This is a genomic window from Sphingomonas horti, assembly GCF_009753715.1.
In the GTDB taxonomy this organism is placed as follows: Bacteria; Pseudomonadota; Alphaproteobacteria; order Sphingomonadales; family Sphingomonadaceae; genus Sphingomonas_B; species Sphingomonas_B horti.
This window is the reverse complement of record NZ_WQMS01000013.1, coordinates 393266-440320: the sequence shown is the minus strand read 5'-3', so window position 1 is coordinate 440320 and position 47055 is coordinate 393266. Positions and strand designations below refer to the sequence as shown.

The 47055-nt window shown below is 66.6% G+C and carries 49 protein-coding genes, 1 other RNA gene and 1 pseudogene (1 of these 51 running past the window's edge); 39 read left to right on the top strand and 12 right to left on the bottom strand.

Annotation, left to right across the window (positions count from 1 at the left end; translation table 11 throughout):
* Positions 1-374, top strand: a 374-nt coding sequence (locus tag GON01_RS11670; RefSeq protein ID WP_181600062.1) for a M10 family metallopeptidase C-terminal domain-containing protein, incomplete at its 5' end; no start/stop codon positions are given.
* A 122-nt stretch (positions 375-496) separates the two neighbouring features.
* Here the strand turns inward: GON01_RS11670 and GON01_RS11665 are convergent.
* On the bottom strand, positions 497-3508 hold the full coding sequence (locus tag GON01_RS11665; protein WP_408640919.1) for a TonB-dependent receptor: 3012 nt from the start codon (positions 3506-3508) through the stop codon (positions 497-499).
* Between the two features lie 161 nt (positions 3509-3669).
* On the opposite strand from GON01_RS11665, the gene folE reads away from it, so the two are divergent.
* From folE to GON01_RS11650, 3 genes are all read left to right on the top strand, one after another.
* Positions 3670-4281, top strand: coding sequence for a GTP cyclohydrolase I FolE (gene folE / locus GON01_RS11655; RefSeq protein WP_181600061.1), 612 nt, complete (start codon positions 3670-3672; stop codon positions 4279-4281).
* 149 nt (positions 4282-4430) lie between these two features.
* A complete protein-coding gene (locus GON01_RS17210; RefSeq protein ID WP_269748900.1) occupies positions 4431-4553 on the top strand; it encodes a hypothetical protein in 123 nt (40 codons plus the stop codon).
* 134 nt (positions 4554-4687) lie between these two features.
* Positions 4688-5428 carry a DUF4336 domain-containing protein gene (locus GON01_RS11650; RefSeq protein ID WP_157027509.1) on the top strand — a complete coding sequence of 247 codons (741 nt, stop codon included), beginning with the start codon at positions 4688-4690 and terminating at the stop codon, positions 5426-5428.
* A gap of 3 nt (positions 5429-5431) precedes the next feature.
* Here the strand turns inward: GON01_RS11650 and GON01_RS11645 are convergent, their stop codons facing one another.
* The 5 genes from GON01_RS11645 to GON01_RS11625 form a co-directional block, all read right to left on the bottom strand.
* Positions 5432-5644, bottom strand: a complete 213-nt coding sequence (locus tag GON01_RS11645) for a hypothetical protein (protein WP_157027508.1) — start codon at positions 5642-5644, stop codon at positions 5432-5434.
* Between the two features lie 162 nt (positions 5645-5806).
* Positions 5807-6415: a 50S ribosomal protein L9 gene (rplI, locus tag GON01_RS11640; protein ID WP_157027507.1), complete on the bottom strand. Its 609-nt coding sequence runs from the start codon at positions 6413-6415 to the stop codon at positions 5807-5809.
* A 12-nt stretch (positions 6416-6427) separates the two neighbouring features.
* Complete coding sequence (rpsR, locus tag GON01_RS11635; protein WP_046347832.1) at positions 6428-6652, bottom strand: 30S ribosomal protein S18; 225 nt, start codon at positions 6650-6652, stop codon at positions 6428-6430.
* 4 nt (positions 6653-6656) lie between these two features.
* Positions 6657-7034 carry a 30S ribosomal protein S6 gene (gene rpsF, locus GON01_RS11630; RefSeq protein ID WP_157027506.1) on the bottom strand — a complete coding sequence of 126 codons (378 nt, stop codon included), beginning with the start codon at positions 7032-7034 and terminating at the stop codon, positions 6657-6659.
* Between the two features lie 614 nt (positions 7035-7648).
* Positions 7649-9394: an N-acyl-D-amino-acid deacylase family protein gene (locus GON01_RS11625; protein WP_157027505.1), complete on the bottom strand. Its 1746-nt coding sequence runs from the start codon at positions 9392-9394 to the stop codon at positions 7649-7651.
* Between the two features lie 63 nt (positions 9395-9457).
* Between GON01_RS11625 and GON01_RS11620 the strand changes: the two genes are divergently transcribed.
* From GON01_RS11620 to fabG, 4 genes are all read left to right on the top strand, one after another.
* Positions 9458-10645 (top strand): aromatic ring-hydroxylating oxygenase subunit alpha, encoded by a 1188-nt coding sequence (locus GON01_RS11620; RefSeq protein ID WP_157027504.1) that lies wholly within the window; start codon positions 9458-9460, stop codon positions 10643-10645.
* 166 nt (positions 10646-10811) lie between these two features.
* The gene (locus tag GON01_RS11615) at positions 10812-11723 is read left to right on the top strand and encodes a diacylglycerol/lipid kinase family protein (RefSeq protein WP_198159844.1); all 912 of its coding nucleotides are present in this window, start codon (positions 10812-10814) and stop codon (positions 11721-11723) included.
* A 30-nt stretch (positions 11724-11753) separates the two neighbouring features.
* Complete coding sequence (fabD, locus tag GON01_RS11610) at positions 11754-12686, top strand: ACP S-malonyltransferase (RefSeq protein WP_157027503.1); 933 nt, start codon at positions 11754-11756, stop codon at positions 12684-12686.
* 10 nt (positions 12687-12696) lie between these two features.
* Positions 12697-13437, top strand: a complete 741-nt coding sequence (gene fabG / locus GON01_RS11605; protein WP_157027502.1) for a 3-oxoacyl-[acyl-carrier-protein] reductase — start codon at positions 12697-12699, stop codon at positions 13435-13437.
* Between the two features lie 107 nt (positions 13438-13544).
* Here the strand turns inward: fabG and ssrS are convergent.
* From ssrS to GON01_RS11590, 3 genes are all read right to left on the bottom strand, one after another.
* Positions 13545-13700: non-coding RNA, 6S RNA (ssrS, locus tag GON01_RS11600), on the bottom strand.
* Positions 13701-13711: 11 nt separating this feature from the next.
* Positions 13712-14035: a cell division protein ZapA gene (locus tag GON01_RS11595; RefSeq protein ID WP_157027501.1), complete on the bottom strand. Its 324-nt coding sequence runs from the start codon at positions 14033-14035 to the stop codon at positions 13712-13714.
* Between the two features lie 19 nt (positions 14036-14054).
* Complete coding sequence (locus GON01_RS11590) at positions 14055-14246, bottom strand: hypothetical protein (protein WP_157027500.1); 192 nt, start codon at positions 14244-14246, stop codon at positions 14055-14057.
* Positions 14247-14385: 139 nt separating this feature from the next.
* Here GON01_RS11590 and tkt point away from each other — a divergent pair, with 139 nt between their 5' ends.
* The 7 genes from tkt to GON01_RS11555 are packed head-to-tail and all read left to right on the top strand — an operon-like array spanning position 14386 to position 21026.
* The gene (gene tkt, locus GON01_RS11585) at positions 14386-16350 is read left to right on the top strand and encodes a transketolase (protein WP_157027499.1); all 1965 of its coding nucleotides are present in this window, start codon (positions 14386-14388) and stop codon (positions 16348-16350) included.
* Between the two features lie 9 nt (positions 16351-16359).
* Positions 16360-17370: a type I glyceraldehyde-3-phosphate dehydrogenase gene (gap, locus tag GON01_RS11580; RefSeq protein ID WP_157027498.1), complete on the top strand. Its 1011-nt coding sequence runs from the start codon at positions 16360-16362 to the stop codon at positions 17368-17370.
* Entirely contained in the window at positions 17313-17834 is a 522-nt protein-coding gene (locus tag GON01_RS11575; RefSeq protein WP_309503522.1) for an MOSC domain-containing protein, read from the top strand. Before gap ends, GON01_RS11575 begins: the two co-directional genes overlap by 58 nt.
* Positions 17831-19024, top strand: coding sequence for a phosphoglycerate kinase (locus GON01_RS11570; RefSeq protein ID WP_157027497.1), 1194 nt, complete (start codon positions 17831-17833; stop codon positions 19022-19024). The genes GON01_RS11575 and GON01_RS11570 overlap by 4 nt, the downstream gene beginning before the upstream one ends.
* Before the next feature lie 52 nt (positions 19025-19076).
* The gene (locus tag GON01_RS11565) at positions 19077-19982 is read left to right on the top strand and encodes a fructose bisphosphate aldolase (RefSeq protein ID WP_157027496.1); all 906 of its coding nucleotides are present in this window, start codon (positions 19077-19079) and stop codon (positions 19980-19982) included.
* Positions 19979-20362 (top strand): putative quinol monooxygenase, encoded by a 384-nt coding sequence (locus tag GON01_RS11560; RefSeq protein WP_309503518.1) that lies wholly within the window; start codon positions 19979-19981, stop codon positions 20360-20362. Before GON01_RS11565 ends, GON01_RS11560 begins: the two co-directional genes overlap by 4 nt.
* A 1-nt stretch (position 20363) precedes the next feature.
* Complete coding sequence (locus GON01_RS11555; RefSeq protein ID WP_157027495.1) at positions 20364-21026, top strand: O-methyltransferase; 663 nt, start codon at positions 20364-20366, stop codon at positions 21024-21026.
* 444 nt (positions 21027-21470) lie between these two features.
* On the opposite strand, the gene GON01_RS11550 is transcribed toward GON01_RS11555, so the two are convergent.
* A complete protein-coding gene (locus GON01_RS11550) occupies positions 21471-22184 on the bottom strand; it encodes a DUF72 domain-containing protein (protein ID WP_157027494.1) in 714 nt (237 codons plus the stop codon).
* 2 nt (positions 22185-22186) lie between these two features.
* Here GON01_RS11550 and thiE point away from each other — a divergent pair, with 2 nt between their 5' ends.
* On the top strand, positions 22187-22849 hold the full coding sequence (thiE, locus tag GON01_RS11545; RefSeq protein ID WP_157027493.1) for a thiamine phosphate synthase: 663 nt from the start codon (positions 22187-22189) through the stop codon (positions 22847-22849).
* On the opposite strand, the gene GON01_RS11540 is transcribed toward thiE, so the two are convergent.
* On the bottom strand, positions 22846-23028 hold the full coding sequence (locus GON01_RS11540) for a hypothetical protein (RefSeq protein ID WP_181600060.1): 183 nt from the start codon (positions 23026-23028) through the stop codon (positions 22846-22848). The two genes, thiE and GON01_RS11540, sit on opposite strands and share 4 nt — an antisense overlap.
* A 169-nt stretch (positions 23029-23197) precedes the next feature.
* Here GON01_RS11540 and GON01_RS11535 point away from each other — a divergent pair, with 169 nt between their 5' ends.
* The 4 genes from GON01_RS11535 to GON01_RS11520 all read left to right on the top strand — a co-directional run bounded on the left by GON01_RS11535 (position 23198) and on the right by GON01_RS11520 (position 26308).
* Complete coding sequence (locus tag GON01_RS11535) at positions 23198-24196, top strand: L,D-transpeptidase family protein (protein ID WP_309503515.1); 999 nt, start codon at positions 23198-23200, stop codon at positions 24194-24196.
* A 4-nt stretch (positions 24197-24200) separates the two neighbouring features.
* Positions 24201-24788, top strand: coding sequence for a M23 family metallopeptidase (locus GON01_RS11530; RefSeq protein ID WP_232328784.1), 588 nt, complete (start codon positions 24201-24203; stop codon positions 24786-24788).
* A gap of 39 nt (positions 24789-24827) precedes the next feature.
* Positions 24828-25391, top strand: coding sequence for an elongation factor P (efp, locus tag GON01_RS11525; RefSeq protein WP_046347809.1), 564 nt, complete (start codon positions 24828-24830; stop codon positions 25389-25391).
* A gap of 116 nt (positions 25392-25507) precedes the next feature.
* Complete coding sequence (locus GON01_RS11520; RefSeq protein WP_157027491.1) at positions 25508-26308, top strand: inositol monophosphatase family protein; 801 nt, start codon at positions 25508-25510, stop codon at positions 26306-26308.
* A 170-nt stretch (positions 26309-26478) separates the two neighbouring features.
* Here GON01_RS11520 and GON01_RS11515 read toward each other — a convergent pair whose 3' ends face one another.
* Entirely contained in the window at positions 26479-28104 is a 1626-nt protein-coding gene (locus tag GON01_RS11515; protein ID WP_157027490.1) for an MFS transporter, read from the bottom strand.
* Positions 28105-28246: 142 nt separating this feature from the next.
* On the opposite strand from GON01_RS11515, the gene ndhC reads away from it, so the two are divergent.
* The 19 genes and pseudogenes from ndhC to GON01_RS11420 form a co-directional block, all read left to right on the top strand.
* Positions 28247-28624 (top strand): NADH-quinone oxidoreductase subunit A, encoded by a 378-nt coding sequence (gene ndhC / locus GON01_RS11510; RefSeq protein ID WP_157027489.1) that lies wholly within the window; start codon positions 28247-28249, stop codon positions 28622-28624.
* Positions 28615-29166, top strand: coding sequence for a NuoB/complex I 20 kDa subunit family protein (locus GON01_RS11505; protein WP_157027488.1), 552 nt, complete (start codon positions 28615-28617; stop codon positions 29164-29166). Before ndhC ends, GON01_RS11505 begins: the two co-directional genes overlap by 10 nt.
* 238 nt (positions 29167-29404) lie before the next feature.
* On the top strand, positions 29405-30286 hold the full coding sequence (locus tag GON01_RS11500) for an NADH-quinone oxidoreductase subunit C (RefSeq protein WP_157027487.1): 882 nt from the start codon (positions 29405-29407) through the stop codon (positions 30284-30286).
* A gap of 120 nt (positions 30287-30406) precedes the next feature.
* Positions 30407-31642, top strand: coding sequence for an NADH-quinone oxidoreductase subunit D (locus tag GON01_RS11495; RefSeq protein WP_157027486.1), 1236 nt, complete (start codon positions 30407-30409; stop codon positions 31640-31642).
* 22 nt (positions 31643-31664) lie between these two features.
* Positions 31665-31895, top strand: coding sequence for a hypothetical protein (locus GON01_RS11490; protein ID WP_157027485.1), 231 nt, complete (start codon positions 31665-31667; stop codon positions 31893-31895).
* Positions 31895-32566 (top strand): complex I 24 kDa subunit family protein, encoded by a 672-nt coding sequence (locus GON01_RS11485; protein ID WP_157027484.1) that lies wholly within the window; start codon positions 31895-31897, stop codon positions 32564-32566. The genes GON01_RS11490 and GON01_RS11485 overlap by 1 nt, the downstream gene beginning before the upstream one ends.
* Before the next feature lie 114 nt (positions 32567-32680).
* The gene (gene nuoF, locus GON01_RS11480; RefSeq protein ID WP_157027483.1) at positions 32681-33979 is read left to right on the top strand and encodes an NADH-quinone oxidoreductase subunit NuoF; all 1299 of its coding nucleotides are present in this window, start codon (positions 32681-32683) and stop codon (positions 33977-33979) included.
* 3 nt (positions 33980-33982) lie between these two features.
* A complete protein-coding gene (locus GON01_RS11475; RefSeq protein WP_157027482.1) occupies positions 33983-34690 on the top strand; it encodes a hypothetical protein in 708 nt (235 codons plus the stop codon).
* A 78-nt stretch (positions 34691-34768) separates the two neighbouring features.
* Positions 34769-35437 carry a hypothetical protein gene (locus GON01_RS11470; RefSeq protein ID WP_157027481.1) on the top strand — a complete coding sequence of 223 codons (669 nt, stop codon included), beginning with the start codon at positions 34769-34771 and terminating at the stop codon, positions 35435-35437.
* A gap of 134 nt (positions 35438-35571) precedes the next feature.
* The gene (gene nuoG / locus GON01_RS11465) at positions 35572-37575 is read left to right on the top strand and encodes an NADH-quinone oxidoreductase subunit NuoG (protein WP_157027480.1); all 2004 of its coding nucleotides are present in this window, start codon (positions 35572-35574) and stop codon (positions 37573-37575) included.
* A 94-nt stretch (positions 37576-37669) separates the two neighbouring features.
* Positions 37670-38701, top strand: a pseudogene (gene nuoH, locus GON01_RS11460) (NADH-quinone oxidoreductase subunit NuoH); the annotation flags it as partial.
* 113 nt (positions 38702-38814) lie between these two features.
* A complete protein-coding gene (gene nuoI / locus GON01_RS11455; RefSeq protein WP_157027479.1) occupies positions 38815-39300 on the top strand; it encodes an NADH-quinone oxidoreductase subunit NuoI in 486 nt (161 codons plus the stop codon).
* 15 nt (positions 39301-39315) lie between these two features.
* On the top strand, positions 39316-39927 hold the full coding sequence (locus GON01_RS11450) for an NADH-quinone oxidoreductase subunit J (protein WP_157027478.1): 612 nt from the start codon (positions 39316-39318) through the stop codon (positions 39925-39927).
* A complete protein-coding gene (gene nuoK / locus GON01_RS11445; protein WP_181600059.1) occupies positions 39924-40229 on the top strand; it encodes an NADH-quinone oxidoreductase subunit NuoK in 306 nt (101 codons plus the stop codon). Before GON01_RS11450 ends, nuoK begins: the two co-directional genes overlap by 4 nt.
* 124 nt (positions 40230-40353) lie before the next feature.
* On the top strand, positions 40354-42387 hold the full coding sequence (nuoL, locus tag GON01_RS11440) for an NADH-quinone oxidoreductase subunit L (RefSeq protein WP_157027477.1): 2034 nt from the start codon (positions 40354-40356) through the stop codon (positions 42385-42387).
* Positions 42384-43925 (top strand): NADH-quinone oxidoreductase subunit M, encoded by a 1542-nt coding sequence (locus GON01_RS11435; RefSeq protein ID WP_157027476.1) that lies wholly within the window; start codon positions 42384-42386, stop codon positions 43923-43925. The genes nuoL and GON01_RS11435 overlap by 4 nt, the downstream gene beginning before the upstream one ends.
* Before the next feature lie 108 nt (positions 43926-44033).
* Complete coding sequence (gene nuoN / locus GON01_RS11430; RefSeq protein ID WP_157027475.1) at positions 44034-45518, top strand: NADH-quinone oxidoreductase subunit NuoN; 1485 nt, start codon at positions 44034-44036, stop codon at positions 45516-45518.
* Positions 45519-45609: 91 nt separating this feature from the next.
* Positions 45610-46323, top strand: coding sequence for a biotin--[acetyl-CoA-carboxylase] ligase (locus GON01_RS11425; RefSeq protein ID WP_157027474.1), 714 nt, complete (start codon positions 45610-45612; stop codon positions 46321-46323).
* Between the two features lie 11 nt (positions 46324-46334).
* On the top strand, positions 46335-47055 hold the 5' portion of the coding sequence (locus GON01_RS11420; RefSeq protein ID WP_157027473.1) for a type III pantothenate kinase. It continues 62 nt past the right edge of the window; only the first 721 of its 783 coding nucleotides appear in the window; its start codon is at positions 46335-46337; its stop codon lies beyond the right edge, outside the window.

Here is a 47055-nt window from a genome sequence, read left to right as displayed (position 1 = left end):
GCAACGGCGGCGCCGACACCCTCATGGGCGGACTCGGCCGCGACAAGCTGACCGGCGGCGAAGGGAACGATGTCTTCGTGTTCAACACCCGGATCGGCCAGGGCGATGTCGACCAGCTAACCGACTTCATCAGTGGAACCGACAAAATCCACCTGGAAAACGCAATATTCACGCAATTGGCTGTCGGCAGCCTTTCGGCGGATGCTTTTACGATCGGGACCGCGGCAGCGGACTCCAGCGATCGCATCATCTTCGATCAGGCGACCGGTAGTCTATTCTACGACGCCGACGGCCGTGGTGGCGCGTCGGCCACGCTTTTTGCGACGTTGCAGCCGCACGCGGCGCTGTCATCGACGGACTTCTTCGTCATCTGACGTCCGATCTCCAGACGGGCAGTCGGCGACGCGGAATCGGCGGCAGCGATCTCGGGCAATCTGCCTCTGAACAAGAAGGGCCCGCGCGAGCGTGTCGCGCGGGCCAGGGACGGAACCGGTGCTTAGAAGCGGAAGCCGGCGGCGATGCCGTAGCGGCGTGGTTCCAGCGTGAAGGCATTGGTGAACAGGCCTGACGACTGGTCTGTCACATAGAGGCCGGTGATCGCGTTGTTCTTGGTCAGGTTCTGGACGAACAGCCGGACGAAATAGCGATCATCGGGGCCGTTCAGCTGCACCTGGGCATTGACGACCTCGTAGCCCTGGATGCGGTTGATCGGGTTGCCGAAGATGCTGCCGTAATAGCCGCCGGTATAGTTGAAGTCGACGCGCGGAACGAGCGTCCAGCCGTTCGAGAAGTCCGCCGTGTATTGCAGGCCCGCCGAGAATTTGAAGTGCGGCGACTGCGGCAGGTTGTTGCCGCGGATGTTCACCGGCACGCCGGCTTCCAGCACCGTCACCCCCGCGGCAGGCGTCGCAGCCGCCGCAGCGGCCAGGACCGAGCAGACGCTGAACGCGCCGGTCGTGCTGGTGCCGGGGATCGGAGTCGTGCCCTGCAGCCCACCGCCGGCGGCGTTGGGGAAGGCCGGGCTGGCGAACGCGCCGGCGTTCAGCCCAGCGTTGATCGTGTTCACGAAACCGTTGGATACGGCGGCATTGCCGCTGTTCGCCACCACCGCGCAGTTGGATGCGTTGGTGATATCCTTGATGATGACGGCGTCCGAGCGTCCGCCCGACACATCCTGCGGGTTTACCAGGAGCTTGTCGGACGAGACTTTCGTCCTGAGGAAGCTGGCGCCGAAATTCGCAAGCACCGAGCGCGACGGGCGGATGATTGCTTCCGCCTCTATGCCGTAGATGTTCGCATCGACATTGTCGTTCACCGACGTGCGAGCGACGATGCGGCTCAGCTGCAGCTGCTTGTACTGATAATAGAAGGCGGTGAGGTTCAGGCGCACCGTTCCGTCGAGGAACGTGTTTTTGGAGCCGATCTCGAACGCGTTCACCGTCTCCGGCCCGAACGACAGCGGCACGTTGAACCCGGGGGGCAGGGGCGGGTTGATGCCGCCCGATTTATAGCCGCGCGAGTAGGACGCGTAGAGCAGGTTCTGGTCGGTGATCTGGAAGTCGAGCACGGCACGGCCCGTCAACCGCCCGAATGTCACGTCGTTGATTGCAAGTGGCTGGTTGCCGGTCCGTGCCGGATCGGCATCGAAACAGGCGAAAGTGGGCTCCGCATAGGCATTGGTCGCACTTAGCGGCACCGGACAGTTCAGCAGCGTGGTGCGTGCTTCGTAATGCTTGTCGTCATGGTTGTAGCGAAGACCGGCGGTCAGCTTCAGCCGGTCGGAGATATCCCAATAAGCTTCGCCGAAGATGCCGTAGCTCTTCAGATGGTAGAGCACCGAATTGTTACGATAGAACGGCGTCGCGATATAGGCGGAGCCGCCGCCGAGCAGGCCGGCCGCGTAATCGAGCCCGAACGAGTTCACATAGTAGCTGTTGTCCTTGACCGTATAGTCCAAATAGCCGGCGCCGATCAGGAAATTGAGCGGGCCGTCGAACTTCGACGTCAGGATGCCTTCGCCGAACCACTGATGGCCGTGCGCATTCGACCGGTCGAAATCGAGGCTGGTCGGCGCGCACACGGAGTGACCGCCGAACACGCCGGTGCCGGTTTCCTCGGCTGTCGACTGGCAAAGGGAGCTCGGTCCGTTCGGGATCAGCAAGTTGCGGATCGCCTGGTAGCCGGGCCCTAGCGCGCCGGATCCGGCAACTGCGTTGAAGGCGTTCAGGCCCGGATTGGTCGCGTAGGACCGCTCGATGCCGATATTATAATCGACCGTCGAATCCGTCCGCCCCTGCGTATAGCCGCCATCGACCTTCAGGTTCAGCGAGCCCAGCACCTGGTTGAAGCTCAGCAGCACCTGTTTCTCGTTGGTGCGGAAGCGCGGCAGCGAGTCGATGTTGACCGTGCGCAGGTTGGGCGGATTGACATATCCCGTGTAGGAGTCGCCGTCGGTCTGGTAGATGCTCCCGAGCGCAAAGGGCGCGAGCGGCGCGGTGTTGGACCGAAGCCGCAGGAACTCGCTCGAGGTCAGGATCGACGCCAGAGTGGCATCTCCGTTCACCTGCTCGAAGCCGAGCCGGTCGGGCAGGCAGCCGAGCACGCCGGTCGGGTCGCGGTGGCAGAGCTGCTTCTGGATGCGCGAGCGGTCGTCATTCTCGCGGAAATAATGGGCGACGACGTCGAAGGTGGTGTCGGCGCTCGGCTCCCAACGCAGCGAGGCGCGGATGTCGTACTGGTCGCGCCCGTCGATGCGGTTGTTGGTGAACAGGTTCCTCGTGAAGCCGTCGCGGTTCAGATAATAGCCGGCGAGGCGGATGCCGAAGGTATCCCCTACGGGCAGGTTGAACATGCCCTTGACGCGGATGCTCTGGTAATTGCCATATTCGGCCTCGCCCGATGCGTGGATGCCGGTCAGGTCGGGCTTGGCGGTGATGAAGTTGATGACGCCGCCGGTCGCGTTGCGGCCGAACAGCGTGCCCTGCGGCCCGCGCAGCACCTCGATCCGCTCGACGTCGAAAAACTCGTTCTGGAAGATCGGCGAGCCGAGCACCGGCACGTCGTTGACATGGACCGCGGTCGCCGCGTCGCAGGTGACGCCGACGCAGAGGTCGCCGATGCCGCGGATGTTGAAGGACGAGGAGGAGGTGAAGTTGCTCTTGGTGTAGGTGATGTTCGGCAGCGACAGCTGCAGATCGCTGGTCGAGTTGATCTGCTGCTGCCGGAGATTGTCGGACGTGAAGGCGGACACGGCGATCGGCACGTTCTGCAGCGCCTCCGATTGGCGCTGCGCGGTGACGATGATGTCGGCGATCCCCTGGTCCCCAGCGGCCGCGGATGCCGCTGCGCCCGAAGGCGGCGTGGCCGTGTCCTGGGCTACGGCCGGGGCCGTCAGCAGGGCCAGCGCTGTTGCACCGAGCAGGTCGAATTTCCGCGTCATGAGCATCCCCTCCCAATAGCTGCCGTGCAGGCCGCGGACGCATTGTTGCGCCTCCAGAGGCGGGATCATGCGGATTGTTTCTTTTTGGTCAACAAAAGATCGCCGCAGGAATCGCGGATTTCTGCCGATTGTGGCGCTTGTGCCGCACTGACTGCGCGTGCCGTAGCGTCATTTGCGCATGCGCGATCGCCGCCTATATCGAGCGCGGGAGCAACAAAGGGCGGGACGGCGTGGGCGATCATCTGGAAGACGGCGATCTGATCGAGACCGAGGGCAAGATCCCGGTGCCGCGCGAGGTGGCCGAAGCGGTGCGCACGCTGATCGCCTGGGCCGGGGACGACGCCGATCGCGAAGGGCTGACGGACACGCCGCTCCGCGTCGCCCGCGCCTGGAAGGAATATTGCCAGGGTTACGGCGAGGACCCGTCGATCCACCTGAGCCGCACGTTCGAGGAAGTCGGCGGCTATGACGAGATCGTGATCCTGCGCGACATCCCGTTCCAGTCGCATTGCGAGCACCACATGGCGCCGATCATCGGCAAGGCGCATATTGCCTATCTGCCTAAGGACCGGGTGGTCGGCATATCGAAGCTTGCCCGGGTCCTCCACGGGTTCGCGCGGCGGCTGCAGGTGCAGGAGCGGCTGACGGCGGAAGTGGCCGATTGCATCTGGGACAATCTTCATCCTCAAGGGGTCGCCGTGGTGATCGAGGCCAGCCACAGCTGCATGACGGCGCGGGGCGTGCGCACGCCGGGTGTCGTGATGACCACCAGCCGCATGATGGGCGTGTTCCGCGAGGACGAACGAAGCCGCAAGGAAGTGCTCGCGCTGATGGGGTGCTGAGAGCGAGCTGGAATACCCCGCGACGTCGCTCGGGCCGAGCGGAGCGGGGCGACCAAATTCGCGCATCCCGGGCGAAGTCGAGGGTGACTGGTCCAGATCGGTCGATCAGCGCGCCACCTTCGTCGCAGCCATCGCCCGATTTCGCGCCTGTGTCGCACTTCACAGCAGTGCTTCCGCGAATCGTTTATCCGGCGTTCATGCTCAGGAACATCATCCCGCTCATGGCTTCGCTGACCGCCCTGTTCTCGACGCTGTACATGTACGCGGCGTAACGGGCGCAACCGGAGCACCGCCTCGATCATTGCACTGCCATGATCGCCAAGGCCGTTCCCGTCGCCGTCGCCCTGACGTCACTCGCCGCCACGCTGTTCGCCGTCGTAGCCTGCAGCTGAGCCGCGCTCCATGAATGGCTGACGCGTTCGTCCCCTATGCGCCGCTGAACGTCCCGAAGCCGTTCGCCGACGCGGTGTGGATCGTCGACGGCCCCGAGATCGCGATGGACTATCTCGGGCTGAAGCTGCCGTTCCCGACGCGGATGACCGTGGTGCGGCTGCCGGACGGCGGCCTGTGGCTGCATTCGCCGATCGCGTTCGACCAGGGACTTGCCGCCAGCATCGCCGCGTTTGGGCCGGTCCGCCACCTGATCGCGCCGAACACGCTTCATTATTGGTGGATACCGGATTGGGCGGCGCGCTTTCCCGAGGCGCAGCTGCACGCCGCGCCCGGCCTCGACAAAGCGGCGAAGCGGCCGCTGCCGCCGCACCGGGTGCTCGGCGACGCGCCCGATCCGGCATGGACGGAAGTGATCGATCAGCTGCTGGTGCCCGGCGGGCTGTTGACCGAAGTGGATTTCCTGCATCGCCCGTCGCGGACACTGATCCTGACCGATCTGATCGAGAATTTCGAGCCGCGGCGTATCCGCCCGCGGTGGCTGCGGGCGCTGGTCAGATGGTCGGGCGCGGCTGATCCGGACGGCAAGGCGCCGATCGACATGCAGCTGAGCTTCTGGCGCCACAAGCGCACGCTTCGGAGTGCCGTCCGCCGAATGATCGACTGGGCGCCCGAGCAGATCGTCCTCGCCCATGGCCGATGCTACGACCGTGACGGCACCGTCGAGCTGAAGCGCGCCTTCCGCTGGGCGCTTTAGGCGCTACTGCGTCCGCTCTTCCTCCGGTGTCGGCGCCGTGTTCGAGCGCGTGGCGACGTGGCCGCCGAGCGCGCTCGCATTGTCGGCCTTGTCGTCCGGGTCCTCGCGCTTGCGCCGGGGCGTGTCGTGAGGCTCGGCCGTGCCTTGCTCCACGTCGCGCAGGGTCGGGTCGCGGACATTGTTCTTGCCTTTGCCGCTGCCGCTGTTGTCGCGCATCGTCGATCTCCTTCGGCGGGACCAACGAGCGCGAAAGAAAAGGGCTCCGCCTCCTGGGGAGGGGAGCCCTGTTTCGTCTTCTGCCATCATGCCTTGATCCGGCATCCACCTCTCTTCGAAAACAAGGTGGACCCCGGATCAAGTCCGGGGTGACGAAGGAGTTCAAGCCGCGGCTTCCTCGCCTTCGGCCGGAGCCGGAGCCGCGGTGGCGGCGGCGATGTCGCCCGGCTCCGCGTTCGGGTCGAACGCTTCGGTGAAGCCGGCCGCGTCCTTTTCGAACATCTCGGCCATCACGTCGACGCCCTGCGCCTGCAGCTCGGCCTCTTCAGGCGAGCGGGCGACGTTGACGGTGATGTTGACCGAAACCTCGGGGTGCAGCGCGACCTTGACCGTGTTCACGCCGATCGCCTTGATCGGCTTGTCGAGCACGATCTGGTTCTTCTGAACCTTCACGCCGTCGGCCTGCAGCGCCTCGGCGATATCGCGCACCGAAACCGAGCCATACAGCTGGCCGGTGTTCGACGCCTGGCGGATCAGGGTGACCGACTTGCCGTCGACGCCCTTCGAATCCTTTTCCGCGGTCGCCTTGCGGGCCGCGTTGTCGGCCTCGATCTGGGCGCGGTTGGCTTCGAAGACCTTGCGGTTCGCTTCGTTGGCGCGCAGCGCCTTCTTGCGCGGCAGCAGATAGTTGCGCGCGAAGCCCGGCTTCACGGAGACGACGTCTCCGATGGCGCCCAGCTTTTCGACGCGTTCAAGCAGAATGACGTCCATGTGGGCGGTTCCTTACTTCACGATATAGGGCAGGAGGCCGAGGTGCCGCGCGCGCTTGATCGCCTGGGCGAGCTCGCGCTGCTTCTTGGCCGAAACCGCGGTGATGCGGCTGGGAACGATCTTGCCGCGCTCGGACACAAAGCCCTGGAGCAGCCGGACGTCCTTGTAATCGATGCGCGGCGCATCCTTCGCGGAGAAGGGGCAGCTCTTGCGGCGGCGGAAAAAGGGACGTGCCATCTGATTAAGCTCCCATCTCGTCGCGATCGCCGCGATCACGGCGGCGGCCTTCGCTGCGCTCGCTCTTGCGCATCATCACCGACGGGCCCTGCTCATGCGCGTCGACGCGGACGGTCATGTAGCGGATCACGTCCTCGTTGATCGCGGTCTGGCGCTCAAGCTCGGCGACGGCGCCGGCCGGCGCGTCGATGTCGAGCATCACGTAATGCGCCTTGCGGTTCTTCTTGACCCGGTAGGCGAGGTTGCGGAGTCCCCAGGTCTCGGTCTTGACGACCTTGCCCTGCATGTCCTCGATGATCTTGGTGGCGGCTTCCGCCAGCTGGTCCACTTGCGCCTGCGCCAGATCCTGGCGCGCAAGGAACACGTGCTCGTAAAGAGCCATGTTGGTCCTTCAATGTTGGCCGATCGCTGACGCCGCCCCATGCGGACGCCCCTCCGGCTGTCGTCTCAATGCTAAGCGGGGCGGAGAGACTGGCTCTCCACCCCGGAAGCGGCCAATGCACGAAATCAGTCTCGAACGCAAGGCCGGCGGGGATGCTGGGCGGGAGCCCTGCGTCCCTCGTGAGTCGGTTTACCACAGAAGGGGGCGCTCACCTATCTCCGTTCGTCCCGTGTAGAGACCGAGTAGCGCCCTTCAGGCACATGTCGAGGACGCATTACTTCGGCTCGCGTTTAGTCTGCAGCCTTTTCTCCCACATCCCTATCAAGCCAGCCAGGAGCCAGAGCGGAGTGGCCCCGAGCGCGATCGTTCCTCCAACATAGAAAGCAAATCGGCCGCTTTCGCTCGTCAAATCAAAAACAGGACGCCCAAATAAGACCGCATCTCGCACAGAAAGCGCGAGCCAAAGCAATGTCGGCATAGACGCCGCGATCAATAACGAGGTGTACCTCAACCACGCGCGCGCTGCACTCGCACCGAAGCGTCCAATCAGAATGGCGGCAAGCAAATAGCAAGCGAGAAAGACTAGTAGGCCCACTAACGTTTGCCCTTCGAATCTACTCCGCCGCGATCGCCATCGGCTCGGCTTGCGGGCCGCGGATGACCTTGCCCGGCCGGGCCGGCTGTAGCTTCCCATCGCGGAAGGTGATTTCGCCCGATTTCACCGTCGCCACATAGCCGCGGGCTTTTTGCAGTAGGCGGCGGCCGCCGACGGGGAGGTCCCAGGCGAGGTAGGGTTTTTCAAGGGCGAGAGCGTCGAGGTCGATCACGTTCAGGTCGGCGAGGTAGCCGGGGCGGAGCAGGCCGCGCTCGTTAAGGCCGTACAGCAAAGCCGTGTCGCGGCACTGGCGGCGGACGGCGAGTTCCAGCGGGATGGTGCCGCGCGCGCGGTCGCGGACCCAGTGCTGGAGCAGGAAGGTCGGCGAGGCGGCGTCGCAGATCGTGCCGCAATGCGCGCCGCCGTCGGACAGCGAGATGACGATATCGTCGCGGTTCAGCAGCAGGTCGCGGACGAAATCGAGATTGCCGTCGGCGTAGTTGAGCAGCGGCAGGTAGATGAAGCCGTTGCCCTCGTCCGCCATCAGCATGTCATAGGCAATCTCGGCCGGGCTGCGGCCCTGCGCTGAGGCGAGAGCCGCGATGCTTTCCTCCGGCATCGGCTCGTAATTCGGCACCTCGCCCAGCGGGAATTGCATGTGCCAGCCGCCGGTCACGATCATCAGCAGCGCGGCGATGTCCGGGTGCGGCGCCGGCAGATTGTCCTCGGCCAGCAGTTGCGCCTTGAATGCAGGGTCGGACAGGCGGGCATATTGCTCCGGCCAGGGCAGCTCCGCGATCGCCTGCCAGCTCGGGCGCAGGCGGAACGGGTGCACGGTGCCGCGCCAGTTCATCAATATCCCGGTGCCGCGCAGCGAAATCTGGGCGACGACGTTCGCGCCATTGTCGTTGGCATGGCCGGTCGAGCGCATCTGCTCGGTCCAGTGCATCGCCTTCAGCGGCGACTGGAGCATCGCGAACGTGACCGGCAGGCCGGTTTCCTTCGACAGCTTCTCCATCCAGCCGAACTCGTTCCATTCGGGCTGAAGGTCTGACGCCATTTCGAACACGCTGTGGCCGACGCGCGCCATCGCCCGGCCGATGCCGATCAGCTCCTCCGCGGTCGCGGTGGTGCCGGGGACGAGCTCGCCGTCCACCGACTTGTGGATCACGGTGCGGCTGGTCGAGAAACCGAGCGCGCCGGCGCGCAAGCCCTCCTCGACGATGCGCGACATCTCGGCGATCTCGGCCTCGGTCGGCGCATCGTTGCGCGCGCCGCGCTCGCCCATCACATAGGCGCGGACGGCGCCGTGCGGCACGTGGCAGCCGACGTCGATCGTGCGCGGCAGCTTCTCCAGCGCCGCCATATATTCGGGAAAGCTCTCCCAATCCCAGGTCATGCCCTCGGCGAGCGCGGTGCCGGGAATGTCCTCGACGCCTTCCATCAGGCCGATCAGCCATTGGTGCCGCTCGGGCGCGGCCGGCGCGAAGCCGACGCCGCAATTGCCCATCACGACCGTGGTGACGCCGTGCCAGGACGAGGGCGCCATTTCCGCGTCCCAGGTCGCCTGACCGTCATAATGGGTGTGGATGTCGACAAAGCCGGGGATCACGATCCTGCCCGCCGCGTCGATCTCCTCGCGGCCAGGGGAGGGGATCTGGCCGACCGCGCTGATCAAGCCGCCGTCGATCGCCACGTCCGCCCGGAAGGGCGCGCCGCCCGACCCGTCGACCACCGTCCCGCCGCGAATGACCAGATCGTGCATCGCTCTCTCCCGGTTTTCGCGCACAGTATCACGCACGCGCGCGAGACGCTAAGACGTTACGGTATGACTGCCGAGCCCGTCCGAATCACTTCGTTAGACGTCGATCCCGACGATCATCTGTCGCTGCCCGGCTGGCTGTACCGCGATCCGGAGTTCTTCGAGGCCGAGACGGCGCGCTTCCTGCGTGCGGCGCCCCAGGTCGTGTGCCACATGAATGAGCTCGCCCGCCCCGGCGAGTGGCGCAGCCTCGACTATCTGGGCGAAAGCGTGCTCGTCATTCGCGGCGACGACGGCGCGGTGCGGGCGTTCGCGAATGTCTGCCGCCACCGCGGCTCGCGCCTGACCGACGGCACCGGCGGCTGCGCGAAGAAGCTGGTCTGCCCCTATCACGCCTGGACCTATGATCTCGACGGGCGGCTGGCCGGCGTGCCGATGAAGGCGCAGTATCCTGGCCTCGACCAGTCGAAGCTCGGCCTGTTCCCGATCGCGATGGAGGCGTGGCGCGGCTTCGTGTTCGTCACGCTGGAGCCCGGTGTCCCCACGGTCGCCGAGATGATGGCGCCCTATGAACACGAGATCGCGCCCTATCGCTTCGAGGAGCTGCAGCCGATCGGCCGCGTGACGCTCCGTCCGCGCGCGCTCAACTGGAAGACGATCGCGGACAATTATTCGGACGGGCTGCATATCCCCGTCGGCCATCCCGGCCTGACGCGGCTGTTCGGGCGATCCTACGAGATCGAGGCGAACGCGCATGTCGACCGCATGTCCGGCCTGCTGGTCGAGCGGCCCTCGGCCAACCCCAGCGAGCGCGCCTACCAGCATTTCCTGCCGCGCGTCGCCCACCTGCCCGAGGCACAGCAGCGGCTGTGGCTCTATTACAAGCTCTGGCCGAACGTCGCGTTCGACATCTACCCGGACCAGGTCGACTTCATGCAGTTCCTGCCGACATCCGCGACCACCACGACGATCCGCGAGATCAGCTACGCGCTGCCCGACGATCGCCGCGAGATGCGCGCGGCGCGCCACCTGAACTGGCGGATCAACCGGCAGGTCAATGCCGAGGACACGAAGCTGATCGAGCGCGTGCAGGCCGGCATGGCCTCGCCCAGCTATGTCGCCGGCCCGCTCGGGGAAAGCGAAGTCTGCCTGCGCAGCTTCGCGCGCAAGTTGCGGCGGCTGATCCCGGAGGCGCGCTTGCCGCAACCGCCCGCGCCGGGCTGGAGCCGCCGCGCACCGGTTCAGGCGGTGTGACCGCGTCTATTCATTTGTCCCCGTTCGTCCCGAGTAGTCGTCGAGTAGCTGCGCAGCAGCGTATCGAGGCGACGTATCGAGGGATACGCTCCCTCGATACGGGCTCTCGCTACGCGCCTTCGGCGCTATTCGATCCCTACTCGGGACGAACGGGAAGGGGCATCATGTGACGCTCGCCGTCCTGCTGAACTGTTCCGGCGGCGCGCTTCGGAAGAATCCGGACCTGGTTCAGCAGGTGGAGCAGGGGTTTCGCGCAGCCGGCGTCGGCGTGCGCATAGAGGCGCTGGAGCCCGAAGCGCTGCATCGCAGGGCTGAAGCGCTGGTCGCGAGCGGCGAGGTGGATGCGATCGTCGTCGGCGGCGGCGACGGGACGGTAGGCGCGGTCGCTGGCCTGCTGGCGGATGTCGATATCGCGCTCGGCGTTCTCCCGCTCGGGACGCTGAACCATTTCGCCAAGGACGCGGGCCTTCCCGCCGACTTGGACGGGGCCGTCGCCGTGATCGCCGCCGGCCATGTCCGCCACGTGGACCTGGCCGAAGTGAATGGCCGCGTGTTCGTCAACAACAGCTCGGTCGGCCTTTACCCGCTGATGGTGCGCGATCGGGAGCGGCAGCAGGAGCATCTGGGCCGCGGCAAATGGCCGGCGATGGCGCGCGCGGCGGGGCGGGCGGTCTGGCGACTGTCCAAATGGCGGCTGCGGATCAGCGCGGACGGCGAGACGGCGCGGCTGGAAACGCCGATCCTGTTCGTGGGCAACAACCGCTATGAAACCGGGCTGTTCGGGCTGGGCACCCGCGCCTCGCTCGATGAGGGCAAGCTCTATCTCTACGCGATTAAGGCGGGCAGCCGCTTCGGGCTGGCCAAGGCCATGCTGCGGGCATTGCTCGGCCGGCTCGACCAGGCGCGGGACTTCATCGTGGTTTCTGGTTGCGAAGCGCGGATCGACAGCCCGCGCGTCCGGTTGCACGTGGCCGCGGACGGCGAGGCGATGGTGCTGGAGACGCCGCTCGTCTACCGCATCCGCCCCAAGGCGCTGAAGCTGATCGCGCCGCTTGCATCGGAGCCGTCAGCTTCCTAACCGGCGCCCTTCTCAACGAGGGTCAGAGACATGCGCGCATTCATCTTTCCGGGGCAGGGCAGTCAGGTGGTCGGCATGGGTCAGGCACTCGCCGATGCCAGCGCCGCCGCCCGCGAAGTCTTTCAGGAAGTCGACGAGGCGCTGGGCCAGAACCTGTTCCGCCTGATGTGCGAAGGCCCGGCGGACGAACTGACGCTGACCGAGAACGCCCAGCCGGCGATCATGGCGAATGCGATCGCGACCCTGCGCGTGCTGGAGCGCGAAGGCGGCGTGCGGCTGGCCGACAAGGCCGAGTTCGTCGCCGGCCATTCGCTGGGCGAATACACCGCCCTGTGCGCGGCCGAAGCGCTCGACCTGACCATGACCGCCAAGCTGCTGCGGCTGCGCGGGCAGGCGATGCAGGCGGCGGTGCCGGTCGGCGAGGGCGCGATGGCAGCGATCCTGAAGCTCGACTTCGAACAGGTCGCGAAGATCGCGGCGGAGGCGGCGCAGGGTGAGGTCTGCACGGTCGCCAACGACAATGCGCCGGGGCAGGTCGTGCTGTCCGGCCACAAGGCCGCGATCGAGCGCGCGTCGGAGCTGGTGAAGTCAGCGGGCGGCCGCGCGATGCCGCTGCCGGTCTCCGCGCCCTTCCACTGCCCGCTAATGCAACCCGCCGCCGACGCCATGGCCGACGCGCTGGGGAAGGCCGACCTGCGCGCGCCGCTGGTCGCAGTCTATGCGAACGTAACCGCGGCGCCGATTGCCGATCCGGCCGAGATCAAGCGCCTGCTGGTCGATCAGGTCACCGGCACCGTCCGCTGGCGCGAAAGCGTCCTCGCGATGCAGGAAGCAGGCGTCCACCATTTCGTCGAACTCGGCGGCAAAGTCCTCGCCCCCATGATCAAACGCATCACCCCCGACGCAGAGGCTGTGAGCGTCGTCAGCATGGACGACATCGAGACCCTTGCGAAGAGCCTCTGAGGAGAAGAACATGTTCAGCCTGGAAGGAATGACTGCACTCGTGACCGGCGCGTCCGGGGGTATCGGGTCGGCGATTACGGAGGCGTTGGCGGGGCAGGGGGCTCGGGTGGCGCTTTCGGGGACGCGGGAGGATGCGCTGCGCGACGTCGCGCAGCGGATCGGGGGCGATCCGGTCGTGCTGCCGTGCAACCTGTCCGACGCCGCTGCTGTCGACGGCCTGGTTCCGCAGGCGGTGGATGCGCTGGGGGGCAAGCTCGATATTCTGGTCAACAATGCCGGCGTCACGCGCGACAACCTGATCCTGCGCATGAAGGACGAGGAATGGGATCAGGTGATCCGCGTGAACCTCGAAGCCGCGTTCCGTCTCTGCCGCGCCGCGGCCAAGCCGATGATGAAGGCGCGCTTCGGCCGCATCGTCTCGATCACCTCGGTCGTCGGCGCGACCGGCAATCCGGGTCAGGCGAATTATGCCGCGTCCAAGGGGGCGCTGACCGCCATGTCCAAGGCGCTGGCGCAGGAACTCGCCAGCCGCGGCATCACCGTCAACTGCGTCGCGCCCGGCTTCATCACCTCGCCGATGACCGACGCCTTGCCCGACGCGCAGAAGGACGCGCTGACCACCCGCATTCCCGCCGGCCGGTTGGGCGAAGGCGCGGACGTGGGTGCCGCGGTTGCCTATCTCGCCAGCAGGGAAGCAAGCTACGTCACCGGCCAGACGCTGCACGTCAACGGCGGCATGGCGATGATCTGATCAACCCGTCATGCCGGAGTTGATCCGGCATGCACCGAATCTTGCGTTGGCTCAGCTGGAAGATGGGCCCCGGATCAAGTCCGGGGTGACAAAGGGGTTGGAAGGGTGACGGGACCGCTATGGCCGTTTGCCAGGAATATCCTCTGACGCCCAAACGTCAGGTGGGGACCATGTGGATCGGGCCAGGGCCCGGCCAGGGACAGCCCCCTAGGATTCTGAATCGGCTCAGGGATAATGCTGAGGCTCGCACCGAGCAGTACCCGTCGCCTCTAATCTAGGCGGCGGCGGCCCCGCTCTCAAGATGCTCCGCCAGCGTTTCGACGCGCGCGGCGAGCTCCTCGACCGCATCGGCGAGGGCGGAACCGGTGTCGGGCGGCAGCGGCGCGCGCGTGCCCTGGCGCAGATCGTTCAGCTCGTCGGCGAGAAGCAGCGCCGCCAGCAGCAGCAGCCGGCTTTCATTGGCGTTGCCGACGGCTGCGCGCGCCTGCTCCGCCTTCTGGTCCACCAGCATGGCTACACGGCGGAGCTGGGCCTCCTCGCCATCGCGGCAGGCCACGTCATAGCGGCGCCCGCCCACCTCGATCGTCACTTCGGCCATTCACCCCCCAATCCGGCGCTCAGCCCGTCCCCGTCAGCCGATCGATTGCGGCGATCGCCTCGCGCGTTCGCTCGCGCAGGCGCTCGTGACGACGCACCAGCCGTGCGAGCTCGGGATCGGGCCGCGCCGCGGCGCGCTGCGACGCGAGCTCGACCCTGGCCAGGGCCCGGTCGAGCCGTCTGATCGCATGTGCAAGCCGCTCATCTGTCACGGCGTCTTAAGTAGCACGGTTAACCTTCCCGGCAAACGAGTCTCTTTGGGCCAAGGTTGACGCACCGCGGGGAACATCCCAAAGCACCCGCGCCTGGGCGCGACTCAGCACTCGGACTCTATCAACTTCGGGACCGCAAATGACCGTCACGCACGACCAGCTCGCCAACGCGATCCGCGCCCTGGCGATGGATGCGGTCGAGGCGGCGAACTCCGGCCATCCCGGCATGCCGATGGGCATGGCCGATGTCGCGACGGTGCTGTTCACGCGTTATCTGAAGTATGATCCCGCCGATCCGCACTGGCCGGATCGCGACCGCTTCGTGCTGTCGGCCGGGCACGGATCGATGCTGATCTACTCGCTGCTGTATTTGACCGGATACCAGCGGCCGACAATCGACGACATCAAGCGCTTCCGCCAGCTCGGGAGCCCGTGCGCGGGGCACCCCGAGAATTTCGAGCTGCCGGGCGTGGAGACGACGACCGGGCCGCTGGGGCAGGGGTTCGCGACGGCGGTCGGCATGGCGATCGCGGAGCGGCACCTGAACGCCTCCTATGGGGACGATCTGGTCGACCACCGCACATGGGTGGTCGCGGGCGATGGCTGCCTGATGGAAGGGATCAACCATGAAGCGGTCGGTCTGGCCGGGCATCTGAGGCTCGGCCGCCTGATCGTGCTGTGGGACGACAACCATATCACGATCGACGGCTCGACCGACCTGTCGACCAGCGAGAATGTCCCGGCGCGCTACGAAGCATCGGGCTGGCATGTGGTGCGCTGCGACGGCCACGACGCCGCCGACATCGCGCGCGCGTTCGACGAAGCGATCGCCGATCCGCGGCCGTCGCTGGTCGCGTGCCGGACGATCATCGGCAAGGGTGCGCCGAACAAGCAGGGCACGTCCGCGACGCACGGCGCGGCTTTGGGAGCGGCGGAAGTGGCGGCGGCGCGGGAGGCGCTGGTCTGGACCGCGGAGCCGTTCGTGATCCCCGAGGAGATCACGGCCGAATGGAAGCGCTACGGCGCGCGGGGCGCGGCCGACCGTTCGGCGTGGACCTCGCGGTTCGACGGCAGCGGCCGCAAGGCGGAGCTGCAGGCGCAGCTCGCCGGCCGCGTTTCGTCGGACTGGCTGAAGCCCTATCTCGACGGGCTGCTCGCCAGCCCGCAGAAGGTCGCGACACGCAAGGCGAGCGAGATGGCGCTGGAGGCGATCAACGCCGCCGTGCCGTGGACGATCGGCGGCTCGGCCGACTTGACGGGTTCAAACAACACCAAGACAAAGGCGCTGAAGCCTTTGACGCGGGACGATTATTCGGGGCGCTACATCTATTACGGCATCCGCGAGTTCGGGATGGCGGCGGCGATGAACGGCCTCGCGCTGCACGGCGGCGTGATCCCCTATGGCGGCACGTTCCTGGTCTTTTCCGACTATTGCCGGCCCGCGATCCGCCTCTCCGCGCTGCAGGGCGCGCGCGTCGTCTATGTGATGACGCACGATTCGATCGGCCTGGGCGAGGACGGCCCGACCCACCAGCCGATCGAGCATCTGACCTCGCTGCGGCTGATCCCGAACCTCGACGTGCTCCGTCCCTGCGACGCGGTCGAGACGGCCGAATGCTGGGCGCTCGCGCTGGAGCGGACGGATGGGCCGTCGCTGATCGCGCTTTCCCGCCAGAACCTGCCGCAGCTTCGCGACGAGGCGGCCGAGAACCGCTCGGCGCGCGGCGCCTATCGGCTGCGTGCGGCCGGTGCGGCGCGCCGGGTCGTGCTGATCGCCACCGGCTCCGAAGTCGAGATTGCGGTCGGCGTCCGTGACAGGCTCGAAGATCAGGGGATCGGCGCCGATGTCGTCTCGATGCCCAGCTGGGAACGCTTCGACGCGCAGGACGCCGCTTATCGCGCCGACCTGCTGCCGGGCGATGTGCTCAAGGTATCGATCGAGGCCGGCACCACGCTTGGCTGGGAACGCTACACAGGTGCCGATGGCCTGCGCTTCGGCATTGACGGCTATGGCGCTTCCGCGCCGGCCGCCGACCTCTACAAGCATTTCGGGCTCACCCCCGACGCGATCGCGCCGCAAATCCTCGCGGCGCTCAAAGCATAAGGAGCGAACATGACGGTCAAGGTTGCGATCAACGGCTTCGGGCGTATCGGGCGGCTCGTCGCGCGGGCAATGCTGGAGCGCAAGAGCTCGGAGCTGGAGCTGGTCACGATCAACGATCTGGCCGATGCCCGGTCCAACGCCTGGCTGTTCAAGCGCGATTCCGTGCACGGCAAATATCCGGGCGAAGTACATGCCGAGGGCAATGACTTGGTCATTGACGGCAAGCATATCCGCGTGACCGCCGAGAAGGATCCGGCCAACCTGATCCATGGCGAGCTGGGCGTTGACCTGGTGCTGGAATGCACCGGCTTCTTCACCGACCGCGCGAGCGCCGAGAAGCATATTGCCGCGGGTGCGAAGAAGGTGCTGATCTCGGCGCCGGGCAAGAATGTCGACCTGACCGTCGTTTACGGCGTCAACGACGACAAGCTGACGGCGGAGCACAAGATCGTCTCGAACGCGTCATGCACCACCAACTGCCTGGCCCCGGTCGCCAAGGTGCTGAACGACAGCGTCGGCATCGAGCGCGGGCTGATGACGACCGTCCACGCTTACACCAACGACCAGAAGATCCTGGACCAGATCCATTCGGACCTACGCCGCGCCCGCGCCGCCGCCATGTCGATGATTCCGACGACCACCGGCGCAGCTCGCGCCGTGGGCGAAGTGCTGCCGGAACTGAAGGGCAAGCTGGACGGCTCGGCGATCCGCGTGCCGGTGCCGGACGTCAGCCTGGTCGACCTGACCTTCACGCCGAAGCGCGACACGACCAAGGACGAGGTCAACGCGATCCTGAAGGCCGCCGCGGAAAGCGGCCGCCTCGCCGGCATCCTCGACTATTCTGACGAGCCTTTGGTCTCGATCGACCTGATGCACACGCCGGCGTCGTCCACCGTCGACAGCCTCGAGACCGCGGTGCTGGAAGGCAAGCTGGTCCGCGTCGTGTCCTGGTACGACAATGAATGGGGCTTTTCGAACCGCATGGTCGATACCGCGACCGCGATGGCGAGGCTCGGCTGACGACAGGCACTCTGCGCGGGATCGCGCGCCACGCCTTCCCGCGGGCGCCGATGGAAGTGCTCGACCATGTCCATGTCACGCGTGACGGCGGGCTGGCCGGCGACTTTCGCGGCGCCATCCGCCCCGGCGGCAAGGACAGGCGCCAGGTCTCGATGATCGCGGCGGACAAATGGCTCGCCGCGATCGAGGAGCTGGGCACCGTCGTCGAATGGCAGGAGCGGCGGGCGAACCTGCTGCTCGACGGCATCGAGCTGCCCCAGCGAGCGGGCGCGGTGATCCGCATCGGCGCGGACGTGCGGCTGGAGATCACGTGCGAGTGCGATCCGTGCAGCCGCATGGATGCCATCGTGCCGGGGTTGAAGGCAGTCCTCATGCCCGACTGGCGCGGCGGCGCGCTGGCGCGGGTGCTGGACGGCGGCGACATACGGGTCGGCGACCCGGTTTCAATCGAAGGTGAGGAATGACCTACAAGACGCTGGACGACATGGGGGATATCAGCGGCAAGCGCGTGGTGGTCCGCGAAGACCTGAACGTGCCGACCCAGGAAGCGAAGGTGACCGACGACACGCGGCTGCGCGCCGCCGTCCCGACCATCGCCGAGCTGTCGGACCGGGGCGCGATCGTGCTGGTCCTCGCCCATTTCGGCCGGCCCAAGGGCAAGCGCGATCCGGAACTGTCGCTGGCGCTGGTGACGAAACCCTTGTCCGACCTGCTTGGCCGGCCGGTCCAGTTCATCGACGATTGCGAAGGCGAGATCGCTGAAGCCGCGGTCGCCGACCTGAAGCCAGGCGATATCGCGGTGCTGGAGAACACTCGCTTCCATGCCGGCGAGGAGCGGAACGATGCCGAGCTGGTCGCCGGCATGTCGCGGTTGGGCGATCTCTACGTGAATGACGCTTTCTCCGCCGCGCATCGGGCGCACGCCTCGACCGAGGGGCTGGCGCGCATCCTGCCCGCCTTTGCCGGGCGGCAGATGGAGGCGGAGCTGGGCGCGCTCGAAAAGGCGCTCGGCAATCCCGAGCATCCGGTCGCGACGGTGGTCGGCGGCGCCAAGGTCTCGACCAAGCTGGACGTGCTGAAGCACCTCGTCGCCAAGGTCGATCACCTGATCATCGGCGGCGGCATGGCGAACACCTTCCTCGCCGCGCGCGGCGTGAATGTCGGCAAGTCGCTGTGCGAGCACGACCTGACCGCCACGGCCGAAGCGATCCTGGAGGCTGCAGACCGCGCCAACTGCACCGTGCACCTGCCCTATGACGTGGTGGTCGCGAAGGAGTTCAAGCCGAACCCGCCGACCCGCACCGTCAACGTGCATGAGGTCAGCGCCGACGAGATGATCCTTGATATCGGCCCGGCCGCAACCGAAGCGCTCGCCGACGTGCTGAAGACCTGCCGCACTTTGGTGTGGAACGGCCCGCTCGGCGCGTTCGAGACGCCGCCCTTCGACGCGGCCACCGTCAGCCTCGCCAAGACGGCCGCAGCGCTGACCCGCGAGGGTTCGCTGGTCTCGGTCGCCGGCGGCGGCGATACGGTCGCGGCGCTGAACCAGGCCGGCGTGGCGGACGACTTCACTTTCGTCTCGACCGCGGGCGGCGCCTTCCTCGAATGGATGGAAGGCAAGGAGCTTCCCGGCGTGGCGGCGCTGGACCGCTGACGCCCGTCAAGCTAGGCGTTCGGAACGCAGGAACCACAAATCAGGGAATGACATGAACACCGCCGACATGACTGCCAAGATTGCCGACGGAAACGGATTTATCGCCGCGCTGGACCAGAGCGGCGGCTCCACGCCCAAGGCGCTGAAGGGTTATGGCGTCGAGGAAGGCGCCTGGTCGAACGACGAGGAGATGTTCGGCCTGATCCACCAGATGCGCAGCCGCATTATCACTTCGCCCTGCTTCAACGGCCAGAAAGTGATCGGCGCGATCCTGTTCGAGCGCACGATGGACGGGCAGGTGGACGGCAAGCCGGTCCCGCAGGCGCTGATCGAGAAGGGCGTCGTGCCTTTCATCAAGATCGACAAGGGGCTGGAGGCAGAAGCGAACGGCGTGCAGCTGATGAAGCCGATGCCGGAGCTCGATGCGCTGCTCACCCGCGCCAAGGGGCTGGGCGTGTTCGGCACCAAGGAGCGGTCGGTGATCAACCTCGCCAATCGCGAGGGCATCGCCGCGATCGTGAAGCAGCAGTTCGAGGTGGCGCAGCAGGTGCTCGCGCACGCTCTGGTGCCGATCATCGAGCCGGAAGTGAACATCAAGAGTGCAGAGCGGGCCGAGGCGGACGCGATCCTGCTCGACGAGCTCACCAAGGCGCTCGACGCAATGCCGGGCAGCGACAAGGTGATGCTGAAGCTGTCGATCCCGGCCAAGTCCGGCCTGTTCGACACGCTGGTCGACCACCCGCGCGTGCTGCGCGTCGTGGCGCTGTCCGGCGGCTACAGCCGGCCCGACGCCTGCGCCGAGCTCGCCAAGAACCGCGGCATGATCGCCAGCTTCAGCCGCGCGCTGCTGGAAGACCTGCGCCACCAGATGAGCGACGACGCGTTCAACCGCTCGCTGGGCGGCGCGATCGACGAGATCCACCACGCGTCGACGCAGAAGGTGCCGGTCACGGCATGATCGACCGCCGCACCATGGTCGCGGCCGGTCTGATCGCGACCCTGGGCGGCGGCGCCTTCGCGGCGGAAGGAGGCACGGGCATGTACGGCATGATCGGCAAGATCACCGCGACGCCGGGTCAGCGCGATGCACTTGCCAGGCTGTTGCTCAGCGGGAGTGCCGACATGCCCGGCTGCCTCAGCTATGTCGTGTCGGAAGACCTGAAGGACCCGGACGCGCTCTGGGTTGCCGAGGCCTGGGACAGCAAGGACAGTCACGCCGCCTCGCTGAAGCTTCCCGCCGTCCGGGACGCGATCGCCAAGGCCCGGCCGCTGATCGCCGGCTTCGACGCCGCCGCCGAGCTGAAGCCGATCGGTGGCATCGGCCTTGGAGGCAAGTGAGATGAACCAATGGTCTGCGGTCGATGACTATATCGCGGGCCATCTGCTGGGCGACGACCCCGTGCTGGACGCGGCGCTGGCGGCGAACGCGGCGGCCGGGCTGCCCGCGATCGACGTATCGGCGGTCCAGGGCAAGATGCTCCATTTGCTCGCGCTCGGCACCGGCGCGCGGCGGATTCTGGAGGTCGGCACGCTCGGCGGCTATTCGACGATCTGGCTGGCGCGTGCGCTGCCGGAAGGCGGGCATCTGGTCACGCTGGAGCTGGACCCGCATCATGCCGACGTTGCCCGCGCGAACCTCGCGCGGGCCACGCTGGCGGACAAGGTGGACGTGCGCGTCGGCCCGGCATCTGAAACGCTCGAAGCGATGATCGCGGGCGGCGAGGCGCCGTTCGACTTCATCTTCGTCGACGCGGACAAGGAAGGTTATCCGGGCTATCTCCGCGCAGCCCTGCGCCTGTCTCGCGCCGGCACGATGATCGTGTTCGACAATGTCGTGCGCGAAGGCGGCATCCTCGATCCCGGCCATGCCGACTCACGCGTGCAGGGGACTCGCGCCCTGTTCGAGGCGATGGCCGCCGAACCGCGGCTGAGCGCGACGGCCGTGCAGACAGTCGGCACCAAGAAATGGGACGGCTTCGCGCTCGGCGTGGTCACGGGCTGACCGGCGATTGCAGGCATCGGGTCGCTCTGGACGCCCGAACAGGCGAAAGGTCAGCAAAGGTCGCGGTACGTAGAGGATAAAAATGCTGTACCGGCCAACCGGCGAAGCGGCGAACCTGTCGAGAGCACACGATGTCAAAGAGCCAAGCCTGATTTGGCACATCCCGACGCATGTAGGACAGCACATTTTGAGGAGGCGCCGCTCTCGTGAGGGCTTTCGCGTGCCCGGGCCGACCGCGCCAAATACAAGGTCTGCTTTCGACCATTGCGGCCCCTCTCCCATGGGAGAGGGCGACTCGCGGCTCCGCCGCGAGCGGGGTGAGGGGACCAGGACTTCGTGGAGAGGTCCAACCCCTCACCCGGTCAGCGCAAGCGCTGACTCGACCTCTCCCTAATGGAGAGGTGATTGGTCCGGTAACCACCCCTAGCTGACATAGACGCCCGATTAGACCAAGCGCTTCAGCGCCATTGCATCCTCGATCGCGTGGCCGTGGATGTCGTTGTTGAAATAGGCCCAGACGGTTCGGCCTGCCGCCTCCTGCTCACGCATCCAGTCGGCCCATTCTGAGAGAGCGTCGTCCGGGTAGCGGCCCCAATATTTGCCGCTGCTGCCGTGGAAGCGCACATAGGCGACAGGCCCGGTCGCGGCGCGCTGGGTGGCGAGGCCGGGGAAGTCGTGGGCGCAGAAGCCGACGTCGGCTTCGTCCAGCAAGGCCAATACCTCGTCCGCCAGCCAGCTCGGCTCGCGGAACTCGAAGACATGGGTGAGGTCTTTCGGCAGCGAGGCCAGGAAGCTTTGCAGCCGCTCGCGGTCGAAGTGCCATCTGGGCGGGAGCTGGTAGAGGATCGGACCGAGCGCCGGCTGGAGGTGGCGCGCGCGGGTGAGGAACTCGGCCATGCCCGGCTCGCAGTCCTTCAGCTTGCGCATATGAGTGATGAAGCGGGGCGCCTTGACCGCGTAGCAGAAGCCGGGCGGCGCCTGATCGCGCCATTTCGCGAACGTCTCGGCGGTGGGGAGGCGGTAGAAGCTCGCGTTGATCTCGACCGTGTCGAAGTGCGCTGCATAGTGTGCGAACCAGCGCTTGACGGGCAGGCCTTCGGGATAGAACAGCCCTTGCCAATGCCGGTAGTTCCAGCCGGAGCAACCGATACGGATCATCGATGCCCAACGAATCCTTTGCCGAACTGTTCTCCCGTGACGAGGAACGCGGGCCCTGCCAGCTTTACCTGATCTCGCCGCTCGACGTGGGCGGCGACTTTCCCGACCGGCTGGCGCGGGCGCTGGGTGCAGGGCCGGTCGCGGCCTTCCAGTTCCGGGTGAAGGATATCGACCAACACAAGGCGGCCGCGCTCGCCGAGCCGCTGCAGCGCATCTGCGCCGAGCGGGATGTCGCATTCATGGTCAATGATTCGGTGGCGCTGGCGAAGCGGCTGGGCGCCGACGGCGTGCACCTGGGGCAGGACGACGGGGACCCCCGCGAGGCACGGCGCGTGCTCGGGCCCGGCGCGCAGATCGGCGTGACGGCTCATGACAGCAAGCATCTGGCGATGGAAGCGGGCGAGGCTGGCGCCGACTATGTCGCGTTCGGCGCCTTCTACCCGACCACGACCAAGGAAGTGCGGCACCGACCGGACCCGTCGATCCTCGGCTGGTGGTCGACCCTGTTCGAGATCCCTTGCGTCGCGATCGGCGGCATCACGCCCGACAATGCGCGGCCATTGGTCGAAGCCGGCGCCGATTTCCTGGCGGTGTGCGGCGCGGTGTGGAACGCGCCCGAAGGCGAGGCCGAGGCGGTGCGGCGCTTTGCCGCGCTGCTTTCCTAGGCGGCGTGCGGCGGCTGCTTCGGGTCGTTGGCGAACAGGAAGCGCGCTTCGAACTGGTCGGGGCTCGGGCAGCCCGCTGGCCGGTAGCCGCCCGAAGACGCGCTGACGGCGCGCTCGCCGAACTTTCCGGCGGCGGGCGGCAGCGGCTTTGACCCGAGAGGCTTGAACACATCTGGCACGAGGCGACTCCTGCCGGCCGCATACGCGCAGAGCGGCCAAGCGTATTGCACAGAAGCGACGAAAGCGACCGGCGCGGCGACGAAGCTTCGCGTCAAGGCGTTCATTTCCCTGCCGGAAAGAAATCCGCGGCTTCGCGTTTGGTCTGGATTGGCAGGGAGTAGCACAGGCGTGAAACGAACTCTGGTGTCGGCGGCGATGGCCGCAATCGCGGTTGCGGCGGCGGCGCAAACCGGCAAGCAACAGGACCAGCCGGCGATCGATCGCACGGTGATGCACGTGCAGGTGATCCTCGACCGGCTCGGCTTTTCGCCGGGCGTGATCGACGGGATGGAAGGGGAATCGCTGCGGCTCGCGCTGCGCGGCTTCCAGGAGACGCATGGCCTCAAGCCGACCGGCAAGATCGACCAGCCGACGCTGCGTGCGCTCTATCCCTATCGGGCGAACCGGCCGACAGTCACGCTCAGGATCGGGCAGGGCGACGTCGCGGGGCCGTTCGTCAACCCGATCCCGGACGATCCGGAGGCGCAGGCGAAGCTGCCCTGCTTCTGCTACCGCACCGCGCTGGAGAAGCTGGCCGAGCGGTTCCACACCACGCCGGCGACTTTGGTGGCGCTCAACAGCCCCGACACGCCGCTGAAGGCGGGCCAGCCGATCACCGTGCCCGGCGCGATCCCCACGTCGCGCGACTATTCGGGCGTGAAGGACGCGGCGTGGCGGCAGACTCTGTCCGGCCTGAACGTCGACGCCAACCAGCCCAAGGGCGACCGGATCATCGTCGACAAGTCCGATGGCGTGCTGCGGGTGTTCGCGGGCGACACGGTCGTCGCGCAATTCCCGGTCACGATGGGCTCGACCCACGACCCGCTGCCGATCGGCAACTGGAAGATCACGACCTATTCCTACAATCCCAAGTTCCACTACAACCCGGACCTGTTCTGGGACGCGAAGGCGAGCGACGAGAAGCAGCTGCTTCCGGCCGGCCCGAACGGCCCGGTGGGGGTGATCTGGATGGACCTGACCAAGGATCATTACGGCATCCACGGCACGTCCGAGCCGCAGACGATCGGCCGGACCGAAAGCCATGGCTGCATCCGCATGACCAACTGGGACGCGGCGCGGCTGTCGCTGATCGTGAAGCCCGGCACGCCCGCCATCTTCGAGGAGTGAGCCCTTGAACAGGTTCGGCTGGTTCCTGCTGCTGATCTTCATCCTCGCGGCGATCGGGTTCGCGCTGATGCTGCGGCCGGGGAGCCGGGCACCGGCGCCCGCTCCGCAGCCTGCGCCCAGCGCGACCGCGACGCCGGTGCAGGCGAGCTCCGGCCTTATCATCCCGGTCGCGGGCGTCAGCGCCGACCAGCTGACCGACACCTGGGGGCAGAGCCGGGGCGGCGGCAGCCGCGAGCATCACGCGATCGATATCATGGCGCCGCGCGGCACGCCGGTGATCGCGGCGGCGCCGGGGCGGGTCGAGAAGCTCTTCGAAAGCGACAATGGCGGGCACACCGTCTATGTGCGCAGCCCCGACGGATCGACCGTCTATTACTACGCACATCTGGACGCCTACCGCCCGGGGCTGGCCGAGGGGAAGCAGGTCCGGACCGGCGAGCAGATCGCGACGGTCGGCTCCACGGGCGATGCCAGCCCGGAGGCGCCGCACCTTCATTTCGAGATCAAGCGCATGGGCGCGGGCCAAGGCTGGTGGCAGGGACAGGAAGTGAATCCCTACCCGCTGCTTGCCGGACAGCCCGGCGCCCGCTAAGGCGCGCGCCACTTTCCAGTCTTTCTCAAGGTCCGACACATGAAGATCAGCGGCGTGGACATTCGTCCCGGCAACATCATCGAATATGAAGGCGGCCTGTGGCGCGCGGTGAAGATCCAGCACACCCAGCCGGGCAAGGGCGGCGCCTATATGCAGGTCGAGATGAAGAACCTGATCGACGGCCGCAAGACCAACGTCCGCTTCCGTTCCGCCGAGACCGTCGAGCGCGTGCGGCTGGATACCAAGGACTTCCAGTTCCTGTTCCGCGACGGCGACCAGCTGACCTTCATGGACAAGGACACCTACGACCAGATCACGCTCAGTGCCGACATGCTGGGCGACGAAGCCGCGTTCCTGCAGGACGGCATGGACGTGGTGCTGGAGCTGTACGACGAGCGCCCGATCTCGGTGCAGCTGCCCGACACGATCGAAGCGACGATCGTCGAGGCCGACGCAGTGGTGAAGGGTCAGACGGCGTCCTCCAGCTACAAGCCCGCCGTGCTGGACAACGGCGTCCGCGTGATGGTGCCGCCGCACATCGCCAGCGGAACCCGGATCGTCGTCGACGTGTATGAGAAGACCTACGTCCGCCGGGCGGATTGACCAGTTCCCCTCCCGCTTGCGGGAGGGGTTAGGGGAGGGCGTGTAGCGGCACGCTCTTCCGTTTGACTCAGGCCCTCCCCCAGCCCCTCCCGCAAGCGGGAGGGGAGGAGAAACAGATGCCATCCCATTCCGGCCTTCTTACCGTCATGGAGCGCGCGGCGCGCAAGGCGGCGCCGCGGCTGCGGCGCGACTTCAACGAGGTCCAGCACCTCCAGGTCTCGCGGAAGGGGCCGGCCGACTTCGTGTCGATGGCCGACCAGCGCGCCGAGCGGACGCTGTTCGACGAGCTGAAGAAAGCGCGGCCGGACTGGGGCTTCCTGATGGAGGAAGCGGGCGAGATCGAAGGCGATCCCGCCAAGCCGCGCTGGATCGTCGATCCCTTGGACGGCACTTCCAACTTCCTGCACGGCATCCCGCACTTCGCGATCTCGATCGCGGTGCAGGAGCCGACGGGCGAGATCACCAGCGGCCTGGTCTATCAGCCGCTGACCGACGAGAGCTTCTGGGCCGAGAAGGGCCGGGGCGCCTGGCTGCAGGACCAGCGGCTGCGCGTGTCCTCCCGCCGCAGCCTGGACGAAGCGCTGATCGCGACCGGCATCCCGTTCAAGGGACACGGTGACATGGCGCAGTGGAGCCGCATCTTCGGCGCGGTCGCGCCCGAGATCGCCGGCATTCGCCGCTTCGGCTCCGCCGCGCTCGACCTCGCCTGGGTTGCGGGCGGACGTTATGACGGCTTCTGGGAAGCTGGGCTGAAGCCCTGGGACGTCGCCGCCGGCATGCTGCTGGTGCGCGAGGCGGGCGGGTTCGTCACCGACTTCCGCGGCGGCGACCGCGCTATGGAGCGGGGCGAGTTCCTCGCCGCCAACGACGCGCTTCATTCCCGCCTGCACAAGCTGGTCGCCGGCGCGCTGCGCTGAGCCTTCCTTCCGGGTGGAAGGTTAGGAAGGTTCGGCGTGCGGAAAAAATCCCCTCTATCAATGCGAAGGTATTGATCGACTGAGGCGATCATTCGCCGCGGAAGATGGGAAGGTCCGACTCGCCATGCGTGGAACGTAGCAGGAACATGACCTGTAGGACAGCGCGACGTTCAGGCGGCGCGGTCCAGCCGCTTCAGCAGCTCGTCGAAGGATCCGTCGTTGGCCGGGGCGTTGAACGCGGAGTCGAGCAGCGCGTGCATCGCCGCGATCGGCGGCGGGGCGGGGCTGACATGCTTTTCATCCTCGTAAATGTCCTCCAGCAGCAGCGGCGCGCGCTCGCGCAGCTTGACCAGCTCGCCGCCGGGGAAGCTCACCGCGAGCCGGAGGCCCGCGACCGACGACGCGTTGCGCAAGGTGCGGCGCGCGGAAGTGAAGATGTGCTGCACCACTTCGCGCCGTTCGACCGCGCCCGGCTCGTCGACCGTCGACAGCCGGTGCAGGCTGTAGAGGCCGAGCAGCGCCGAGAGCAGGAAGAAGAATTCCCAGTGCGAGAAGGTGATGCCGAGCAATTGCTCGACGCCGGACGGGCTGAACCAGTTCAGCGACAGCTCCAGCCGCCGCCGCGCGAAGAAGTCCGCCGCCCAGCCGCCGACGATCGGCGCGGAGCCGGCGGCGAGCGCGCTGACCAGCGCGTTGGTCGCCATGAAGCTGGTCGCGGCGCCCGCCGGGCTCAGCTTCATCACCATGTTGCCGGCGGCGAGGCCGACGCCGGCGCCGCTGGCGCCCATCAGCACGTGCAGCAGGATCAGATAGGCGGCGCGCCCGCCATCGGCCGGCACGTCGCTGGCGAAGGCCATGGCGGCGACGCAGAGGATGTAGAGCGGCGTCGCCACCGCCAAGGTCGACTTGTTCGCGAAGCGGTCGCTGATCCGCCCCCATTGGCGCACCACGGCGACGTTGGCGAGCTGGCTGATCACGGTCAGCGCGAGCACGAAGCTGAGGCTGAAGCCCAATGCGCGGACGAAATAGACGGTGAAGAAGGGCGTCGCGAGATTGACCGCGAATTGCCAGCTGGCGACGTAGCGCAGCAGCTTGCGGAAATTGGGCTGGCGCAGCGGCTCCAGCAGCAGACGGTGCAGCGGCGCGCTGACGCTTTCGGCCGTCATCACCGGCTCCGGCACCTGGGCGAGCGCCACGGTGCTGATCAGCCCGAACACGAAGCCGGCGACGTAGAGACCGCTGAAGATCAGGTTGCCGACCGCGTGCGACCCCTGCGCCCAGCCGAGCGCGACGGCGGCCGCGACGGTGGCGCCTGCGCTGACGATGGTGCCGTAAACGCCGCGCCTGGACGAGAAATGGCCGAGCCGGTCCGGCGGGATCAGGTCGCGGATCCAGCTGTTCCAGCTGCACGCCGAGGCCGCGTTCAGCCCGTAATGGAGCAGCGCGGCCGCGAGCAGCACCGCCGCGGCGAGTCGCGGATCGGGAATGAAAGGGACAGCGGCGTAGATCGGCAGCGCGAGGCGCGCGGTGAACACGCCCATGACCGAGATCAGCTTCCGCCGCCGCCAGCGCTCCACCAGCTTGACGGTCGGGGCCTGCAGCACCTGGGTGAGCAGCGGAATCGCCGCGAGCAGCCCGATCTCGACCGTCGACGCGCCGAGGTGCAGCGCCAGCGCCAGCAGCACGACGCCGCTGTTGAGCGCGCCGATCGCGGTCGCCGCCGCCGCGTCGATCATCAGGAAGCGGATGCCGCGCGCGCATTCCTGCGCGCTGATCGTCGGCTGAGGCTGGAGCATGGGGAGTGAACCGGCGAGGGGGAACAGGCGTTCCCTTTTCACAGGCCGCTAAGGTGTTGCGTCGCAAACGCCTCCGGCCTAGATGCCCGCGCAAGTCCGCTGCGCGTGTCTCGCGCGGCGCGCACCTGACGGAGTTCTCACGATGGCGTCGGTCGCCGCCGGCTATTTGCCGATCCTGTTGTTCCTGGGCGTGGCGCTGCTGCTGTCGTCCGCGTTCGTCTTCCTGCCGATGATCGCGGCGCGCTTCACCGGATCGCACAAGCCGTATCCGGAAAAGCTCAGCGAATATGAGTGCGGCTTCCCGGCGTTCGAGGACAGCCGCAGCCAGTTCGACGTGCGCTTCTACCTGGTCGCGATCCTGTTCATCATCTTCGACCTGGAAGCCGCGTTCCTGTGGCCCTGGGCGGTGTCGCTGTTCAGCGTCGGCTGGGCGAGCTGGATCGCGATGATGATCTTCCTCGGCGAATTGGTGCTCGGCTACATCTATGCCTGGAAGAAGGGAGCGCTCGAATGGGAGTGATGCTGAGCCCGGCCGAGAACGTCTTCCCGCCCGAAGGCAAGCTTCCCGACCAGAATTACTTCAACGACCTGAATGCCGAGCTGGGCGACAAGGGCTTCCTCGTCACCACGACCGAGGACCTGTTCCAGTGGGCGCGGACCGGCTCTTTGTGGTGGATGACCTTCGGTCTTGCCTGCTGCGCGGTCGAGATGATCCACGTCAACATGCCGCGCTATGACCTGGAGCGGTTCGGCGTCGCGCCGCGCGCTTCCCCGCGCCAGTCGGACGTGATGATCGTCGCCGGCACGCTCTGCAACAAGATGGCCCCGGCGCTGCGCCGCGTGTACGACCAGATGTCGGAGCCGAAATACGTGATCTCGATGGGATCGTGCGCGAACGGCGGCGGCTATTATCATTACAGCTATTCGGTGGTGCGCGGCTGCGATCGCATCGTGCCGGTCGACATCTACGTCCCCGGCTGCCCGCCGACTGCGGAGGCCTTGCTGTACGGCATCATGCAGCTGCAGCGGAAAATCCGCCGCGAAGGGACGATCGAGCGGTGAGGGTAATGCATAATCATATTCCTCCCCTGCCAAAGGCAGGGGAGGGTGACCATGCGCAGCATGGTGGAGGGGCCGGCGGCGCAGCCGACGGACTAACCCTCCGCTTCGCCCGCCGGCTGCTTCGCAGCCGCGCTCCGCTGCTGCGGCATGCCCTCGGCATGCCGCTGGTCGCAGCTACGCGCCCCTCCACCGCGCTGCGCGCGGTCCCCCTCCCCTCGAAAATCGAGGGGAGGATCTGATGCTGAGTCCTGCTCCCCGCCAGGCCTCCAACGAGGGGGTGATCGCGGCGATCGTGCCGGCGCTGGGCGGCGCGCTGATCGAGGCGGTCGAGCGTGTCTATGAAGTCACGTTCACCGTCGAGCGTTCGGCGATCGTGGAGGTGCTGCGGACGCTGCGCGACCGGTTCGACTATCAGCAGCTGATGGAGATCGCGGGCGTCGACTATCCCGCGCGGGGCGAGCGGTTCGAGGTCGTCTATCACCTGCTGTCGGTGACGAAGAACCACCGCGTCCGCGTCAAACTCTCGACCGATGAGGAGACGCCGGTGCCGAGCGTGACCGGGCTGTGGCCGGTCGCGGGCTGGCTGGAGCGTGAAATCTACGACATGTACGGCGTGCTGTTCGACGGCAACCAGGACCTGCGCCGCATCCTCACCGACTATGGCTTCAAGGGCTTTCCGCAGCGCAAGGACTTCCCGCTGACCGGCTATGTCGAGATGCGCTATTCCGAAGAGCATAAGCGCGTGATCTACGAGCCGGTGACGCTGGCGCAGGATTTCCGCGGCTTCGACTTCACCTCGCCCTGGGAAGGCGCGGACTATGTGCTGCCCGGCGACGAAAAGGCCTCACCCGAGGCCAAGGGCGCGCCGACGCCGCTGACCGCCGACCAGATCGCCAAGGCGGGCACCGTCACCGTGACCGACAAGCCGCCGGTCGAGCAGGCGAAGACCACCGAGCATCCGGGCCAGACCGGCGCCGGCCAGGCGCATCCGGGCAACCAGCCGGGCGAGAAGCCGGTCCAGGCCGACGGCAAGCCCGCCGAGCCGCCCGCCGAAGCGAGCAAACCCGAGACGGCGGAGCCCAAGCCGCCGCGGACGACCAAGAAGAAGGAGGGCAAATGACCTCCTTGCCGTCATCCCGGCGAAAGCCGGGACCCACCTTCTTCGTTCTTCCCCGCCGCCGCCAAGGCAGGTGGGTCCCCGCTTTCGCGGGGATGACGATCCATATTTGCGAGGCTGATCATGGCTGACGCCCTCGATCTGATCGATGCGCGCGAGCCCGCGCAGCCGGACACGCCCGGCGACATCGACATCCAGAACTACACGATCAACTTCGGCCCGCAGCATCCGGCCGCGCACGGCGTGCTGCGCATGGTGCTGGAGCTGGACGGCGAGATCGTGGAGCGCGTCGATCCGCATGTCGGGCTGCTCCACCGCGGCACCGAAAAGCTGATCGAGAACAAAACCTATCTGCAGGCTTTGCCCTATTTCGACCGGCTCGATTACGCGTCGCCGATGAGCCAGGAGCACAGTTACGTGCTCGCGGTCGAGAAGCTGCTCGACCTGGAAGTGCCGCTGCGCGCCCAGTATCTGCGCGTGCTGTTCGCGGAGCTGACGCGGATCAAGAACCACACGCTGAACCTCGGCTCCCACGTGATGGACGTGGGCGCGATGACGCCGAACCTGTGGCTGTTCGAACTGCGCGAGGACATCATGCAGTTCTACGAGCGGGTCTCCGGCGCGCGGATGCACGCGGCCTGGTTCCGCCCGGGCGGCGTCCACCAGGATGCGCCGCTGGCGCTGCTGGACGGTATCGGGGAATGGGCCGAAAAGCGGCTGCCGCGGCTGTTCGAGGACGCGATCAGCCTTGTCGCCGACAACCGCATCTTCAAGCAGCGCAACGTCGATATCGCGACGGTGTCGAAGGAAGACGCGCTGCGCTGGGGCTTTTCGGGCCCGATGATCCGTGGCTCCGGCATTCCGTGGGACCTGCGCAAGTCGCAGCCCTATGACGCCTATGACCGGGTCGAGTTCGACGTGCCGGTCGGCACGCGCGGCGACTGCTACGACCGGTTCATGGTGCGGGTGGAGGAAGTCCGCCAGTCCGCGCGGATCATCAAGCAGTGCCTGAACGACATGCCCGCCGGCCCGATCGCGAGCCTCGACCGCAAGGTGGTGCCGCCCAAGCGCGGCGAGATGAAGCGATCGATGGAAGCGCTGATCCACCACTTCAAGCTCTACACCGAAGGCTTCCACGTGCCGGCCGGCGAAGTCTATGTCGCGACCGAAAGCCCGAAGGGCGAGTTCGGCGTGTACCTGGTCTCCGACGGCACCAACAAGCCGTGGCGCTGCAAGATCCGCCCGACCGCGTTCAGCCACCTGCAGGCGATGGACTTCATGACCAAGGGCCACATGCTCGCCGACGTGACCGCGATCCTGGGCGCGATCGACATCGTGTTCGGGGAGTGCGACCGGTGAGCGCTCGTGCTAGGTGTGACGCATGGCTGAGAATGTAACAAACGAGCTGATCTACTCGGTGCTGCAGAAACTTCAGGCCGATCTGACTGAGCTGCGGTTTGACGTCGGCGAGCTCAAAATGCGCGCAACGGCGACCGATGAGCATCTCGGCAACCTCGTGCTCGGCGTGTCAGGTGTAAACCGCCGGCTTGACCGCGTAGAAGAGCGGCTCTCCCGCGTCGAACGTCGACTGGATCTTACAGAAGCGAAGTAATGGCTGACGCAATTCAAATTCCCGATGAGGCCGAGACCCGCGCGCGCTGGGGTGCGTTCGCGTGGACGGCGGAGAATGCCGCAGCGGCGCAGGACATCATCGGCCGCTATCCGCCGGGGCGGCAGCAATCGGCGGTGATGCCGTTGCTCGATCTCGCCCAGCGGCAGGTCGGCGCCGAGACGAACACGCAGGGCTGGCTGCCGATCCCGGTGATCGAGTTCGTCGCGCGCGAGCTCGATATGCCGTTCATCCGCGCCTACGAAGTCGCGACCTTCTACACCATGTACAATCTGGCGCCGGTCGGCCGCTACCACGTGCAGGTGTGCGGAACGACGCCGTGCCAGCTGCGCGGCTCCGACGACGTGATGCGTGCCTGCCACGATCGGGGCTTGAAGAAGGGCGCGACGACGGCCGACGGGCTGTTCACGCTCTCCGAAGTCGAGTGTCTGGGCGTGTGCGCGAATGCGCCGATGGTGCAGATCAACGACGACAATTACGAAGACCTGGATTACGACCGCACGCTCGCCGTGATCGACGCGCTGGCCAAGGGCGAGACGCCGGAGCCCGGCTCCACGATCGGCCGGCGCGCGAGCGTGCCGGAGGGTGGGCCGACCACGCTCACCGAGATGGTCGACGAGAACCACGATTATCGCGGGGAGTGGGCGGCGTGATGGTCGGCTCTTCTCCGTCATCCCGGCGCAAGCCGGGACCCACCTTCTTCTTCGTCCCGCCGCCGCAAGGCAGGTGGGCCCCGGCTTTCGCCGGGGTGACGACCGGATATCGTCATGCTCGCTGACAAGGACCGCATCTTCACCAACCTGTACGGCTATCAGTCGTGGCACATCGATGCCGCGATGAAGCGCGGGGATTGGGACGACACCAAGGCGCTGATGGCGCGCGGCCAGGACGCGATCATCGACGAAGTGAAGGCGTCCGGCCTGCGTGGGCGCGGCGGCGCGGGCTTCCCGACCGGCATGAAGTGGAGCTTCATGCCCAAGGAGCCGAAGCCGGGTAAGCCGAACTTCCTCGTCATCAACGCGGACGAATCCGAGCCGGGCAGCTGCAAGGACCGCGAGATCATCCGCCACGATCCGCACAGGCTGGTCGAAGGCGCGCTGATCGCGGGCTTCGCGATGCGCGCGCGGGCGGCGTACATCTACATCCGCGGCGAATATATCCGCGAGGCCGAAGTGCTGTTCGCGGCCGTCCGCGAGGCGTACGACAAGGGCTTCCTCGGCAAGAACGCCTGCGGCTCCGGCTACGATTTCGACGTGTTCGTCCACCGTGGCGCCGGCGCCTATATCTGCGGCGAAGAGACGGCGATGCTGGAGAGCCTGGAAGGGCATAAGGGCCAGCCCCGCCTGAAGCCGCCATTCCCGGCCGGCGCCGGCCTCTACGGCTGCCCGACCACCGTCAACAATGTCGAATCGATCGCCGTGGTGCCGACGATCCTGCGGCGCGGGGCCTCGTGGTTCGCGAGCATCGGTCGGCCGAAGAACGAAGGCACGAAACTGTTCCAGATCAGCGGCCATGTGAACAAGCCCTGCGTGGTCGAGGAAGCGATGAGCATCCCGTTCCGCGAGCTGATCGAGAAGCATTGCGGCGGCATCCGCGGCGGCTGGGACAATCTTCTGGCGGTGATCCCCGGCGGCTCATCCGTGCCGCTGGTGCCGGCGCACGAGATCATCGACTGCCCGATGGACTTCGACGCGCTGAAGGAGCTGAAGTCCGGTCTCGGCACCGCCGCGGTGATCGTGATGGACAAGTCGACCGACGTGGTCCGCGCGATTTCGCGCCTCAGCTATTTCTACAAGCACGAAAGCTGCGGCCAGTGCACGCCGTGCCGCGAAGGCACCGGCTGGATGTGGCGGGTGATGGAGCGTCTGCGCACCGGCGAGGCGGAGATCGAGGAAATCGACACGCTGCACGAGGTGACCAAGCAGGTCGAAGGCCACACCATCTGCGCGCTGGGCGACGCGGCCGCGTGGCCGATCCAGGGTCTTATCAGGCACTTCCGCCCCGAATTGGAGCGCCGTATCGTCGAACGGCGGGGCGAGTCGAGCTTCGCGCAAGCGGCGGAGTAGGCGTTGAAAACAGGGGGAGGGAGGCGCCGGCTGGTCTTCGGGGCATTGCTCGCGGCGGCGATCTGCGCGCCCGCCGAGGCACAGGAAACCGGCACGCTGATCCAGCGCAAGGCCGCGCAGATCCAGGATCGCGGCAAGAACGCCGCCCGGCTGACGATGGAATCCTTCGCCCAGTGCCTGGTGTCGCGCTCGCGCGGGCGGGTGACGAAGTTCGCCGAGATGCGCGTCGACGATGCCGCCTATGGCAAATATCTGCGCAGCCTGTTCGACGCCGCGGGCGACGCCTGCCTGAGCGGCGGGCAGCTGCAGTTCAACTCGGTCGTGTTCCGCGGCACCGTCTTCCAGGCGCTGTATGCGGCCGAGTTTCCCACCGCCGATGCCCCGGTCGAGTTTTCCACGGTCGCTTCGAGCGGTTATCGCGCCCGCTATGGAGACGCGGTTCCGGACGCGGCGCGAAGCGCGCTCGCGCTGGAGCAATTCGGGGAATGCGTGGCCCGCGCGGATGGTGCGGGCGTGCGCGCGCTGCTGGGCGCGAACGCCAACTCGTCGGACGAGACCGCGCGCTTCAACGCGCTGGTGCCGAGGTTCAGCGCCTGCATCCCGAAAGGTGAGACGCTGGCCTTTTCCAAGATCATCCTGAAAGGCGCGCTCGCCGAAGGACTCTACTGGCTGTCCAAAGCGGCCGAGTCCGGCGCCCCCGCGGCGCCCTGACGCCTCTTTTCATTCCGTTTTCCCCAGCGCATGATGGCCGGGCATCGGAGCCGCGCGCTCCCGCCAGAGGAGGGTGACATGGGGAAGCTTTTGATCGTTGCCGCCGCGGTTTCGGCCGCCGCTTTCGCCACGCCGGCGCTGGCCGATAACGACAGCATGGGCGAGGTCGGGGTCCAGACCGGCAAGTGCATCGTCAAGGCCGACCGCGGCGCCGCCATCTCGATGCTGAAGACGCTGCCGCTGACCGGGGACCGGGTCGACTGGAGCAGCGTCTCGCTCGGCAATGCGGCGAGCTGCCGGACGGCGGCGAACACGGCCGTCAGCGTCAGCGCGCTGCGCGGCGGGATCGCCGAGGAGCTCTTCAAGCGCGATTTCGTCGAATATGGCGTGCAGCCGCAGCGCGACATCGTGAATCTCGCCAAATTCGACCTGCCGGTCGAAAAGAACACGATGGGCGTCGAGGACCCGACCAAGACCTTGTTCCTGACCGCCGACTGCGTCGCGCGGAGCAACCCGAACGACACCGAGCGGCTGATCAAGTCCGATCCGGGATCGAGCCAGGAAATGAAGGTCTTCCAGATGCTCGGGCCGTGGCTATCGGCCTGCCAGGGCTCCAGCCGGATCGCCTATGGACGCACGGAGCTCAGAAGCGCGATCGTGCAGGCGGCGTATCATGTGTCCCAGCGCTATTGGGCGGGCGACATGACCTATGCCGGCCCGGCCTTCCGGCCCGAGGGGGCGCGGTAGGAATTCCGTGCTCCGGCGCAGGCCGGGGCCCTGCGTCCGGGGCTCCGGCCTGCGCCGGAGCACCTTGTTCCGCGTTCATCCCTTGCCCCCGCCATAACCCCCGTCTAGAGGCTCCGCCCGGAGCCTAGTTTTGTATGCCTAAACTCACCGTCGATGGGATCGAGGTCGAAGTCCCGCAGGGCGCGACCGTCCTTCAGGCCTGCGAAGCCGCGGGCAAGGAGATTCCCCGCTTCTGCTTTCACGAGCGCCTGGCGATCGCCGGCAATTGCCGCATGTGCCTGGTCGAAGTGAAGCCGGGGCCGCCCAAGCCGCAGGCCAGCTGCGCGCTGCCCGCCTCCGACAACCAGGAAGTCCGCACCGACAGCCTGATGGTCAAGAAGGCGCGCGAAGGGGTGATGGAGTTCCTGCTGATCAACCATCCGCTCGACTGCCCGATCTGCGACCAGGGCGGCGAGTGCGACCTGCAGGACCAGGCGATGGCCTATGGCCGCGGGTTCAGCCGGTTCGACGAGAACAAGCGCGCCGTCACCGACAAATATATGGGCCCGATCATCAAGACGTCGATGAATCGGTGCATCCAGTGCACGCGCTGCGTGCGCTTTTCCGAGCAGGTCGCCGGCGTCGAAGAAATCGGCGCGATCGGGCGCGGCGAGAACATGCAGATCACGACCTATCTGGAAAAGACGCTGACCAGCGAGTTGTCCGGGAACGTCGCCGATCTCTGCCCGGTCGGCGCGCTGCTGCAGAAGCCCTACAGCTTCGAGGCGCGGCCGTGGGAGCTGAAGAAGACGCCGTCGATCGACGTGCACGACGCGGTGGGCTCGAATGTCCGCCTCGACAGCCGCGGGCGGCAGGTGATGCGCGTGCTGCCGCGCATCAACGAGGACGTGAACGAGGAGTGGCTGTCCGACAAGTCGCGGCACGCGATCGACGGCATGGTCCGCCGGCGTCTCGACCGGGTGTTCGTGCGCAAGAGCGGCAAATTGCAGCCGGCCAGCTGGGAAGAGGCGTTCGCGGAGATCGCCAAGCATGCCGACGGCACGATGGCGGCGATCGCCGGCGATCTGGTCGATTGCGAGACGATGTACGCAGCGAAGACGCTGCTCAAGTCGTTCGGGTCGGAGCTGCTGGAAGGCCGGCAGACCGGCATGGACTATGACTGCTCCAGCCTGGCCGCGGTCAATTTCAACACGACGATCGCCGGGATCGAGGACGCGGACGCGATCCTGCTGGTCGGCACCAACGTCCGGCTGGAAGCGCCTTTGGTCAACACGCGCATCCGCAAGGCGGTGCGGCGCGGCGCCAAGGTGTTCGCGATCGGGCCGGAAGCGGACCTGACCTACAAGGTCGAATGGCTGGGCAACGATCTCGGGCTGCTCGGCAAGCTGCCGCAAGCGGCGGCGGACGCGTTCGGCGCGGCCGAGCGGCCGGCGGTGATCGTCGGCGGCGGCGCGCTGAAGGCGGGGGCGCTCGGCGCTGCGCTGGCGCTGGTCGGGCCGCTGAACCTCGTGCGCGACGACTGGAACGGCTTCAACGTGCTGCACATGGCGGCGAGCCGGATGGGCGGGCTGATGCTCGGCTATGCGCAGAAGGGCGGCATCGCCGACATTCTGGCGGCGAGCCCGAAGCTGACCTTCTTCCTGGGCGCCGACGAAGTCGATTTCTCCAAGTTCGACAACAGCTTCAAGGTCTATGTCGGCCATCATGGCGACAAGGGCGCGCACCACGCCGACGTGATCCTGCCGGCGGCGTCCTATGTCGAAAAGAGCGGGACCTTCGTGAACCTGGAAGGGCGCGTGCAGGTCGCGCAGCAGGCCGTGTTCGCGCCGGGCGAAGCGCGCGAGGACTGGAAGATATTCCGCGCGTTGTCCGAAGTGCTGGGCAAGCCGCTGTCCTTCGACACGCTCGCGGAGCTCCGCGCGGCGATGATCGGCGAAGTCCCTGCGCTGGGCCTCGACGGGGCGATCGCGCCGTTCGAATGGACGCTGCCGAAGCTGCCGGCCAAGGCCTCGGGCCCGGTCGGTTATCCGATTTCCGACTTCTACCTGACCAACGCGATCTGCCGCGCGAGCCCGACGATGCAGCGTTGTTCGGCCGAGATCGTTCACGGGCAGGAATTCGCGGAGGCGGCGGAATGAGCGCGTTCGCTTCGTGCCCCTGCGAAAGCAGGGGTCCATGCCTCCGGGCCCGTGACTCTGGACCCCTGCTTTCGCAGGGGAACGGGAGCGCGCTATGACCGATTTCTTCGCCTCATACCTCGGCTATGAAGCCGGGTGGTTCGTCGCCACGCTGATCGGCATATTGCTGATCGCGCTGCCGCTGATGCTGGCGGTCGCGATGATCATCTATGCGGACCGCAAGATCTGGGCGGCGATGGCGCTGCGCCGGGGTCCCAACGTGGTCGGTCCGTGGGGCCTGCTGCAGAGCTTCGCCGACGGGCTGAAGGTGTTCCTGCAGGAAACGATCATCCCGTCCGCGGCGAACCGTGGCCTGTTCCTGCTGGCGCCGATCATCACGTTCACGGTCGCGCTGATCGCCTGGGCGGTAATCCCGTTCGGGCCGGGCATGATCCTCGCCGACATCAATGTCGGGCTGCTCTACATCCTCGCGGTGTCGTCGCTGGGCGTGTACGGCGTGATCATCGCCGGCTGGTCGTCCAACTCCAAATACCCGTTCTATTCGGCGCTCCGCGCGGCGGCGCAGATGGTCTCCTACGAAGTCTCGATCGGCTTCGTGCTGATCTCGGTCGTGCTGTGGGCGGGGACGTTCAACCTGCAGGGCATCATCGACGCGCAGCGGGGCCTGTACGGCTTCGTCAACGGCTTCGGCTTCAACCCGCTGCTGTTCCCGATGTGGGTGGTGTTCCTGATCTCCTCGATGGCGGAGACGGCGCGCACGCCGTTCGACCTGACCGAGGCTGAAAGCGAGCTCGTCGCCGGCTACCAGACCGAATATTCGTCGATGGCGTTCGCGCTGTTCTGGCTCGGCGAATATGCGAACGTGCTGCTGATGTGTGCGCTGAACGCGGTGCTGTTCTGGGGCGGCTGGCTGCCCCCGATCGACTGGGCGCCGCTCTACGCCGTGCCGGGCATCATTTGGTTCTTTGCGAAGATATTCTTTTTCTTCTTCGTGTTCAGCTGGGTGAAGGCGACGGTGCCGCGCTATCGCTACGACCAGCTGATGCGGCTGGGCTGGAAAATCTTCCTGCCGCTGTCGCTTCTGTGGATTTTCATCGTGTCAGGCTTCCTGATGCTGACACGATACCCATGCACAGCAAGCAGTTCCGGCGCTCGGGTTACCCATGTTCTGACTACGAGCGGAGAGCGAGAGATAGTCGAGTGCCCGCGGTCTAACGGCACGATTGCCAGGGTCAAATCATGAGCATCGCCCAATATATCAAGGCCTTCACCCTGTGGGAGTTCCTGCAGGCGCACTGGCTGACGCTGAAATATTTCTTCAAGCCCAAGGCGACGATCAATTACCCCTATGAGCGCAACCCGCTCTCGCCGCGGTTCCGGGGCGAGCATGCGCTGCGGCGCTATCCGAACGGGGAAGAGCGCTGCATCGCGTGCAAGCTGTGCGAGGCCGTGTGTCCGGCGCTGGCGATCACGATCGAGTCGGAACCGCGCGAGGACGGCAGCCGCCGCACGACGCGCTACGACATCGACATGGTGAAGTGCATCTATTGCGGGCTGTGCCAGGAAGCCTGCCCGGTCGATGCGATCGTCGAGGGGCCGAACCTGGAGTTCTCGACCGAGACGCGCGAGGAGCTGATCTACACCAAGGAGAAATTGCTCGCGAACGGTGACCGTTGGGAACGCGCGATCGCCGGCAACCTTGCCGCCGATGCGCCCTATCGTTAAGCGGCCCCCACCCAAATGATCCAAGCGTTCGCCTTCTACCTGTTCGCAGGCCTGATGATCCTGTCGGCCGGCCTGACGATCACCGCGCGCAACCCGGTACATTCGGTGCTGTGGCTGATCCTGGCGTTCTTCAACGCGGCCGGGCTGATGCTGCTGCTGGGCGCCGAGTTCATCGCGATGCTGCTGGTCATCGTCTATGTCGGCGCGGTCGCGGTGCTGTTCCTGTTCGTCGTGATGATGCTCGACATCGATTTCGCCGAGCTGCGCGCGGGCTTTACCCGCTATCTTGGCATCGGTTCGGTGCTGGCGGTGGCGCTGGCGGCCGAGATCGTCATCGCGGTCGCGGTGCACAGCGCCGGCCCGATCGAGCTCAGCAACCGCATCGGGCCGACGCCCGCGACGATCTCCAACGTGCAGGCGATCGGCGAGCTGCTCTATACGCGCTACCTTTATGTGTTCGAGGCGGCGGGGCTGGTGCTGCTGGTCGCGATGATCGGCGCGATCGTGCTGACCCACCGCACCCGCCGCGACGACCGCGCGCAGAACGCGAGCCGCCAGATCGCGCGCCGTCCGCATGAGGCGACGCGTCTGGTCAATCAGCCGGTGGGCGAGGGGGTCGAACTGTGATCGGCCTCGAACATTATCTCGTCGTGTCCGCGATCCTGTTCGTGATGGGCGTGCTCGGCATATTCCTGAACCGGAAGAACGTGATCATCATCCTGATGGCGATCGAGCTGATCCTGCTTTCGGTGAACATCAACCTGGTGGCCTTCAGCGCCTATCTGCACGACCTGGTCGGCCAGGTGTTCGCGATGTTCGTGCTGACCGTGGCCGCCGGCGAGGCGGCGATCGGGCTCGCGATCCTCGTCATCTATTTCCGCAACCGCGGCACCATCGCGGTGGACGACGTCGACAGGTTGAGGGGGTGAAGGTGTTCGTTTCTCGTCTTCTCCCCTCCCGCTTGCGGGAGGGGCCGGGGGTGGGCCTGACTGGCTTGCTCTGCGATGGAGGCCTGCCCACCCCTAATCCCTCCCGCAAGCGGGAGGGGGACCGATGATCCAGGCAATCGTTTTCCTGCCGCTCCTGGCCGCGATCGTGGCCGGGCTGGGCAATCGGGCGCTCGGCAATACCGTTGCCAAGGCGATCACGACCGGCGCGCTGTTCGTGTCGTGCGCGCTCAGCTGGCCGATCTTCATCGATTTCCTTTCGGGAAATGCGGCGGCTCAGGTCGTGCCGGTGCTGCAGTGGATGAAGTCCGACGACTTCGACGTCCTCTGGTCGCTCCGCGTCGACACGCTGACGGCGGTGATGCTGGTCGTGGTGACGACGGTCTCCGCGCTCGTGCACTTGTATAGCTGGGGCTATATGGCGGAGGACGACAGCCAGCCGCGTTTCTTCGCGTACCTGTCGCTGTTCACCTTCGCGATGCTGATGCTGGTGACGGCGGACAACCTGGTCCAGATGTTCTTCGGCTGGGAAGGCGTCGGCCTCGCATCCTATCTGCTGATCGGCTTCTGGTATCACAAGCCGTCGGCCAACGCGGCGGCGATCAAGGCGTTCGTGGTCAATCGCATCGGCGATTTCGGCTTCATGCTCGGCATTTTCGGCACGTTCCTGGTGTTCGGCACCGTCTCCATCCCCGAGATCCTGGCGGCGGCGCCGGGCATGGCGGGCTCGACCATGGGCTTCCTCGGCGGCCGGGTCGACACGATGACCTTGCTCTGCCTGCTGCTGTTCATCGGCGCGTGCGGCAAGTCGGCGCAGCTGGGCCTCCACACCTGGTTGCCGGACGCGATGGAGGGCCCGACGCCGGTCTCCGCGCTGATCCACGCCGCGACGATGGTGACGGCGGGCGTGTTCATGGTCTGCCGCATGTCGCCCATGTTCGAGGCGAGCCACACCGCGATGACCGTGGTGACGATCGTCGGCGCCGCGACCGCCCTGTTCGCGGCGACGGTCGGCACGACCCAGACCGACATCAAGCGGGTGATCGCCTATTCGACCTGCTCGCAGCTCGGCTACATGTTCTTTGCAGCGGGCGTCGGCGCGTACGGCGCGGCGATGTTCCACCTGTTCACCCACGCCTTCTTCAAGGCGCTGCTGTTCCTCGGCGCCGGCTCGGTCATCCACGCGATGCACCATGAGCAGGACATGCGCTTCTATGGCGGCCTGAGGAAATCGATCCCGATCACCTTCTGGGCGATGACGATCGGCACGCTCGCGATCACCGGCGTCGGCGTGGCGGGCGTGTTCGGGTTTGCCGGCTTCTATTCGAAGGACGCGATCATCGAGGCGGCGTTCGCGAGCGGGACCCAGATCGGCGGCATCGCCTTCGCGGTCGGCGTGTTCGCCGCGCTCCTCACCAGCTTCTATTCGTGGCGGCTGGTGTTCCTGACCTTCTTCGGCACGCCCCGCTGGGCCGCTTCGGAACATATCCAGCATGCGGTGCACGGCGAGCATGACGCGCCGTCGGCCGAGCATGGCGACAGCCCGCACCACGACGTGCACGCGCCCGAGGGAACGGCGGGCTATCATCCGCACGAAAGCCCCTGGTCGATGCTGGTGCCGCTGATCGCCTTGTCGCTGGGCGCGGTGTTCGCCGGCTGGGTTTTCCAGCGGCCGTTCCTCGACGCCGAGGGCGGTGCCGAGTTCTGGAAGGGCAGCCTGTTCTTCGACGCGCACCTGATGCACGAGATGCACCTGGTCCCGACCTGGGTGAAGCTGTCGGCGACGTTCGCGATGCTTGCCGGCCTGCTGATCGCCTGGTGGGCCTATATCCGGGACACGAGCGTCCCGGCGCGCTTCGCCGGCACTTTCCGCGGGCTGTACGCCTTCCTGCTCAACAAATGGTATTTCGACGAATTGTATAACCTGATCTTCGTCCGCCCCGCGTTCGCGCTCGGCCGGCTGCTCTGGAAGAAGGGCGACGAGGGCACGATCGACCGGTTCGGCCCGAACGGCGCCGCGGCCCTGGTCGCGGGCACCAGCCGCGTCAGCGTGCGGCTCCAGTCCGGCTATGTCTATACCTACGCGTTCGTCATGCTGATCGGCCTCGCCGGGGCCGCGACCTGGGCGATCGCGGGATGAACCAGCTCGACTTTCCGATCCTGTCGATCATGCTCGCCGTGCCGATGGCGGCGGGCATCGCGTGCCTGTACCTGAAGGACGAAGGCGCGCGCTGGCTGGCGCTGATCGCCACGCTGGTCGACCTGGCGCTGGGCATCCTGCTGTGGGCGACGTTCGATTCGTCGCCGGGTGCGCCGCAATGGCAGTTCCAGGAGCATGTCGGCGTGTTCGGCCGCTTCGCCTGGGCGCTCGGCATCGACGGCATCGCGCTGATGCTGATCATGCTCACTTTGTTCCTGATGCCGATCTGCATCCTGGCGAGCTGGACCTCGATCGAGAAGCGCGTGCCGGAGTATATGGCCGCGTTCATGCTGATGGAGGTGCTGATGGTCGGCACCTTCGCGGCGCAGGACCTGTTCCTGTTCTACATCTTCTTCGAAGGCGGCCTGATCCCGATGTACCTGATCATCGGCATCTGGGGCGGCGCCAACCGCATCTACGCATCATACAAATTCTTTCTCTACACGCTGCTCGGATCGGTGCTGATGCTGATCGCGATGCTGTGGATGGCGAATTACGCCGGCACCACGGATATCCCGACGCTGATGCAGACCGATTTCCCGGTGGAGGCGCAGAGCTGGCTGTGGCTGGCGTTCTTCGCAAGCTTCGCGGTCAAGGTACCGATGTGGCCGGTCCATACCTGGCTGCCGGACGCGCACGTGCAGGCGCCGACTGCGGGTTCGGTGATCCTGGCCGGCGTGCTGCTGAAGCTGGGCGGCTATGGCTTCATCCGCTTCTCGCTGCCGATGTTCCCGGAAGCGTCGTCGGCGCTGATCTGGCTGATCCTGGTGCTGTCCGGGGTCGCGGTCGTCTATACCTCGCTGGTCGCGCTGGTGCAGAACGACATGAAGAAGCTGATCGCCTATTCGTCGGTCGCGCACATGGCAATCGTCACGATCGGGCTGTTCGCGTTCAACCGCCAGGGCCTGGAAGGCTCGATGATGGTGATGCTGAGCCACGGCCTGGTCTCCGGCGCGCTGTTCATGTGCGTGGGCGTGATCTACGACCGGCTGCATACGCGTGAGATCGCGCGCTATGGCGGGCTGTCGAACAACATGCCGCGCTACGCGCTGCTGTTCATGCTGTTCACCATGGCCTCGATCGGCCTGCCCGGCACCAGCGGCTTCGTCGGCGAGTTCCTGTCGCTGATGGGCGCGTGGCAGGTCAGCAGCTGGGCGACGGCGGTCTGCACGACCGGCATCATCCTGGGCGCCTGCTATATGCTGTACCTCTACTGGCGCATCGCGTTCGGCGTTTCCGACAAGCCGGACGCCGCGGCGATGCCCGACCTCAACGGCCGCGAGCTGATCAGCCTAGGCGCGATCGCGGCGGTGGTGCTGTGGATGGGCGTGTATCCGGAAAGCTTCCTGAAGCCGATGCGCAACGACATCGGCTCGCTGGTCGCCCGCGTCGACCGCGCGAAGCCGCGCTTCGATCCGGACTTCGCGGTCGGCAAACGCCGGATGCCGACGGCCCATGCCGAAGGGGAGGCGCACTGATGCACGCGTCTGCCGCCGTCCCGGCGAAAGCCGGCACTCAATTTCTTCTTCGCTGCCTTGCCGCAAAGGGCAGGTGGGCCCCGGCTTTCGCCGGGGTGACGAGGTAATATGGATTACGCTCAGAACCTCCTGATCACGCTTCCGGAGCTGATCCTCTCGATCGGCGCGATCGCGCTGATGATGGTCGCCGCCTTTGCGGGCGACGGCTCGACGCGCACCGTCGGCTGGATCGCGGTCGTCCTGCTGGTCCTGGCCGGCATCGCCGCAACGCATGCGCCGGCGAGCCTGAACCTGCCGATTCTCGGATTCGAGAATTGGGGGTCGGCATTCGGAGGACTCTACAAGGCGGACGCGTTTTCGGCCTTCTCCAAGGTGCTGATCTACGGATCGGCCGCGGTGGCGATCATCGCCGGGCCGGACTTTTTCGAGCGGCGGGGCGGGCGCCTGCGCGCCGAATATCCGGTGCTGATCCTGCTTTCCTCGGTCGGCATGGGCATGATGGTGTCGGCTTCCGACCTGCTGACGCTCTATGTGGGCCTCGAGCTGCAGAGCCTTGCCGGCTATGTGCTCGCGAGTTTCATGCGCCGGGACGCGCGCTCCGCCGAAGCCGGCCTGAAGTATTTCGTGCTGGGCGCGCTGGCGAGCGGCATCCTGCTCTACGGCATCACGCTGCTTTACGGGTTCACGGGCACGACGCAGTTCGACACGCTTGCCACCATCGTCGGGGCCGGCCCGCTTTCGACCGGCATGTTGTTCGGCCTGGTGTTCGCGCTGGCGGGCATCGCGTTCAAGATCAGCGCCGTGCCGTTCCATATGTGGACGCCCGACGTGTACGAAGGCGCACCGACGCCGGTGACGACCTTCTTCGCCTCCGCGCCGAAGATGGCAGCGATGGGCCTGATGATCAGGCTTGCCGTTGAGGCGATGGGGCCGGCCTACGAATCGTGGCGGCAGATCGTGATTTTCTCCGCGCTGGCTTCGATCGTCCTGGGCGCGGTGGCCGCGATCGGCCAGAAGAGCATCAAGCGGCTGCTGGCCTATTCGACGATCAACAATATCGGCTTCGCCCTGATCGGGCTCGCCGCCGTGCAGCCGGGCCGCCCGGACGGGGTGGCGTCGGTGATGACCTATATGGCGATCTATCTCGTCATGACGGTCGGCTCGTTCCTGGTCGTGCTGCAGATGCGCGATTCAGAAGGGAACAATGTCGAGACGATCGCCAGCCTGTCCGGGCTGTCGCGCAATCATCCCGGGCTGGCGGCCGCGTTCGCGATCTTCATGTTCTCGCTGGCCGGGGTGCCGCCGCTGCTCGGCTTCTGGGCCAAGTTCGTGGTGTTCGACGCCGCCGTGAAGGCCGGGCTGTGGCCGCTCGCCGCGATCGGCATCGCGGCATCGGTGATCAGCGCCTTCTATTACCTGATGATCGTCAAGACGATGTACTTCGACGAGCCGGCGCCGGCCTATCACCGGGTCGAGAGCCGGATCGAGGGCGGGCTGATCGCGGCGACCGCGCTCGCCGTGTCGCCGCTCGGCTATTTCCTGATCCCGGCGCTGGGCCTGTTCAGCACCCAGGCCGCGCAGGCGCTGTTCTAAGTTCCTGAGTCCGTTCGCTTCGAGCGTAGTCGAGAAGCGCTTGCTTCGGAGCTGATCGTTTCTTGACTTCGCTCGAAACGAACGGGTTTTGATGATCGACATCCGGACCGTCCCTTCCACCGCGTCGACCAATGCCGACATGCTTGCGCTTGCCGCGGCGGGGGCCGGCGAGGGGCTGTGGCTGCGCGCGGTCGAGCAGACGGCGGGCAGGGGACGGCAGGGCCGCGCCTGGGTGTCGCCGCCGGGCAATCTGTACGCGAGCAATTTGGTGCGGCTGCGGCCGGGGGATCCCAATCCGGCGACGCTGGCGATGGTCGCCGCGGTCGCGCTGGACGAAGTGCTGCGGGCCTATGGCGCGACGCCGACGATCAAGTGGCCGAACGACCTGCTGATCGAAGGCGCGAAGCTGACCGGCATCCTGCTGGAGCGCAGCGGGGACGCCGTGGTCGTCGGCATCGGCGTCAATCTCGCGCATTCTCCCGAGGGGCTGGGTCGGGCCGTGACCAGCGTCGCGGCGCAGGGACTCGGCGCGCCCGATCCGGAGCTGTTCCTGCGCGACCTGGCCGAGGCGTTCGCGCGCTGGCTGGCGGTCTGGCGCAGCGGGCTGGAGCCGGTGCGCCGGCGCTGGCTGGAACGGGCGCATCCGCCGGGAACGGCGCTGTCCGTGCGCCTGCCGGACCAGGCGGCGATCGACGGCCTGTTCGACGGCCTGTTCGACGGCCTTGACGCGGACGGCGCGCTCCGCTTGCGCCTGGCCTCTGGCGAGGTGCAAGTGATCCATGCCGGCGATGTGTTTCTGATCTGAAGGGGGCCAAGATGCTGCTCGCGGTCGACGCAGGGAATACCAATATCGTCTTCGCGCTGTTCGACAGCGGCGACGTCCGCGCCCGGTGGCGGATCGCGACCGATGCCAGGCGCACGGGCGACGAATATGCGGTGTGGCTGACGCAGTTGCTGGCCCTGGAAGGGCTGGAGCGGTCCGCAGTCGACCGAGTCATCATCTCGACCGTGGTGCCGCGCGCGCTCCATAACCTCGAGGTGCTGTCGACCAAATATTTCGGCGTGGAGCCGCTGATCGCCGGGCGCGCGCCGGTCGAGTGGGGCATGGACCTGGACGTCGAGGAGCCGCAGAATCTGGGCGCCGACCGCGCCGTGAACGCGATCGCCGCGCACGCGCTGCACGAAGGCGACCTGATCATCGTCGATTTCGGCACGGCCTCCACGATCGACTGGATCGACTATCGCGGCGCCTATAAGGGCGGGATCATCGCGCCGGGCATCAACCTGTCGCTCGACGCGCTGGTCAGCGCCGCCGCGAAGCTGCCGCGCATCGCCATCGAGGCGCCGGCGACCAGCTCCGTCGTCGGGCGCAACACCGTCGACCAGATGAACATCGGCATCTATTGGGGTTATGTCGCGCTGATCGAAGGGCTGATCGCGCGGATGAAGGCGGAGATCGGCCGGCCGGCCAAGGTGATCGCGACCGGAGGCCTCGCGATCCTGTTCGAGAAGCACACGGACGTGTTCGACGCAGTCG

Excerpts from the sequence above, each read along its gene's own strand:
- GON01_RS11550 (WP_157027494.1), bottom strand. The coding sequence starts at position 22,184 with ATGATCCGTATCGGTTGCTCCGGCTGGAACTACCGGCATTGGCAAGGG.
- GON01_RS11560 (WP_309503518.1), top strand. The coding sequence starts at position 19,979 with ATGATCGACCGCCGCACCATGGTCGCGGCCGGTCTGATCGCGACCCTG.
- GON01_RS11555 (WP_157027495.1), top strand. The coding sequence starts at position 20,364 with ATGAACCAATGGTCTGCGGTCGATGACTATATCGCGGGCCATCTGCTG.
- nuoN (WP_157027475.1), top strand. The coding sequence starts at position 44,034 with ATGGATTACGCTCAGAACCTCCTGATCACGCTTCCGGAGCTGATCCTC.
- nuoF (WP_157027483.1), top strand. The coding sequence starts at position 32,681 with ATGCTCGCTGACAAGGACCGCATCTTCACCAACCTGTACGGCTATCAG.
- GON01_RS11645 (WP_157027508.1), bottom strand. The coding sequence starts at position 5,644 with ATGCGCGACAACAGCGGCAGCGGCAAAGGCAAGAACAATGTCCGCGAC.
- GON01_RS11485 (WP_157027484.1), top strand. The coding sequence starts at position 31,895 with ATGGCTGACGCAATTCAAATTCCCGATGAGGCCGAGACCCGCGCGCGC.
- GON01_RS11490 (WP_157027485.1), top strand. The coding sequence starts at position 31,665 with ATGGCTGAGAATGTAACAAACGAGCTGATCTACTCGGTGCTGCAGAAA.
- rplI (WP_157027507.1), bottom strand. The coding sequence starts at position 6,415 with ATGGACGTCATTCTGCTTGAACGCGTCGAAAAGCTGGGCGCCATCGGA.
- GON01_RS11570 (WP_157027497.1), top strand. The coding sequence starts at position 17,831 with ATGACCTACAAGACGCTGGACGACATGGGGGATATCAGCGGCAAGCGC.
- GON01_RS11470 (WP_157027481.1), top strand. The coding sequence starts at position 34,769 with ATGGGGAAGCTTTTGATCGTTGCCGCCGCGGTTTCGGCCGCCGCTTTC.
- GON01_RS11575 (WP_309503522.1), top strand. The coding sequence starts at position 17,313 with ATGGGGCTTTTCGAACCGCATGGTCGATACCGCGACCGCGATGGCGAG.
- GON01_RS11625 (WP_157027505.1), bottom strand. The coding sequence starts at position 9,394 with ATGCACGATCTGGTCATTCGCGGCGGGACGGTGGTCGACGGGTCGGGC.
- GON01_RS11565 (WP_157027496.1), top strand. The coding sequence starts at position 19,077 with ATGAACACCGCCGACATGACTGCCAAGATTGCCGACGGAAACGGATTT.
- rpsF (WP_157027506.1), bottom strand. The coding sequence starts at position 7,034 with ATGGCTCTTTACGAGCACGTGTTCCTTGCGCGCCAGGATCTGGCGCAG.
- GON01_RS11620 (WP_157027504.1), top strand. The coding sequence starts at position 9,458 with ATGACTGCCGAGCCCGTCCGAATCACTTCGTTAGACGTCGATCCCGAC.
- GON01_RS11520 (WP_157027491.1), top strand. The coding sequence starts at position 25,508 with ATGCCATCCCATTCCGGCCTTCTTACCGTCATGGAGCGCGCGGCGCGC.
- tkt (WP_157027499.1), top strand. The coding sequence starts at position 14,386 with ATGACCGTCACGCACGACCAGCTCGCCAACGCGATCCGCGCCCTGGCG.
- thiE (WP_157027493.1), top strand. The coding sequence starts at position 22,187 with ATGCCCAACGAATCCTTTGCCGAACTGTTCTCCCGTGACGAGGAACGC.
- GON01_RS11505 (WP_157027488.1), top strand. The coding sequence starts at position 28,615 with ATGGGAGTGATGCTGAGCCCGGCCGAGAACGTCTTCCCGCCCGAAGGC.
- GON01_RS11425 (WP_157027474.1), top strand. The coding sequence starts at position 45,610 with ATGATCGACATCCGGACCGTCCCTTCCACCGCGTCGACCAATGCCGAC.
- GON01_RS11515 (WP_157027490.1), bottom strand. The coding sequence starts at position 28,104 with ATGCTCCAGCCTCAGCCGACGATCAGCGCGCAGGAATGCGCGCGCGGC.
- rpsR (WP_046347832.1), bottom strand. The coding sequence starts at position 6,652 with ATGGCACGTCCCTTTTTCCGCCGCCGCAAGAGCTGCCCCTTCTCCGCG.
- ndhC (WP_157027489.1), top strand. The coding sequence starts at position 28,247 with ATGGCGTCGGTCGCCGCCGGCTATTTGCCGATCCTGTTGTTCCTGGGC.
- GON01_RS11595 (WP_157027501.1), bottom strand. The coding sequence starts at position 14,035 with ATGGCCGAAGTGACGATCGAGGTGGGCGGGCGCCGCTATGACGTGGCC.
- gap (WP_157027498.1), top strand. The coding sequence starts at position 16,360 with ATGACGGTCAAGGTTGCGATCAACGGCTTCGGGCGTATCGGGCGGCTC.
- fabD (WP_157027503.1), top strand. The coding sequence starts at position 11,754 with ATGCGCGCATTCATCTTTCCGGGGCAGGGCAGTCAGGTGGTCGGCATG.
- GON01_RS11650 (WP_157027509.1), top strand. The coding sequence starts at position 4,688 with ATGGCTGACGCGTTCGTCCCCTATGCGCCGCTGAACGTCCCGAAGCCG.
- fabG (WP_157027502.1), top strand. The coding sequence starts at position 12,697 with ATGTTCAGCCTGGAAGGAATGACTGCACTCGTGACCGGCGCGTCCGGG.
- GON01_RS11495 (WP_157027486.1), top strand. The coding sequence starts at position 30,407 with ATGGCTGACGCCCTCGATCTGATCGATGCGCGCGAGCCCGCGCAGCCG.
- GON01_RS11450 (WP_157027478.1), top strand. The coding sequence starts at position 39,316 with ATGATCCAAGCGTTCGCCTTCTACCTGTTCGCAGGCCTGATGATCCTG.
- nuoI (WP_157027479.1), top strand. The coding sequence starts at position 38,815 with ATGAGCATCGCCCAATATATCAAGGCCTTCACCCTGTGGGAGTTCCTG.
- GON01_RS11500 (WP_157027487.1), top strand. The coding sequence starts at position 29,405 with ATGCTGAGTCCTGCTCCCCGCCAGGCCTCCAACGAGGGGGTGATCGCG.
- nuoL (WP_157027477.1), top strand. The coding sequence starts at position 40,354 with ATGATCCAGGCAATCGTTTTCCTGCCGCTCCTGGCCGCGATCGTGGCC.
- GON01_RS11435 (WP_157027476.1), top strand. The coding sequence starts at position 42,384 with ATGAACCAGCTCGACTTTCCGATCCTGTCGATCATGCTCGCCGTGCCG.
- GON01_RS11665 (WP_408640919.1), bottom strand. The coding sequence starts at position 3,508 with ATGATCCCGCCTCTGGAGGCGCAACAATGCGTCCGCGGCCTGCACGGC.
- nuoG (WP_157027480.1), top strand. The coding sequence starts at position 35,572 with ATGCCTAAACTCACCGTCGATGGGATCGAGGTCGAAGTCCCGCAGGGC.
- efp (WP_046347809.1), top strand. The coding sequence starts at position 24,828 with ATGAAGATCAGCGGCGTGGACATTCGTCCCGGCAACATCATCGAATAT.